Annotated in this window: 52 protein-coding genes and 1 pseudogene (2 of these 53 only partly in view); 18 read left to right on the forward strand and 35 right to left on the reverse strand. The window is 45.6% G+C overall.

Annotated elements, in window-relative coordinates:
• Positions 1-106 carry the 5' end (the start) of a LysR family transcriptional regulator gene (locus tag ADH67_RS09125; protein WP_158212634.1) on the reverse strand. It extends 866 nt beyond the left edge of the window, so only the first 106 of its 972 coding nucleotides appear in the window; the start codon lies at positions 104-106; the stop codon falls past the left edge of the window.
• A 113-nt stretch (positions 107-219) separates the two neighbouring features.
• Here ADH67_RS09125 and ADH67_RS09130 point away from each other — a divergent pair, with 113 nt between their 5' ends.
• From ADH67_RS09130 to ADH67_RS09140, 3 genes are all read left to right on the forward strand, one after another.
• The gene (locus ADH67_RS09130) at positions 220-1182 is read left to right on the forward strand and encodes an agmatinase (protein WP_066594415.1); all 963 of its coding nucleotides are present in this window, start codon (positions 220-222) and stop codon (positions 1180-1182) included.
• Between the two features lie 150 nt (positions 1183-1332).
• Positions 1333-1764 carry an NfeD family protein gene (locus tag ADH67_RS09135; protein WP_066594417.1) on the forward strand — a complete coding sequence of 144 codons (432 nt, stop codon included), beginning with the start codon at positions 1333-1335 and terminating at the stop codon, positions 1762-1764.
• Between the two features lie 11 nt (positions 1765-1775).
• On the forward strand, positions 1776-2723 hold the full coding sequence (locus ADH67_RS09140) for an SPFH domain-containing protein (protein WP_066594419.1): 948 nt from the start codon (positions 1776-1778) through the stop codon (positions 2721-2723).
• A gap of 63 nt (positions 2724-2786) precedes the next feature.
• On the opposite strand, the gene ADH67_RS09145 is transcribed toward ADH67_RS09140, so the two are convergent.
• The gene (locus ADH67_RS09145) at positions 2787-3767 is read right to left on the reverse strand and encodes a DMT family transporter (RefSeq protein WP_066594421.1); all 981 of its coding nucleotides are present in this window, start codon (positions 3765-3767) and stop codon (positions 2787-2789) included.
• Between the two features lie 104 nt (positions 3768-3871).
• Positions 3872-4681 carry an alpha/beta hydrolase gene (locus tag ADH67_RS09150; protein WP_066594426.1) on the reverse strand — a complete coding sequence of 270 codons (810 nt, stop codon included), beginning with the start codon at positions 4679-4681 and terminating at the stop codon, positions 3872-3874.
• A 273-nt stretch (positions 4682-4954) separates the two neighbouring features.
• Between ADH67_RS09150 and ADH67_RS09155 the strand changes: the two genes are divergently transcribed.
• The 5 genes from ADH67_RS09155 to ADH67_RS09175 all read left to right on the forward strand — a co-directional run bounded on the left by ADH67_RS09155 (position 4955) and on the right by ADH67_RS09175 (position 11078).
• Complete coding sequence (locus ADH67_RS09155; RefSeq protein WP_066594428.1) at positions 4955-6388, forward strand: lyase family protein; 1434 nt, start codon at positions 4955-4957, stop codon at positions 6386-6388.
• Between the two features lie 13 nt (positions 6389-6401).
• Positions 6402-7475, forward strand: coding sequence for a lyase family protein (locus ADH67_RS09160; protein ID WP_066594429.1), 1074 nt, complete (start codon positions 6402-6404; stop codon positions 7473-7475).
• A 25-nt stretch (positions 7476-7500) separates the two neighbouring features.
• A complete protein-coding gene (locus ADH67_RS09165) occupies positions 7501-8451 on the forward strand; it encodes a DMT family transporter (protein ID WP_066594430.1) in 951 nt (316 codons plus the stop codon).
• A gap of 41 nt (positions 8452-8492) precedes the next feature.
• On the forward strand, positions 8493-9467 hold the full coding sequence (locus ADH67_RS09170; RefSeq protein ID WP_066594431.1) for a LysR family transcriptional regulator: 975 nt from the start codon (positions 8493-8495) through the stop codon (positions 9465-9467).
• A gap of 291 nt (positions 9468-9758) precedes the next feature.
• Entirely contained in the window at positions 9759-11078 is a 1320-nt protein-coding gene (locus tag ADH67_RS09175) for an anaerobic C4-dicarboxylate transporter family protein (RefSeq protein WP_066594432.1), read from the forward strand.
• Positions 11079-11172: 94 nt separating this feature from the next.
• On the opposite strand, the gene ADH67_RS09180 is transcribed toward ADH67_RS09175, so the two are convergent.
• The 8 genes from ADH67_RS09180 to ADH67_RS09215 form a co-directional block, all read right to left on the reverse strand.
• Positions 11173-11379 carry a hypothetical protein gene (locus tag ADH67_RS09180; RefSeq protein ID WP_066594433.1) on the reverse strand — a complete coding sequence of 69 codons (207 nt, stop codon included), beginning with the start codon at positions 11377-11379 and terminating at the stop codon, positions 11173-11175.
• Positions 11376-12797, reverse strand: coding sequence for a M20/M25/M40 family metallo-hydrolase (locus ADH67_RS09185; RefSeq protein ID WP_066594435.1), 1422 nt, complete (start codon positions 12795-12797; stop codon positions 11376-11378). The genes ADH67_RS09180 and ADH67_RS09185 overlap by 4 nt, the downstream gene beginning before the upstream one ends.
• Positions 12797-13924, reverse strand: coding sequence for a septal ring lytic transglycosylase RlpA family protein (locus tag ADH67_RS13665; protein WP_066594439.1), 1128 nt, complete (start codon positions 13922-13924; stop codon positions 12797-12799). The genes ADH67_RS09185 and ADH67_RS13665 overlap by 1 nt, the downstream gene beginning before the upstream one ends.
• A gap of 22 nt (positions 13925-13946) precedes the next feature.
• Positions 13947-15029 (reverse strand): rod shape-determining protein RodA, encoded by a 1083-nt coding sequence (gene rodA, locus ADH67_RS09195; protein ID WP_084081625.1) that lies wholly within the window; start codon positions 15027-15029, stop codon positions 13947-13949.
• Between the two features lie 65 nt (positions 15030-15094).
• Positions 15095-17077, reverse strand: a complete 1983-nt coding sequence (gene mrdA / locus ADH67_RS09200; protein WP_084081538.1) for a penicillin-binding protein 2 — start codon at positions 17075-17077, stop codon at positions 15095-15097.
• Between the two features lie 11 nt (positions 17078-17088).
• Positions 17089-17619 (reverse strand): rod shape-determining protein MreD, encoded by a 531-nt coding sequence (gene mreD, locus ADH67_RS09205; protein ID WP_066594443.1) that lies wholly within the window; start codon positions 17617-17619, stop codon positions 17089-17091.
• Entirely contained in the window at positions 17612-18529 is a 918-nt protein-coding gene (mreC, locus tag ADH67_RS09210) for a rod shape-determining protein MreC (RefSeq protein WP_084081539.1), read from the reverse strand. The genes mreD and mreC overlap by 8 nt, the downstream gene beginning before the upstream one ends.
• Positions 18530-18544: 15 nt before the next feature.
• Complete coding sequence (locus tag ADH67_RS09215; RefSeq protein WP_066594447.1) at positions 18545-19591, reverse strand: rod shape-determining protein; 1047 nt, start codon at positions 19589-19591, stop codon at positions 18545-18547.
• A gap of 167 nt (positions 19592-19758) precedes the next feature.
• On the opposite strand from ADH67_RS09215, the gene gatC reads away from it, so the two are divergent.
• From gatC to gatB, 3 genes are read left to right on the forward strand one after another with little or no spacing between them, the layout of a single operon-like run.
• Entirely contained in the window at positions 19759-20046 is a 288-nt protein-coding gene (gene gatC, locus ADH67_RS09220) for an Asp-tRNA(Asn)/Glu-tRNA(Gln) amidotransferase subunit GatC (RefSeq protein ID WP_066594448.1), read from the forward strand.
• Between the two features lie 10 nt (positions 20047-20056).
• On the forward strand, positions 20057-21514 hold the full coding sequence (gene gatA, locus ADH67_RS09225; protein ID WP_066594449.1) for an Asp-tRNA(Asn)/Glu-tRNA(Gln) amidotransferase subunit GatA: 1458 nt from the start codon (positions 20057-20059) through the stop codon (positions 21512-21514).
• Positions 21515-21528: 14 nt separating this feature from the next.
• The gene (gatB, locus tag ADH67_RS09230; RefSeq protein ID WP_066594450.1) at positions 21529-22977 is read left to right on the forward strand and encodes an Asp-tRNA(Asn)/Glu-tRNA(Gln) amidotransferase subunit GatB; all 1449 of its coding nucleotides are present in this window, start codon (positions 21529-21531) and stop codon (positions 22975-22977) included.
• Positions 22978-23032: 55 nt separating this feature from the next.
• Here the strand turns inward: gatB and ADH67_RS09235 are convergent, their stop codons facing one another.
• From ADH67_RS09235 to ADH67_RS09245, 3 genes are all read right to left on the reverse strand, one after another.
• Complete coding sequence (locus ADH67_RS09235) at positions 23033-24139, reverse strand: autotransporter outer membrane beta-barrel domain-containing protein (RefSeq protein ID WP_158212635.1); 1107 nt, start codon at positions 24137-24139, stop codon at positions 23033-23035.
• Between the two features lie 51 nt (positions 24140-24190).
• A complete protein-coding gene (locus ADH67_RS09240) occupies positions 24191-25729 on the reverse strand; it encodes a hypothetical protein (RefSeq protein WP_066594452.1) in 1539 nt (512 codons plus the stop codon).
• A gap of 295 nt (positions 25730-26024) precedes the next feature.
• Positions 26025-26681 (reverse strand): carbonic anhydrase, encoded by a 657-nt coding sequence (locus ADH67_RS09245; RefSeq protein WP_066594453.1) that lies wholly within the window; start codon positions 26679-26681, stop codon positions 26025-26027.
• 238 nt (positions 26682-26919) lie between these two features.
• Here ADH67_RS09245 and ADH67_RS09250 point away from each other — a divergent pair, with 238 nt between their 5' ends.
• Positions 26920-28710 carry an IS1634 family transposase gene (locus tag ADH67_RS09250; RefSeq protein WP_066594455.1) on the forward strand — a complete coding sequence of 597 codons (1791 nt, stop codon included), beginning with the start codon at positions 26920-26922 and terminating at the stop codon, positions 28708-28710.
• A 92-nt stretch (positions 28711-28802) separates the two neighbouring features.
• Here ADH67_RS09250 and ADH67_RS09255 read toward each other — a convergent pair whose 3' ends face one another.
• The 9 genes from ADH67_RS09255 to ADH67_RS09295 form a co-directional block, all read right to left on the reverse strand.
• The gene (locus ADH67_RS09255; protein ID WP_084081541.1) at positions 28803-30128 is read right to left on the reverse strand and encodes an autotransporter outer membrane beta-barrel domain-containing protein; all 1326 of its coding nucleotides are present in this window, start codon (positions 30126-30128) and stop codon (positions 28803-28805) included.
• A gap of 18 nt (positions 30129-30146) precedes the next feature.
• On the reverse strand, positions 30147-31469 hold the full coding sequence (locus tag ADH67_RS09260) for a hypothetical protein (RefSeq protein WP_066594457.1): 1323 nt from the start codon (positions 31467-31469) through the stop codon (positions 30147-30149).
• A gap of 672 nt (positions 31470-32141) precedes the next feature.
• Entirely contained in the window at positions 32142-33068 is a 927-nt protein-coding gene (gene nrfD, locus ADH67_RS09265) for an NrfD/PsrC family molybdoenzyme membrane anchor subunit (RefSeq protein WP_066594458.1), read from the reverse strand.
• Position 33069: 1 nt separating this feature from the next.
• Positions 33070-33738 carry a 4Fe-4S dicluster domain-containing protein gene (locus ADH67_RS09270; RefSeq protein WP_066594461.1) on the reverse strand — a complete coding sequence of 223 codons (669 nt, stop codon included), beginning with the start codon at positions 33736-33738 and terminating at the stop codon, positions 33070-33072.
• A gap of 45 nt (positions 33739-33783) precedes the next feature.
• Entirely contained in the window at positions 33784-34863 is a 1080-nt protein-coding gene (locus ADH67_RS09275) for a cytochrome c3 family protein (RefSeq protein ID WP_066594464.1), read from the reverse strand.
• 22 nt (positions 34864-34885) lie between these two features.
• Positions 34886-35719: a hypothetical protein gene (locus ADH67_RS09280; RefSeq protein WP_066594465.1), complete on the reverse strand. Its 834-nt coding sequence runs from the start codon at positions 35717-35719 to the stop codon at positions 34886-34888.
• Between the two features lie 18 nt (positions 35720-35737).
• Positions 35738-37831, reverse strand: a complete 2094-nt coding sequence (locus ADH67_RS09285) for an aldehyde ferredoxin oxidoreductase N-terminal domain-containing protein (protein ID WP_066594466.1) — start codon at positions 37829-37831, stop codon at positions 35738-35740.
• A gap of 21 nt (positions 37832-37852) precedes the next feature.
• Positions 37853-38563: a 4Fe-4S dicluster domain-containing protein gene (locus tag ADH67_RS09290; protein WP_066594470.1), complete on the reverse strand. Its 711-nt coding sequence runs from the start codon at positions 38561-38563 to the stop codon at positions 37853-37855.
• Positions 38564-39228: 665 nt separating this feature from the next.
• Entirely contained in the window at positions 39229-40671 is a 1443-nt protein-coding gene (locus ADH67_RS09295) for an amino acid permease (protein WP_236578574.1), read from the reverse strand.
• 597 nt (positions 40672-41268) lie between these two features.
• Here ADH67_RS09295 and ADH67_RS13805 point away from each other — a divergent pair.
• Both ADH67_RS13805 and ADH67_RS09305 read left to right on the forward strand, forming a co-directional pair.
• Positions 41269-41651 (forward strand): annotated as a pseudogene (locus ADH67_RS13805) (DUF4372 domain-containing protein).
• The gene (locus ADH67_RS09305; RefSeq protein ID WP_255202374.1) at positions 41636-42289 is read left to right on the forward strand and encodes an IS4 family transposase; all 654 of its coding nucleotides are present in this window, start codon (positions 41636-41638) and stop codon (positions 42287-42289) included. The pseudogene ADH67_RS13805 and the gene ADH67_RS09305 overlap by 16 nt, the downstream one beginning before the upstream one ends.
• 315 nt (positions 42290-42604) lie before the next feature.
• Here ADH67_RS09305 and pyrE read toward each other — a convergent pair whose 3' ends face one another.
• Positions 42605-43276, reverse strand: a complete 672-nt coding sequence (pyrE, locus tag ADH67_RS09310) for an orotate phosphoribosyltransferase (RefSeq protein ID WP_066594474.1) — start codon at positions 43274-43276, stop codon at positions 42605-42607.
• Between the two features lie 62 nt (positions 43277-43338).
• Between pyrE and ADH67_RS09315 the strand changes: the two genes are divergently transcribed.
• Genes ADH67_RS09315 through ADH67_RS09325 form a run of 3 tightly spaced genes read left to right on the forward strand, consistent with a single transcriptional unit; the run spans position 43339 to position 46206 of the window.
• Positions 43339-44127, forward strand: a complete 789-nt coding sequence (locus ADH67_RS09315; protein WP_066594476.1) for an exodeoxyribonuclease III — start codon at positions 43339-43341, stop codon at positions 44125-44127.
• Positions 44117-44809, forward strand: coding sequence for a pseudouridine synthase (locus ADH67_RS09320; RefSeq protein WP_066594478.1), 693 nt, complete (start codon positions 44117-44119; stop codon positions 44807-44809). Before ADH67_RS09315 ends, ADH67_RS09320 begins: the two co-directional genes overlap by 11 nt.
• Positions 44810-44814: 5 nt before the next feature.
• Positions 44815-46206, forward strand: a complete 1392-nt coding sequence (locus ADH67_RS09325) for an AmpG family muropeptide MFS transporter (RefSeq protein ID WP_066594480.1) — start codon at positions 44815-44817, stop codon at positions 46204-46206.
• Here ADH67_RS09325 and ADH67_RS09330 read toward each other — a convergent pair.
• The 4 genes from ADH67_RS09330 to ADH67_RS09345 are packed head-to-tail and all read right to left on the reverse strand — an operon-like array spanning position 46203 to position 49327.
• On the reverse strand, positions 46203-46871 hold the full coding sequence (locus ADH67_RS09330; RefSeq protein ID WP_066594482.1) for a UPF0149 family protein: 669 nt from the start codon (positions 46869-46871) through the stop codon (positions 46203-46205). The genes ADH67_RS09325 and ADH67_RS09330 overlap by 4 nt on opposite strands.
• Entirely contained in the window at positions 46861-48678 is a 1818-nt protein-coding gene (gene ptsP / locus ADH67_RS09335; RefSeq protein ID WP_066594484.1) for a phosphoenolpyruvate--protein phosphotransferase, read from the reverse strand. The genes ADH67_RS09330 and ptsP overlap by 11 nt, the downstream gene beginning before the upstream one ends.
• Before the next feature lie 3 nt (positions 48679-48681).
• Positions 48682-48951 (reverse strand): HPr family phosphocarrier protein, encoded by a 270-nt coding sequence (locus ADH67_RS09340; protein WP_066594486.1) that lies wholly within the window; start codon positions 48949-48951, stop codon positions 48682-48684.
• Positions 48938-49327, reverse strand: a complete 390-nt coding sequence (locus tag ADH67_RS09345; protein ID WP_066594488.1) for a PTS sugar transporter subunit IIA — start codon at positions 49325-49327, stop codon at positions 48938-48940. Before ADH67_RS09345 ends, ADH67_RS09340 begins: the two co-directional genes overlap by 14 nt.
• A 488-nt stretch (positions 49328-49815) precedes the next feature.
• Between ADH67_RS09345 and ADH67_RS09350 the strand changes: the two genes are divergently transcribed.
• Positions 49816-50172 carry a DUF1840 domain-containing protein gene (locus ADH67_RS09350; RefSeq protein ID WP_066594490.1) on the forward strand — a complete coding sequence of 119 codons (357 nt, stop codon included), beginning with the start codon at positions 49816-49818 and terminating at the stop codon, positions 50170-50172.
• A 71-nt stretch (positions 50173-50243) separates the two neighbouring features.
• Here the strand turns inward: ADH67_RS09350 and ADH67_RS09355 are convergent, their stop codons facing one another.
• The 7 genes from ADH67_RS09355 to rsmB form a co-directional block, all read right to left on the reverse strand.
• Positions 50244-50882, reverse strand: coding sequence for a thioredoxin domain-containing protein (locus tag ADH67_RS09355; RefSeq protein WP_066594492.1), 639 nt, complete (start codon positions 50880-50882; stop codon positions 50244-50246).
• A 70-nt stretch (positions 50883-50952) separates the two neighbouring features.
• Entirely contained in the window at positions 50953-52425 is a 1473-nt protein-coding gene (locus ADH67_RS09360) for a TrkH family potassium uptake protein (protein WP_066594494.1), read from the reverse strand.
• Between the two features lie 12 nt (positions 52426-52437).
• Positions 52438-53853 (reverse strand): Trk system potassium transporter TrkA, encoded by a 1416-nt coding sequence (gene trkA / locus ADH67_RS09365; protein WP_066594495.1) that lies wholly within the window; start codon positions 53851-53853, stop codon positions 52438-52440.
• Between the two features lie 23 nt (positions 53854-53876).
• On the reverse strand, positions 53877-54629 hold the full coding sequence (locus tag ADH67_RS09370) for a response regulator (RefSeq protein WP_066594497.1): 753 nt from the start codon (positions 54627-54629) through the stop codon (positions 53877-53879).
• Positions 54630-54693: 64 nt separating this feature from the next.
• Entirely contained in the window at positions 54694-56961 is a 2268-nt protein-coding gene (locus ADH67_RS09375) for an ATP-binding protein (RefSeq protein ID WP_066594499.1), read from the reverse strand.
• A gap of 2 nt (positions 56962-56963) precedes the next feature.
• On the reverse strand, positions 56964-57542 hold the full coding sequence (locus ADH67_RS09380) for a DUF4390 domain-containing protein (RefSeq protein WP_066594501.1): 579 nt from the start codon (positions 57540-57542) through the stop codon (positions 56964-56966).
• Positions 57542-57671: the end of a 16S rRNA (cytosine(967)-C(5))-methyltransferase RsmB gene (rsmB, locus tag ADH67_RS09385; RefSeq protein WP_066594503.1), read on the reverse strand. The gene runs 1172 nt beyond the window's last position; the window shows 130 of its 1302 coding nt (coding positions 1173-1302); the start codon falls outside the window, past its right edge; its stop codon occupies positions 57542-57544. The genes ADH67_RS09380 and rsmB overlap by 1 nt, the downstream gene beginning before the upstream one ends.

Genomic DNA, 57671 nt, shown 5'->3' on the forward strand with positions numbered 1-57671 from the left:
GAAGACGCTGGGCAGTAGAAGAAAAAGAGCGCGAGCTTGCCGCTTCTAGAAAAATTGCAGCATTCCTTGTTAACAGAGAATCCTCTAGGAGCGAATCGTTTTCCATAGCTATCATAAGTAAACGCTAATACTATTAATTAAATTAATCAATTCTAATTCACAAATTCATTATAAAGAACTAAACTTTTTTCATAATCCTCATTTTTCAAGGAACTAAGAATGCCGAAAGTAATTCATAATCTTCCTATTACTGGCATTGCCAGCTTTGCTAAATATCCTATCTGTACAGATCTTGACCAAATCGACGACGCCGACATGGTCGTCATGGGAATTCCCTACGATATGGGTGCTCCTTACCTGAGCGGTGCTAAGTTCGGGCCAAGAAGAATCCGTGAAGTATCTTGTCACTACGGTCGCGGTCCCGCAGGATTCTGGGATCCGGAAAGAATGGAGCAATATTTAGAAGCACCGGTCAAAGTAGTTGACGCCGGAGATGTTGATATGGATCCGATGGATTTCCACAAGAGCTTTGAAAACGTCACCGAGGCTGTCAGAAAAATCGTTTCTAAAGGTGCAATTCCCGTCATGATGGGCGGCGACCACTCTGTTACCATTCCTCAAGCCATGGCAATGGATATGTACGATGACATTTGCATCGTGCAATTTGATGCGCACTTGGACTTCGGAAAAAGAACTTGGACGAACGGAAGTCCAATGAGAATGATTTCCGAGATGCCACATTTCACAAAGATGTGCCAAATCGGCATGAGAGGTCTGGGCAGCAATACCCGAGAAGACTTTCAAGCCGCTTATGCTTATGGTTCTGTTGTTATTCCTTCTCGTAAAGCATTAGAACTCGGAGCACAGGAAGTCATCAAGATGATTCCGGAAGCCAAGAATTATTTTGTGACCATTGACATTGACGGATACGACATGAGCACCGCCCCTGGCGTTGGTTCTCCTTCTCCAGGAGGCTTGAATTACAACTTCGTCACTGATGTTCTTGAAGGCATCGCTAAAAAAGGCAACGTCATCGGCTTTGACTTAGTTGAAGTTGCTCCTCAATACGATCCGACAGGCATCACTCCAAGACTCGGAGCTATGACCATGCTGGCTTTCATGGGCTTCATCATGAAAGAAAGAGAAAAGAAAGGCTTGTTGAAAAACAAAAAAGCTGAATAAGTTTTCTTCTTAACAGGAACACAGAGCGGTTGAAAGCCGCTCTTTTCTTTTTTAAGAGTTCTCCTAGGAAAAGTCTTCTCTAGACAAAGAGAACCATTCCATTATCATGGAAAGAACAACTAGAAAAAACGATAATCCTAAGGAACATGCATGAACTTAACTTATCTTTGGCTCATCTGTGCCATATCTTTGGCATGCGCTGATTTGCTTCTCGGAACGGCTTATCTTCTTATCCTCGGCATCGCAGCCGCTTTGGCTTTTCTGGTTTCTCTTTTTACCGACTCTTTCACAGCGCAGGCTTGGGGCTTTGTTCTATTTTCAGTCATCGGTGTCCTCTTCTACAGTCTCCGGAGGAAAAGCTCATTAAAGCAGACAATCAATTCCGAAAAGCTTCAGAATATTAATGAAGGACAGCTTGTAGAAGTCCATTATTGGGATAAGTATGGCAGAACAAAAGTCTTTTACCGTGGGTCTCACTGGGAAGCCGTCCCTCTCAAAGGAAACCTCCCAACTCCCGGCGTATGGGAAATTATCGGCATGACCGGAAACACTCTAATCATCAAATTCATTAATAACAAATAAGGAGAACTTGGATGGAAGCAGAAAACGTTGTGTTATTGGAGTGGGGAGCCCTCATTCCGGTTTTAATTATCTTTGCCGTCATTTTTATCTACAAATCCGTGAAGGTAGTTCCCCAACAAGATGCTTGGGTCGTAGAACGCTTTGGGAAATTTAATGCCGTTTTGCAACCGGGTCTGAATTTCATCATTCCTTTAATTGACAAAATCGCCTATCGTCACTCCCTTAAAGAAATTCCTTTAGATACCTCGAGCCAAATCTGCATTACTAAAGACAACACTCAGCTTCAAGTCGATGGCGTGCTCTACTTTCAAGTGACAAACCCTGAGCTAGCCAGCTATGGAACCTCAGATTATGTGATGGCGATTACACAGCTAGCTCAAACTTCTTTGAGAAGTGTTATTGGCACCATGTCTTTGGATAAGACATTTGAAGAACGGGATGAAATTAACGCGCGGGTCGTACAGGCAGTAGACGAAGCCGCTCAAACTTGGGGCGTTAAAGTTTTAAGATATGAAATCAAAGACTTAACACCGCCGAAAGAAATTCTCCGAGCCATGCAGCTTCAGATTACCGCTGAAAGGGAAAAACGCGCTGTTGTAGCAGCCTCCGAAGGTCAAAAGCAAAAGGAAATTAATATTGCGGAAGGTAATCGTGCCGCTCTAATCGCTCAATCCGAGGGCGAAAAGCAAGCTGCGATTAATAAAGCGGAAGGAGAGGCCAGAGCTATCGAAGCAGTCGCAAAAGCACAAGCTGAAGCCATCCGTGTGGTAGCCGACTCTATCGCTCAGCCAAGCGGCATAGCTGCCGTTAATCTTCAAGTAGCAGAAAAATACGTAGAAGCCTTTGGAAATGTTGCTAAAACCAACAATACCATGCTTCTTCCCGCTAATTTTGCCGACATGGGCTCAATGATTGCCACTGCCATGACCATCGTCAAAGAAACGAAAGATCAACAGTAATTTCTTCCTTCCTTGATTGGATGAGAGAAGTTTTAAGACAAACTTCTCCATCCAATTTTTCTTCTAAATTTCCGTTGGCAATTCGTGGACAATCTCGTTTTTATCTTTCTCTTCCAGGGAGCTGAAAAGTTTTAATGCGTAAACGACTCCACCGACAAGACAAGCCATTCCGACCACAAGAGAGACCGGCGGAAGCTTCCACTCATAGACATGGGCCCATACGACAGAAAAAATAGTTTCGAAAACCAGCATCTGACCAACGAGAGCCGTCGGAACTCTTTGACTCATGGCGTTCCAGAGCGCAGTTGCGACAAAAGAGCACATGACACCGGCAAAGAGACTCCATCCTACGAAGTCAATCGGCTGAGGGCCTAAGAACTGCGGCATATCTCCCTTCAGATACCATACCAGTACGTATAAAACCAAGCCGAAAGGAAGAAGAAGACTGCATTGCATACTCGTGAAAAACACCGGACTAACTTTCGGATGCTCTAACAGCCAATCTGCGTTTCTGATCGGATACCAAGTCCAAGCAACTGTTGATGCAATTGCAAAAGCTGTTCCAATGACAAAATTCACCGCACTATTTCCTGAGGAAAAGGACTCAACCAGGCCGTTATAGTTAGAAAAAGTTAACCCGAGAAGAATCAAACCAAGCGGAAGGACCAGCTGGGAATTAGGCAGGTAACGTTTGCCTTTTTTCCGGTCTCTTTCGTTCGCGATAATAGCGACCAGCACAGGGATTAAACCAAAGAAAGTTGCTGCAAGAGGCACACCTGCGTACTGAATCGCCGTAAACAGAAACCACGGCTGAATAAGGTTGCCGATCATCGTCAGCACAAAAGCAAACTTCCAGTCTTTAAAACTGACCTTAGAAAGATACGCCTTTTGAACCCAAAGTCCGAGCAGAGCAGTCAATCCCATTACTATGGCTCTTGCAATGGAAATATATAAAGTGTCATAGCCCGGAAGGACAATCGGGAGCAAGTAAGTAAGGCCCCACAGAGCACAAGCAAGGAGGCCGAATCCAACACCTAACAGCATTTTTATATTCTCCGAAGGAGCTACCACTGTACTATTGTTCGTCTGCTTAGGTGTCCCTTATTTAAAAATTTAAGGAAGTTCAATAAATAATTTTTATGCTTTGGCTACTTGAAAGACTGTTTTAAGAACTCCGTTAATCTGCCCCGGAACGGTGAATTATTGTCTGAAAAAACGCCAAGATAACTCTTTCCCGGGACGTCCCAAACTTCAGCTTGTTCAGGCAACGCTGCCGAGATCAACGCTTGCTCTGTCTTTCTAACAAAGTCGTCTTTCTGCGGTTTAACAACAACTAACGGACATTGAATTGTTGGAAGTACTTCTATCGGCTCCAATGCGTCAGATTTGAGTAATTTGGAAATCACATCCCCAACAACGGGCCCGTACCTCTCTTTGAGCCAACCTTTTCTAGTCGCATAAATAGACTCAACAACCAACGCTTTAACTTCGCTTGAATGATTAGCCGCAAAACGAAGGGCAGCATCTGCACCTACGCCTTGGCCCAAAACAGCCAAACGATTCATGCAATATTTTCCTAGATTTCCCGGAACCTCATTTATGGCTTTCCAAGCTGTTTCTCCGTCTGTAGCAATACCTGTAAGAGTCGTTGAACCTTGACTATGGCCGATACCTCGATAATCAAAGAGACCGACTGCATATCCTTCCAACGCCAAATAAGCGACTTGCTGCAAGTTGTAGGACATGTTGAATTGCCCCGAATGGAAAAAGAGAACAAAACCTTTGCAAGACTGTACTGTAGATAACCTAGGCTGAAGAACTTGATAGCAAACCGACTCTTTATCTGAAATGGATGCCTCACCATACTCAGCTGTTAAACCGTAATGCTGAGCGCTCCAATAAGGAAGCGATGTTCCTCGGAAAAACATGCTCTCAGTCATATCAGATAAAAAACTCATTCTCTTCTCCGATGAGGGATTTTTTGGGGAAAGTATTTTCAGTTTAATCTTTTGGCTTACAAATGTGCCTAAGGTATATCCATGACCTTTGGTTCTTTACCGAGACAGCAGTGCTTCCTCGGCCTGTCAAAAATGAACCGCATGTTTAGACGCTTTGTAGACCGTCTTTATTATGAAATATAATTATAATTAGTAGTCTTTTTAATTCTAAAAAGAAATTCTTTCGGACTTAAGTTTAAAGTTTAGAAAACAAACTATCTTAGGTCCAACGTCATGCGATTAGAGAAAGATTCTTTAGGAACGCTTGAGGTTCCTGACAACGCTTATTACGGCATTCAAACCGTCAGATGTGCAGCCAATCACAACGTCACCAATCACACTTTCTGCGAACTTCCACGAATCCAGAGAGCCCTTGCAGAGATAAAAAAAGCTTGTGCACTAACTAATCAACAAATTGGCGCTTTAGAGAAAGTTAAGGCGGAAGTCATCGTTCAAGCTTGTGATGAAATTATTGCCGGAAAATTCCAAGATCAATTTCCAATCAATATTTGGCGCTCACACGGAACAGGGGCCAACATGAATGTCAACGAAATCATTGCTAATAGAGCCAATGAAATATTGACTGGGCACAAAGGCTACGAACAAGTCCATCCCAACACTCATGTGAATATGTGTCAGTCCTCCAACGATGTCTATCCGACCGTACAGTCCATTGTTCTATATAGACAGATTGGCGAGGCCCTAGAATCCGTCCAGCTGTTGGAAGATGCGTTAGGTGACAAAGCTAAAGAATTCAAAAACATCGTAAGGCTCGGCCGGACCTGTTTGCAAGATGCCGTACCCAATACTTTCGGTCAAGTTTTTGGCGGTTGGCAGCACATGATTCATCGCTTGAAGAACAGACTTGCTGACTATCGCGATGAGTACACGAGTGTAGTTTTAGGCGCAACTGTCCTCGGTACAGGTATGGGCCAAATGCCCGGCTATTCCGAACATATTATGGACAACCTCTCTCAGGTATTAGGATGGAAAGTTCAGTGGCCTTCATGGGAAGAGGAAGTCATTCAAGACAGTGCGGCTTTTGACGGCATGCAAAACTGCGACCATTCACTTGTCCTTGCAGGCCTGTTGAAAGCCCTTTGCTGTGCGGCAGGAAGAATTTCTAAAGATCTCTGCATTCTTTCATCAGGTCCGAAACACGGTTTCGGAGAAATCAATCTTCCCCAAAAAGCAAACGAGGACTCCTCATCGGTGCCTCAGCTGATGTTCGAAATTATGCAGCAGTCCATTGTTACTGATCAGGCTGCTACTTTAACAGTCAATGAAAATGACAGTGATGAAGCCATCACAGACAGTCCCAGCTTCATGGGTCTAATGGAAACCTTGGACAACATTACGGAGGGCTTCAAAATCTTCGCAGAAGATTGTATTTCCGGCATCACTGTAAATGAAGAAAAAGTAAATACGAATGCAGAAATGTCCACATCTTTGGCCACGATGGTCAGCGCATTGTTCGGCTATCAGGTGGGTACAAGAATTGCCCATCGTGCTTGGAATGAAGGCATCTCTTGCCGAGAGGCGGCTTTGGAAGAAAATTTGCTGACTCAAGAACAAGCAAACGATCTGTTCGATATTCAAAAACTGACGGACAGAGAGGCGTTAGTTCAGATGTTTGCCAAATACGGCTCCTTGAGAAACATTAAGTAAGTTGAGGCACAAAATGAAAAACCTTACCAGCTCAATTACATGGTCTACTTACCCTGCATATCCTCGTGCCATACTCTCCATCCTTCAGGTAATTGGAACCGCAAAATCCAAAATCGGACTCGTTTCTGAAGACACCTCTCGAGCAATTGAAGAAGCTATTCAAGAGGTTATCCAGGCTTCATTTGATTGGAAGATCTTAGGAGTTTCTGATCTTTCTTTGACAAAGAAAATCCTTGAAGAGGTCATAGCCAAAATTCCGGAAAAGTTACAACCTGAGGCCAGGGAGGCCTTAACCGCCGGATACTCGCCCTATGCGCTTTTCCTGACAGCCAAAGAGTATGTCATTCTTCGAGAGCTTCGGCTTTTGCTTGACTCGACAAGTAATCTAAAAAAGATACTTTTGCAAAAAGCCCAAGCCTTTTCCGAAGAACGTACATACGCAAGAGATCATTTAAGGGATGCAGATGAAATTAATTTCTCCACCGTTTTTGAAATATTCGAGCAAGGTATTTCCGAGCAAGACGAACTTATTTCCTGCTCATTGAACCGCTGGAATATTAATTATTTAATCTCTTACAGACCTGGTTTAGAGGAGGCTCCGACAAACATATCGGGATTCCAATCGGCTCTGCGACAAGAACTGGAAAAACAGTTTGAACTTAAATTAGACAATCTGCCGGGGTACTTAGATTTTTTGAACTTTGGAGTAAAACTGCTTAACTCGCACGCTCTGCTGCAAGGTCTCTCAACGCAAGTCTGGAGAATTGCCAACGATCTGAGAATTCGAGCTTCCGGTCCTAGGGGCGGCTTGAGTGAAATAACACTTCCAGCAGTTGCTCCTGGCTCTTCCATCATGCCGGGAAAGCTGAATCCGATTATTGCAGAAATGATTTACGGGACATGTGATCAAGTGGATGCTGACCATGCCGGAATCAGCATGTCTCTCAAATCAGGATGGCTAGAAACAGCTGCTACGTCATCTCTTTCTCTAAAAGCTTACCTTCAAAGCGTTGAACTATTGAGACGTTCCATTGACTGCTTTACCAACCTGTGCATTAGCGGCGTGGAAATTAACAAAAAGGCTTAAGTTTTAGAGCTCTCGTGAGGACACAATGAATATCAGTGGTTCTTATATCAAAGGCGTTCTTCTTGTTCTGCTAAGTGCGCTTTGTTTCAGCATCAGCGGAACTCTACAAGCTCTTGCCCCGGAAGGCTCCAATCCTTTCATCATCACGGAGATGAGAATGATCATCGGAGCCTTATTCCTTTATTTTTGGTGCCGAGCATTTAAAAAGCTTCCTCATAGCTACAGAGACTTGCCTTGGAAATCACTTTTCATCTGTGCTATTTTCCTTCTGATAGGTCAGCTGTGCTTCTTCACGGGAATGGCCAATATCGGCGTAGCTGCCGGTGCAGTGATCTCCATTGGTTCTGCTCCGATATTCGCCGCCATTATTTCCAGAATTTTTTTCAAGATCTCTCCTCCCAAGGCCTGGTATGCGGCCACCTTTTTAGCCATAGCGGGAGTCGCACTAATCAATGGAGGCGACCTAAATCAGTCCAGACTATTCTTTATCCTGATACTCCTCACCGACGGGTTGACGTACGCTGCCTACATCAATTTCAGCTCAAAAATCGGAGATAAGCTTGATAGCGATGCTGCAGTTATGCTGATTCTTGCGATTATTGCCGTAGCACTTTCTCCGGTCCTCTTTATCTTTCCTATTTCCTGGACCTACTCCTCTTTAAACGGAATACTCGTTTGTCTCGGACTCGGTATATTTACGGGAGGAATGGCATTTGCATTCTTAACCTCAGGTGCAAGACTTGTAAGCCCTGCCGTCGCATCTACTCTTTGTCTTGCCGAGCCCCTCGGAGCAGTCTGCTGGGGTATCTTTCTTCTTAAGGAAGACGCTTCCTTCACCACCTTGCTAGGAATTACCTCTGTCCTTTTGTCCATCATTGTTCTGGTATTTTTTGCCAAGAAGACGAAGAAACCTTCTAATCCAAAAGCTCAAGAAATCCCGCAAATACAGAGCTCTTCAACAATTACCGATGTCTAGTACACTTGTTCCTCATCGGGAAGGACGAGGAGACAATTTTTATGAAGCTACAAGACACCGGAGCCTTGAAGCCAAGTTGGCGCGCTTTTCTTCTTCTTTGTGAGGCTCAAAGTTTCTCCAATGTAGCAAAGACAGTGGGTATTTCTCAATCAGCTCTATCCAAAACGATTAAAGCTATTGAATCAGAGCTTGGCTTTCCACTATTTGACAGAACTAAACGTCCGATCGTTCCTACACCGGAAGCTCTGCTCCTAAGAGAAGAATTGGTAGTAATGTCTGCAGGAATCGATGCAAAAATTAAAAAACTGCGGCTTCAGAAAGATCTACGACCTACCTTGCGTTTCGGCTGTGTTGACAGTGTATGCCGTTTCATCGTTCCTGCTCTTATCAATCATTTTGGAGATAGTCTTTCCAAGTTTTCTCAGATCACCGCAAATTCAGGAATTCTTATTAAGAAGCTCTTATCAAACGAGCTGGATGTAATTTTGGTCAGCGGTTCCTTTGATGAAATAAGCGGGCTCTACCGTAGAAAAGTCTTCACAGAGCCCTCCCTCATTGTCCTCCCTCCGAAATTTGGAGAAATCAAAAAACAATGGAGTTGGCAAGACCTCCAAAAGCTAGAGCTGCCTCTTCTTTCTTCATCAGAATCGAGTGAGGCAAAAAGACTGAATGATAGGTTCTTAAGCAGTTCCAGACTCCATTTTTTTTCTCCCTATCAAATTGATTCTGATGAAATAATGATTTCATTGATCGAGTCAGGAACCGGTTGGGCGATAACGCGGCCTTCAACACTCTTAGCTTCGCGAAAGGACAAACTTAGCGTATCTCTACTTCCGCTTCCTAAAGGAAGTTTTGACCGACACCTTTATTTGATGAGCAAAGAGAATTTTTTTATCCCAGAAGTTAATGCCATTGAGTCGGTATGCAAAGCGGTTCTTCAATCTGAAATCAAACCGCTTTTAAAGGAATTTCTTAAATATACAAAACTCCTTCAACAGGCTAAACAAATTAAGTAGAACTTAATTAAAAAAGAAACCTCTCTTCACTTTCTTGGCTGCTCGCATCCCCACTTTTAGAGTGGTGTTATTCCATTGAAGAGCGCATCCTCCGCCCGCTGCTCTAACCATAAATCAAATTTATAGGCGCAATGTAATTTGGATTATTAGAAGTGCAAACGGACGGAGGTTCTCAGAAAATGGATATGAACCAAATATTTAAGGTCTTGAGAATATTTGGGCACCATCTTTCTAAAACAACTATCAATCCAAGGAGGAAGAAGGTCTCAGGACTCTGTACCTTCTGCTTTTATGATTACTCTTATTGAACTACTTATCGTCTTCGGAGCCATTTTCATGGGCGTCCGTCACGGGAGCTTAGCTTTAGGTTTTTGGGGCGGTTTGGGCTTAGTTGTATTGGGCGTATGCTTCGGTGTATTTCCTACTGCTCCTCCGATCGACGTTATGCTTATCATTTTGGCTGTCTGCATGCGCGCAGCCTGTATGGAAGCTGTCGGCGGCTTAGACATTCTTGTTAGAATCGCAGCTCGCATCATTCGTGCAAAACCAAAAATGGTCGGTGTTATCGCTCCGGTTGTCAGCTTCTTCCTAACATTCTTCGCTGGTACAGGAAACGCTGTCTACGCTATTCTGCCAGTGGTTTATGAAGTGTCTTACAACGCCGGTGTACGTCCTGAAAAGGCTATGGCTGGAACTGCTGTTGCAGGTCAAGTAGGTATCACTGCCAGCCCGATTGCCGCTGCTATGGCTGCTATGATTGGTTTGTTTGCTCAAAACAATCACGGAGATATCGGCTTGGGTTCTATCTTAATGATTACATTCCCAGCTTGCTTAATCGGTGTTGTTCTTGGATCCGCTATCTGCCTTCTGTTTGGTAAGGGTTTAGATGACGATCCTGAATATCAAGCTCGTCTGAAAGCCGGTCTTGTTCTTCCTCCTCAGCCAATCTCCAATCACAAGCTTCCTCCGCAAGCTTTATGGTCTGTTCTTATCTTCTTGGGCGCCATCGTTGTCATCGTTGCAGCCGGCTTCTTCCCTGAACTAAGAGTTCTTCCGGGTCAAACCAAGGGCGTTGGAATGGCACTTGTGATCGAAGCTGTCATGCTCGCAGCCGGCGCTCTCATGATGCTCTTCTGCAAACCTGATGTTAAAAAAGTGGTTAAGAGCCCCGTCATGGAAGCTGCCGTTGTTTCACTTGGATGCGTGTTTGGTGTTGCTTGGATGGCTGACTCCTTCATCGCTGCTAATAAAGAAGTCTTCCTTCAGGTTGCTGGACAATTAGCACAAACCGCCCCCTGGCTGTTCTCATTCATTCTTGCCGGCATGTCTGCCTTATTAGCAAGTCAAGGCGCTACTACTCGTGCCATCATGCCTTTAGGTTTTGTCCTTGGAATTAATCCGTGGTACTTGATTGCCATGTTCCCTGCCGTTAACTGCCTGTTTATTCTTCCAACTTCCGGCCCAGCATTGGCTGCAGTTGGTATGGACCGTTCCGGTACTACCTATATTGGCAAATACGTCCTTAACCACTCCTTCCAGTTACCCGGCATTTTGATGGTAGCCATTGCAGTGTTGTCTGCCTTTGCAATCGTCCAATTGTTCGTAATTTAATAAAACCTTTACGAGCTAGCTAAAAGGAACCCGGCCGCGGCCGGGTTTCTTATGTTCGAAGTCTGACTGATATCTCTATGGATTCATCATCTAATTAATCCACCAAATGAATCTCTCCACCGTCTTCAACTAACTGATAATCGTATTTTTTCTTGCCGTTAATTTCTTCCAGCCATGCAGCACGAGGTTCCTCAATATCCAAATTGGCATTGATGAACCTTTCAGCCTCAAGCTTGGTCGCGAAATTTTCACATCCGTCCGAATACTCTACGATTACCTGTGTTACTACGTCTCTTCTCATTCCTCTGCCTTTGCCATCTTCGCAATGATATATGCCACACTAGCTGTCAGCTTCTGAGCATAATCTATATGCAGGAACTCATTGGGACCATGAGCATTCGATTTGGGCCCTAACACCCCTGCAACTACGAATTCAGCACTCGGCCACTCTCTGGAGAAGACGTTGAGCAGTGGGATGGAAGCGCCCATTCCTAAATAACAGAAATCATTTCCCCACAAAGACTTAGACGCTTTTTTGAAAGATTTCTTCAGCCACTTTTTCGGCTCTTTAGCGACCCAACCGTTGCTCATCACAACGGGCTCATAATCTACCTTGGCATTAAACGGCGGATGTGCCGTAACAACATCTTTAAATGCCTGAGATGCTAAAGAAGCTTCCACATTGGGAGGCAGTCTCATGCCAATCTTGATTTTCGTCCAAGGTCTTAAAACGTTTCCGCCGTTTTCTACTGAAGGTATCCCGTCGGCTCCGGTAACCGTCAATGCCGGTTCCCAATTTCTGCGCAAGATACATTCCATCGGCTCATTACAGAGCGGAGAAGTCTCGCCGGCCCAAGGGAATTGTTCCCAAGCTTTATCACCCAAAATCTTGGCAATCTTCTTGCTCTGTTTGAGAATATCGCTGGTCAGAACGGTATGGAAAGGAATGCCAATGACTTTTCCTTTCTTTGAATCCTCGACTCTATCAAGCAAACTGCGGAGAATCATAAAAGAGCTCGGAACAATCCCGCTGGCCTCTCCGGAGTGAACTCCCTCTTTCAGCACCTCGACTTTGATAGCGCCGCCAATCATTCCGCGGAGAGAATTTGTAATCCACAAACGGTCATAATCCCCGCAGCTGCTGTCTAAAGCCACAACCAGGCCAATAGCGCCCAACTGCTCTTCCACATGCTTCAGATAGGTTTCGTAGTGGGCAGAACCCGACTCTTCGCAGGTTTCAAATAGGCCTACGCAGCGAGGATGAGAAATATTTAATTCTTGCAGTGCCTTCACTGCGGATAAGGAGCAGAAGAAGGAATAACCATCGTCAGCAGCTCCGCGGCCGTAAAGTTTTCCGTCTTGGACGACAGGTTTCCAAGGACCTTTGTCCTCATCCCAGCCAAGGTTGGGAGGCTGCTTATCCAAGTGCCCGTAAAGGAATACTGACTCTTTTGCCGTATTACCCTCGCTGGCTTCAATTTCGACATAAAGACACGGAGGAAAGCCCTCCTCCTGAACTATTTTTGTGGAGAGACCTTTAATATCTTGTTTTTCAACCCAATTTTTGGCAAACTCTACGGCCTTGAGAAGAACACCGTTTTCTTCCCACTTTTTATCGAAATCAGGGGAGAGTGCCGGAATTTCAACAAAGTCTTTTATGCCCTGCTCTGTCGTCTGATTCCACTTATCTTTAACTTGTTCGAAGATTTTCTCTATCATCAGTTCATATCCTTGACTACTACGGCATTTTGATGGAGCAGATCTTTAAGCTGCAGGCTAAGTTCCTTAGCCGCATCGTGCTGAAAGTTACCGCCGACTAACACACGATATAAACCATCTTTACCCACAATCTTAGCCGTTGGAAGAGTGTTTTCCTTCAAAACGGATTCAATCTTCTTTTTGAGGTTCTCAGCATTAGGCTGTGATTTAAAAACACCTAACTGAACGGAATAACCGCTGGCCTCGGCCTTGTGAACCACCTTTTCTACTTTACCGACTCCGGAAGAGCCGTCGGCCATGACAAACACGCCTTCCTCAATATATTTCACTTCCGACTTATTGTTTTGGTCCGGTGCCTTCTCCTCAGACACAGAGATAGTTTCAGCTGTAAGGATCGGAGTTGGCTCCTTCTTTTCTTGAATCAGACGACTGATTGCTTGGTCTGCCAAGTCGCTTTCAGAGGCTTCGGAAATTGTCTGAACCGTCTCGGCTGCCGTTGCCGTTTTGCTATTGGACTTCAGTATCGGCACAATAACCGGAGCAGCTGCAAGAAGAGTCTTACGGACGGCAGAATCATTATCCCATTCGCCCTTAGCGATTTGCTCTCGCGTAATTCTTTCTACTTTCAGTTTTGCCGTTCCTTTACCGGCATAGCCGAGTTTAGTTGCCGCAGCATAAGACAGATCGATGATTCTGTTATGCAAGAAAGGCCCTCGGTCATTAACGCGAACAATAGCGGATCGGCCATTCTCAAGATTCGTCACTTTAGCGTAGCTCGGAAGCTCCATTGTCTTGTGAGCGGCCGTCATTTTGTACATGTCATAGACTTCTCCCGAAGAAGTCTTCTTGCCGTGGAACTTTTTACCGTACCAAGAGCCGTAGCCAATCTGGACCATCGATTTGTCGCCGGTGACGGGATAGTAACGCTTACCCATGACCGTATAAGGCTTGTTAGTAGCTGCAATGGGTTTTTCGACAACCGGCGTGGCATCCCGCATGTCCATTTTCGATAAAGAAAATACTCCGGGAGGACCGTCATCTTCGAAATACTTACCGCCTTTATTTGAAGAACAAGCCGTAAGAAGTGAAAATGCAGCAAATATCGCTATCCAACCTACGATTCTCATCCTTCTCTCCTGACAACAAAAACTATTTCTTGCGCGGTCTTCTTCTGCTTCCGGCAGAAATGCGCATCAACAACCCACAGCAAATACCGAGTATAAGGAAGGCCGTTCCTCCGTAGCTCATAAACGGCAAAGGTACGCCTACCACGGGCAAAATTCCGCTGACCATGCCCATATTCACGAAAGAGTACATCAAAAAGATTGCTGCGATTGCCCCTGCAATTAAGCGCTCAAATAACGTCTTAGCACGGCAGGCGATATAAAGCGTTCTGAAAATCAAAGCCGAATACAAAATCAGCAGGCCAACGTCGCCTAAAAATCCAAACTCTTCCGAGTACACGGCAAATAAAAAGTCACTGGTTCTTTCCGGAATAAAGTCTAGGTGAGCTTGCGTACCATTCATCCAGCCTTTGCCGACAATCCCTCCCGAGCCAATCGCAATAATGGCTTGAATGGTATGGAAGCCTGCACCGAGAGGATCAGAACTCGGATCCAGCAAAGTCAGCACACGCTGTCGCTGGTAGTCGTACATCATGGTCCAGGCAATCGGGATAGAAACCAGAACACCGCAAACTAAAGCCGCCAGAACTTTCCAGCTGAGACCGGCAAAAAAGATAACCGCAAAACCGGCGCAGAACACCAAGATAGAAGTTCCCAAGTCAGGCTGCTTGAGGATTAACGCCACAGGAAGAGCCAAGAAGAAAGCAGCAATCACGTAATCCCACCACCGCAAGTATTCGTCTCTCACCTGGAAGTACCAGGCAATAAACAGAGGAACTGCGATTTTCATAATCTCGGAGGGCTGAATTCGGCCTACACCGATATCAAGCCAGCGCGTCGCGCCCTTAATGGTGACGCCAAACAGCAAAGTTGCCAGCAGCAGTAAGACTCCGACGATGTAAATAGGCACGGACATGTTCTTTACCCACTTCATCGGAACTAAGCCAACCACCAGCATCGCCGCCGCGGCAACAGCAATATTTCGAATCTGCCCCTCAATACGCCACGGGAAGCTGTAGCCCGCAGAATACAACGCCACAAAGCCCACTGCAGTCAAAAGAGAAACAATCACAAGCAAAGGCCAGTCAATTGCCAGCAAAAACTCCATTAAGCCGATAGCGGCTTTTTTATACCAAGGAACGGGAGCGTCTCCGTAGTAATTCTTGTAGAGGTTCATCGTTGAGCTCCTTTTGTTTCCGGGGTTGTTTTAGTAGGAGTTTTACGAACAGCCTGCACTTTCTTTGTTTTTTGCTCCTTGTCCTTGTCTTCCTTCTTTGTCTCTTCTTTGTGCTGTCCAGCTTCTTCTTTGGCCTTCAAACGCTCTACTAAGTAGTAATCCAAAATCTTTCTAGCTGCGGGAGCTGCCGCTTGCGCACCGAAGCCTCCGTTTTCTACTAAGATGGCTAAAGCGATTGCCGGTTTATCGTAGGGAGCGAAAGCAATGAAAAGGGAATGATCGCGGTGTCTTTCACGAATCTTGTTCTTGTCGTATTTTTCACCTTGTTTAATCCCTAAAACCTGAGCAGTACCAGTTTTCCCGGCTACCTCGTAGGGAGCCCCGGCAAAGGTCGAGCGGCCTGTACCCTTCTTCGTTACTTCATGCATAGCACTTTTAACTAACTTCAGGTATTCGGGCTTAAACGGGATTTTTCCTACCGGCTCTCTGGCTACGTATTCTTCTTCTCCGGTTGTAGGATTTTCAATTTTCTTAACCAAGTGAGGCTTCATGACCACACCGTCATTGGCCAAAGTGGCAACGGCATGCGCCAGCTGAAGCATCGTAAAGGCGTTATAGCCCTGTCCGATACCAACGGAAATTGTGTCTCCGGTGAGCCACTTGCGCTTAAATCTCTTTTCCTTCCATTCTCTAGACGGGAGAATGCCTCTTGCCTCACCTTTCAAGTCAATGCCCGTAATCTGACCGAAACCAAAAGGAGCCAGAGAATCATGGATCTTATCGATGCCCATATCCTGAGCCAAAGAGTAGTAATAGACGTCACTTGAGACCACAATCGATCTCTTCATATCCACAGGACCGTAACCTCTTCCATGGGTAGAATCCCGGAAAGTATGGTTGCCGAGCTGGAAAGTACCACGGTCTTGAATAACCCGGCTTGGATCTCTAACACCCAACTGTGCGGCAGAAAGTGCCAAAAAAGGCTTAATGGTGGAGCCAATTGGATAAGCGCCTCTCAATGCTCGATTAAGTAAAGGTTTATCCTCATCGTTATTGAGTTCGTCCCAAGTCTCTTGATCAATACCATCGACGAATAGGTTCGGGTCAAAGCTAGGATTGGAGACGAAAGCAAGCACGTCACCAGTAGCAGGTTCAATCGCCACGATGGCACCTCTTCTGCCGTCTAAAACCTTAGTAATTTCTCTCTGTAAACCCATATCGAGGGACAGAATTAAGTTAGAACCGGAAGTGGCAGGACTCTTAGACAAAGATCGAATCGGACGGCCGGAAGCACGGACTTCCAGTTCTTCAATGCCGGGCTTGCCGTGCAGGACATCTTCATAGCTTTGTTCGAGACCGAGCTTGCCGATATTAAGAGTTCCGGAGTACTCAGCTTCTTTGCCGCTCTTTTCTAAAGCAGCCTGATCACGCTGAGAGATACGCCCGATGTATCCAACAACGTGTGCTGCATCTTTTCCTTGCGGATAGTAGCGATGCATGCGTGAGCGAACCTCAACTCCCGGAAATTTCCATGCCTGTGCAATAAACCTCGCAACGTCTTCATCGGTTAAATTACTCTTTAAAGGCACAGGACTCAAACGAGGCAATTCGTCCTTTAATCGATAAAATCGCTTCTTGTCGTACTTGGTGATTGGAATAATTTTTTCCAGGGATTCGATTGTCTTGGCAAGTCCCACCACTTTCCCGGGAGTAATTTCCAAGGTATAGATTGGCTCGTTTGCTGCCAACAGCTCTCCGTTCTTATCCATAATAATACCGCGGCGCGGAGGATGAGCTGTCTCTGTTTTTCGATTGGCTTCTGCTTTGATGATGAAATTGTCGTACTCAATAATCTGCAAATAAAAGAATCGGCTGGCCAAGAGCAAAAAGAGAATGAGCGTAACAAAACAAAAGAATACCGTTCTCTTCCGAAAAGTAGAGATTTGTTTTAGTTCTTCGGGCGTTAAGCGAGTCGCCATTACGTTCTACCTTACGATTTGAGAGAGATAAAACGACGAGTCAGAATAAAACACCAAGCTGGCCAGAGCACTACACCCATTAAAGCGCGTGTAAACCATCCCCAGTCAATCTGAAGAGAACCAAAGCAGAAACTTTCGATTACCAACAAAATCGGAAGAATCATAAATACGGGCAGAATATTAATTGCCTGACCCACAGGCTGCAGCCATTGGAGACGCTGACTCATAGCTTCCGCACAAAATACAACCAAGCAAAACGCTAAAGAATTTTGTCCGAAAACTGCAGCCGAATCCGTATCTACCAGCAGACCTAAAAGAAATGCCAGCCAGTAGTAGATCTTCTGAGGCTGATAAATACCCCAAAAAACCAATGTCATCACCAGCAGGTTGGGAAAGAATGGCCACTCCGTAAGAGGAAGCAGACCAATACCCCAGCTGATTGCTATAGAACCGTAAATCCAATAGTTGCTGGAAAAAGCCGGATCAAAAAAAGTTCGATCGGGCCTGCGCCGTGTTTCATAGCCTTTGGAGAACTCACTCACGAGGGGCCCTCCTTCTTGTTTGACCGTCTCCGCTCTCCTCCTCTGCGTCCATGCTAGGAAGAGGCTTAACGTTTGGGTCAACCATTAAAACCAAAACAGCATCCTGTTTGCCGATGCTCTTCGGAGCTTCAACCGTAACTTCAACGTAAGCTCCGGTTTCACCGGGAACTGCAGAGATAACGGTACCGACGGGAATACCTTTCGGATAAATTCCGTCAAGGCCTGATGTAACCACTTTTTCACCGACTTTGATTTTATCCGTATAAGGCAGATCGCGGGTCTGAAGCCTTGTATCGTCACCGGTTCCGTGAACGATGCCGCGAACACCGGAATCAACAAAAAGAACCGGGACTTCTTGGTTTTTATCTTGAATAAGCTGGATTTGGCTGGCTCGAGGAGCAACATGCATCAGCTGACCTGCCAAACCTTGATCAGAAACAACCGGCATACCGACTTCCAATCCGTCATTAGAGCCCCCGTCAATCTGGAATCTTTGTGTGAAACCGTCAGACAAAACTCTTCTAACGGAAAACATTTCTGAGCGAACCGGCAACGTCTTCTTCTGAACCAGCATCTGCTTAAGAATTCGGTTTTCTTCGTCTAAGGTTGTCAGACGAGAGATAAGAACTTTATTTCTAGCCAATTCTTCCTGAAGTCTCTCGTTTTCTTTAATCATGGAAGATTTGGAGCGCAGACGGTCAGTAGCTTCTTCAGCTAATCTTACCGGGGCGTTGAGAGTGTTGTAGGCAGCATTTGAAACGACAGCTAAGCCGCTTCTGACCGGTTCCATCATCCGCATCTGATGGTCAACGACCATCAGAAGGACGGAAATTACTGCAAAGAACGCAAAACTGGTTACAGAAGAAGGTTTCGGTCCGAAGAACTTCTTACCAGGGGTGGGTGCTGCCATTAGTTTGTATTACCGCTAGCCGAAGCAGAAGATGGAATCTTCGATCTTGCCAATACCTTCCAAAGCGATACCGCAGCCGCGGACAACGCAGCTCAGAGGATCATCAGCGATAACAACCGGCAGCCCCGTCTCTTCCATCAGCAGACGGTCTAAGTCTTTAAGAAGTGCACCGCCTCCGGTAAGCATTAAGCCTCTGACAGCAATATCAGCGCCCAATTCCGGAGGAGTCTGCTCCAAAGCCTTGTTGACGGCACCGACGACCTGATTCAAGGGTTCGTTCAATGCTTCAAGAACTTCGTTGCTGGAAATAGAAAATGCGCGCGGCACACCCTCAGCAATGTTGCGGCCTTTCACTTCGAGCTCTCTGACTTCGCTGGAAACGAAAGCAGAACCAATCTCTTTCTTGATAAATTCAGCTGTCGGCTCACCGATCAACATGCCGTAGTTTCTACGGATATAATCGATGATTGCCTGGTCGAACTTATCACCGCCGACGCGAACGCTGCTGGCATAAACAATACCGCCAAGAGAAATAACGCCGACTTCTGTTGTACCGCCGCCGATATCGATAACCATGGAACCGATAGCTTCGGAGACGGGCAGACCAGCACCGATAGCAGCTGCCATTAGCTCTTCAATTAAGAAGACTTCTTTAGCTCCGGCAGCCTCCGCGCTTTCTTTAATCGCTCTGCGTTCAACTTGAGTAGAGCCGTAGGGCACACAAATAACGATTCTCGGGCGCGGAGTAAAAATGCTGGGAGTATGAACTTTCTTAATAAAGCTCTTTAGCATTTGTTCGGTTACGGTGAAATTGGCGATGACACCGTCTTTCATCGGACGAATAGCGTCGATATTTCCCGGAACGCGGCCAAGCATACTTTTTGCTTCTTTACCGACAGCACGAACATCCAATTTATTCGAGTTTCCCTTATCAGTACGAACGGCCACTACGCTTGGTTCATTAAGAACCATCCCTTTACCGCGGCAATAAATTAAAGTGTTAGCGGTTCCTAGGTCGATTGCGAGATCATTGGAGAAATAATTTCTCAAGCTGCCAAACATCAAAACTCCCTGCCTTTAGAGGCGGCACTCTGCGCACATAAATAATAAATAAACCAAAATGATAGACTAAAAAAGGTTATTCTTGTTCGATTGTGTGACCGTTCTTTACGTGCTGAAACAACAGGCGTAAAAAGAACAAAAAATTTTTAATTTGATTAGGTGCAAATATGTCCTTGACTTTAAGCGATGTCCGCAGAATCGCTGATCTGGCTCGTATCGACCTCTCCGATGAAAAAGCCCCGGAATTGATGAGCCAGCTAAATGACATTCTTGGAATGGTTGAACAAATTCAATCTATTAATACCGAAGGGATCGAGCCTATGCCTCACCCGTTCGGCGGAGCTCAGCGCCTTCGTCCAGATGACGTAACCGAACATAATCGTCGGGAAGAAAATATGAAAAATGCCCCCGATGAAATGGACGGTCTTTTCCTAGTACCTAAAGTAATTGAGTAAAGGAATAGTAATGACGGATTTAACACAAGCGACGGTCGCAGAACTCAGCTCCCTGCTTTCTGCTAAAAAAGTTTCTTCAGAAGAAGTCACCAAAGCATACCTTCAAAAAATCGAAGCTACAAAAGAACTTAATGCTTATCTTGACGTCCGCCCTGAAGTCAGTCTTGCCCAAGCTAGAGAAGCTGATAAGAAAATCGCCGCAGGCGAAGCCGGTCCTTTAGCCGGCGTCCCTATTGCCCACAAAGATATTTTCGTAACCAAAGAATGGGCAAGCACAGCTGCCAGCAAGATGCTTGAGGGCTACATGAGTCCCTTCGATGCCACAGTAGTTGAAAAGCTCAAAGAAATCAACATGGTTTGTTTAGGCAAGACCAACTGCGATGAGTTTGCCATGGGTTCTACCACAGCAAACAGCGCTTTTGGCAAAACCTACAATCCTTGGGACAAAAATGCGGTTCCGGGCGGTTCCTCCGGCGGAGCGTCATCCTGCGTGGCAGCCCGCATTGCTCCGGTCGCTACAGGTACCGACACCGGCGGCTCCATCCGCCAGCCGTCTGCTTTCTGCGGCGTCACCGGCATTAAACCTACTTACGGACGTCCGAGCCGCTGGGGCATGATTGCATTCGCCTCCAGCCTTGATACAGCCGGCATCATCGCCCAGACCGCAGAAGACTGTGCACTGGTTTTGTCACACATCATCGGCTTTGACAAGCGAGATTCCACCAGCATTGAACTTCCTCCGGAAGATTTGACAGTTTCTTTAAATGACGGCGTCAAAGGATTAAGAATCGGCGTACCCAGAAAGTGGCTAGACAAGGTTGCTCCAGGCCTTAAAGCAGCTCTTAACGATGCCTTGTGCCAATATCAAGAACTCGGTGCAGTGCTCGTTGACATTGATCTGCCGACAGCTGACTTGGGCGTTCCCGTCTACTACATCATCGCTCCTGCCGAAGCCAGCTCCAACCTCAGCCGTTTTGACGGCGTCCGCTACGGACACAGAGCTCAGAAGTACGATGATCTTCTCGATATGATCAAACGCAGCCGCGACGAAGGATTCGGTTCGGAGCCCAAGCGCCGTATTCTTATCGGAACCTACGTTCTTTCTCACGGCTATTACGATGCTTACTACATCAAAGCTCAACAGGTACGCCGCTTGATTGCTCAAGAATTCGACAACACCTTTAAAAACAGCTGCGACGTCATCTTCTGTCCGGTCTCTACAGATGCCGCATTCAGTTTTGATGACAAAAGCGATCCGCTTTCTCTGTACTTGAGCGACCTCTTTACAGTTCCGGGATCTCTCGCCGGTCTGCCGTCCATGAGCGTTCCCTGCGGGATCAGCCCTAATAACCGTCCTTACGGTTTCCAATTAATCGGTGCAAAATGCCGGGAAGCCCAGCTGCTTGGCGTTGCTCACGCTTACCAACAAGTTACTGACTGGCATAAGAAAATTCCCGCAGGATACTAGGAAAGGAAAAAGAAATGGAATGGGAAGTTGTTATCGGACTTGAGACACACGTCCAGTTATCTACAAAAAGCAAGATTTTCTCAGGTGCTTCTGCGGCCTTCGGTGCTGAACCGAATACTCACGCCTGTCCGGTGGATTTAGCTCTTCCAGGTTGCCTGCCGGTTTTAAACGAAGGTGCCGTTGAAAGAGCTATCAAATTCGGTCTTGCTATCGGCGCAAAAGTTGCCAATAAGAGCGTTTTCGCCCGTAAGAATTACTTTTATCCTGACCTGCCAAAAGGCTATCAGATCAGCCAATTTGAACACCCGGTGGTCATCGGCGGCAGCCTGACTTTCCCAGTTGAGAATGCGGACGGGACTTCTTATACCAAGACAGTGAACCTCACGCGTGCCCACTTGGAAGAAGATGCAGGCAAGAGCGTACACGGTGTCGTCCACGGCAAAACCGGCATTGACCTTAACCGTGCGGGCACACCGCTTCTGGAAATCGTTACCGAACCGGAAATGAGAAGTGCTGCTGAAGCCGTAGGATATGCTAAAGCTCTTCACGACTTAGTCGTTTGGATTGGAATAAGCGACGGCGATATGCAGAAAGGAAATTTCCGCTGCGATGCTAACGTTTCTATTCGCCCGAAAGGTCAGAAAGAGTTCGGTACCCGCACAGAAATTAAAAACCTTAATAGCTTTAAGTTCCTTCAGGCAGCTATCGAATATGAAGTCAGAAGACAAATCGAAGTGATTACTGAAGGCGGTAAAGTTGTTCAGGCTACGCGCCTCTACGATCCGGACAGAGATGAAACCCGAGAAATGAGAAGTAAAGAAGATTCTATGGATTACCGCTATTTCCCGGATCCTGATCTTCTTCCGCTGATTATCTCCGACGAATGGATCGAAGAAACTAAGAAAGGCATGCCGGAATTGCCGCACGCTATGCGTGAAAGACTTCAGAAAGAAATGGATCTTTCCGAAGCGGATACTCAGCAGCTGACTTCTTCCAGAGAACTCGCAGTTTATTTTGAAACGACAGCAAATGCCGTTAAAGATAAGAAAGCTGCAGTTAACTGGATTAGAGGGGAAGTTCTTTCTCAGCTCAACGCTACTGAAACAGACATTTCTGAATGCCCCGTTTCTGCGCTTCAATTAGCCGCCATTATCAACAAGATGACTGACGGCACCATCAACCAGAAAGGCGCCCGTACGATCTTTACCGCTATCTGGGAAAAGAAAGGCGATGATATTGATGCGCTAATTGAAAGTCTCGGCCTCAAGCAGATTTCCGACACTAGCGCTATTGAAGCGATTGTTGACAACGTCTTAGCCGCTAATGAGAAAATGGTTCAAGAATACCGTTCAGGCAAAGAAAAAGCCTTCAACGCCCTTGTTGGCCAAACCATGAGAGCAACCAAAGGCAAAGCCAACCCTGCACAGGTTAATGCCATTCTGAAGAAGAAACTGCAGGCTTAATTTCCAGACTCTTATTTCAACAGCTTCCATATGGAAGCTGTTGTTGTAAAGAAAACTAGAAGAAGAAGCTTGCGCCGAATCGGACCTGGACGTCAGTCTTAATACGATGACCAGATTCACGGTTCAACTGAGCATATAACTTCACTCTATCTTTAGCTCGGACTTCAAAACCAACACCGTAGTAGACACGGGTTCCTAACGCCTCGTCTTCAAAATTGAACTCATTTAACTGAGCTTTAGTCTTGCCAAGGAACTCATGCAATACGCCGCCGCGCAAATACACTTGGGCGGGTTTCTTATCCCCGATCAAGAAGTTCTTTCCGATATCAACACCAACTCTTCCGCTTAAGCTCGTACCGGCCTTCACGGAGACATCCATACCGTTACTAAGCGAGAAGTTCTTTCCCTTCAACCAGTAAGAAGACAGCTGTACTTGCGGTTGGATAAAGTAATGGTCGTATGGACCCTTTTCTAAGAATTTGAACCGGTGGCCGACCTCTGCGGAAACGCCTGCGCCGACATTGGAATATCTTGCACTTGTGGACTCTTCATCAAGCATCTTAGTGGACATACGATGACGGTAGTGATTAAAGGTCAGCACTAAATCAGCATAAGTACCGGCTTGGTTAAACCAAGTCAGATAACCTCTGGCCCCTAAAGAATTTGTGTGGACTTTTCCTTGACCGATGTCGTTAATTTTTAGCTTAGCGTAGCCAATATCAATATCGCCGCCGACAATAACACTCGGAGAAATTTTGCGGTTTACTCCAACGGCAGTACCATAGTGCCTCAGTTTGCCATTTACACCCCGGAAGAAAGTAAGACGCGACTGGTCATAACGGAATAAAACATATGCCCCGTCCGTATCTTCAGAGAAATTATTTCTAATTTCTCCCAATCTTTCTCTTAATTCAGCCAAAGCGCCCAGATATTGAGTTACTTGGGTGCCTTGTCCGACGGCCGCTAAGGCAAGTTTTGCACTCTCTGACAGGCCATCAGGTTTTGGAATTAAGTAATCCGGGTAAGTGGAAGGGTCTTCCACATCAAAGTTCGGAGGAGGAATGAAAGTTTCAGGCTGATCTCCTCCACCGGGCTGATCCGGTGTGCCCGGCTCGGCAGGAGTATCGCCAGCAGGGGTAAGCTTGATATCTTTGGCTCCCACGAACCAATATGTTCGGGTTCCTTTATCGGCGTTATAAAGTCCCAGTTTGTATTAGTAAGGACCGGCTTCGATAACTCCATTGTTTACTAAGCTAAAAACTGCTTCTCCATCCTTGTCTGTCAAGCTCTCTACCACAAGCGGGCGCCATAGATAATCGGCAGAACTGATATCTTTGCCGGTTGAACCTAATAAAGCTTGGTGAGAACCTTCACTTTTAACAAGAATCTCCAATGTCCCTTTTGCACCGGGCCTATACCAGAGAAGTCCTCCGTCGCCTCGTAATGTTTCAGTTCTTATCGTCAAGGCGGTATTAGGGTCACCCATGTCTACTACGCTGCCCTTAGATAAAGTTAAATTAGTAAGTCTTGAATCGCCGAGCGAAGCCCAAAAGCTTTGGGGCCCCATCGTCAAAGTAGTGGTGCCAAGCTCTTTGATTATGTGAGTGTGGTGAGTAACAATCTGGGCGCGTAATGCACTTTTTTCTCCCAAATTAATATCCAGATGCGAGTTGTGGCCGACTTCGATCTTGTTATCAACATACATAACCCCGTTATCCCGGACATTGAAATCTGCCTTTGAACCAAGATTTCCTAATGAAAGACTCTGTACTCGGATTCCAGAGGCTGTTACCTCTGACTGACCATTGGAAAGCAGTTTCATACCTTCATTAAAAACCACGTTTCCTGCAATATCCACTTTTAAATCAGAGTCAGCTTCGACTAAAACCGGCTTATTAAAATAAACGCTTTCAACTTTAATGTTTGCAGAGGGAGCATCTTGGATAATTAAGGAACTGGGATGGGAAGTATCGAAAAAGAGTGCACCTATAGCCACCGGACGATTAAAAAGAATATTTTTTGCGCTCAGTTCCATGTCCGAAGTAAGTAAGCGAAGCGGACTCTTTATCTCTTCGCTTCCACCAGCATCGGTCGGCTGCATAAAATTAAGATTGTTTGCAGCCTTGATATCTATCTTTGCTCCGTACTGTGCTTCAACCGTTCCAAAAATATAGATATCTTCCGCCCTCATATTCAGCTGACCCTTTTCGCTAACTGCGATGGCCAACTCATCTTGATAACTTTTATATTGGTCGGAATACGGGGTCATTAAAACAATTTTTCCACCGGCTTGAAGCGTTGTAGTCGTGTCGTGACCTACGGATACAGCATACCCGAACCCCTTCTCTTCTGTCGGACGAGGACTGATAGTGATGTCCCCACCTGTCAGAATACTGACCCCTTGTTCATCTGCGTGAAGCCCAGGAAAAAGGAGTTTGGCAGGGTTGTCCGGATTCCGATAATTCATGAAAAAACCGGAATTGACTGAATTGATAACAACATCGCCTGTTGCCTTGACATTCCACGCTACAGGGATTTGGTTCGAGCTAAAAATAAACTCTCCATCTTTACGAGCCTCTTCAAAAGCCTGCTCTATTTCTTTCTGCAGCCCTGGGAAATAACGCTCCCAGTTTAATTCCAACGGATCTCTCGAGGTTGTGCTTTTCTTCCCCGCATAAACATGATCAAACTGCCCTGCAGAAACCGGCAGAGTAAGAAAAGCCAAGCTCAGCAGCGTTAATGTCTTCCTCATTGTCTTGTTCCCTATGGTTCTAATTCATACCTAAGCTATATTCCCGAATTGGTTCCTTAAGTGGAGTTATGAATTAGCATGGTACGATGCTCTCGTTAGTACCCTTACTTGTCACTCTACATGACAAGAGAAAACCATAAGAAATCAAAGTGCACGATTTGAGTCCTTATATATTTTAAGGCCGTGAAGATTTTTATAAAATCACCCGCTTGGACGGAAAGCACCTCGCTAATGTGGAAGTAAAAAACACCTTCTGAGGAAAACTCGAAAGGTGCTACCTTTACAAGAGGTTATCTTACGGCAGGTGATTCTCACCCGGAACTCTTTTGAGCGGAAGAAAATCTTCTCGGTCCGGACTGAATCTAAACAACTCTCCTTCTCTCAGATCGTAGTACAGAGCGTGCAGTTTTAATGTGCCTTGCTCTACCCGTTCATAAATCCACGGATAAGATAGAAGATTATCTAGAGACACCAACACTGCCCCCTCCTCACAATGCCTTGTTCTGCATATATGGGTTTCATCTGCCGTCAGATTTTTTAGCCTTTCTAAGGCCGGAGATGCAATGGCAACCCAGTCTTGAATATAGGTTTCCGAAGCAATCGATGCCGGCTCGATAAGGCCGTGAATACCGCCGCAATTGGAGTGTCCTAAGACGACAATATGTTCAATGTTCAAATGCTTCACACCATACTCTATCGCCGCCATCACAGAACTCGGTGCCTTGACTTGAGAGACGTCCGGCACGAGAGCAGCAACATTGCGGATGACGAAAAGTTCTCCCGGCTTGCAATTCAAAAGAAGGGCCGGATCAACACGCGAGTCACAGCACGAAATTACCAGAGTCTTTGGGTTCTGCTGCTTTTCCAGCGACTCAAAGAAATCCCTTTCTTTCAGAAAATATTTTTGTTTGAAATGATGGAATCCCGCAAGCAGTTGGTGAAAATTTTCCAATCTTTTTTCCTTTCAGACCAAAGAAAAACTATCCAAGTCAAAGCTACGTATTGGTCGGATTGTAATTTGAAAAACTCAAAAAACTGAGAACTTCGTTGGATCTTAGAGCCTGAATTCCCGTTAATCTAGGTGCATATTTAACAATTTCTTGCTTTTTCTTAATAACTTGCTGATTTAGTGCTCTTTTTGAGTTACGAATCAGCTTTTTTATATATTTCATAGGTGATAATTATCTCCTATGGAAACCGATACTTCTCAAACAAATTTTGATCCTTCGGCTCAAGAAAACTATTTCATTGAGTCAGGAGTTATCTCACCCATTTTTATTAAGAACAATCATGGGATTAGATATGCGATTTTCTACAGAAATAAATGGGAAGGCTCCACTTGCCAGAAACAATTCCAGAAAACGGTAGGAAGAATTTTTGATGATGACTCAGTAGAGCTAGGAAAGAAATTCTTAAGTCAGTTTCCTGCTTTAAAGGACTGCAAGGCCACCTTATCTGGAAGAACAATACGTCTTGCCGGTCCAAATATTGCGGTGCTTCCACCTCTTGAGCCCATGGCTCAACAACGTCAGGCTTTCTTTGATGAACTCGATCAGAACACTCGACTTTCTGCCGGAGCCTCCTATGTCTTGTGGCAAATAGCCCAACAAAACCATCTGCTGACTGATCTTGAGGATGTATTTGGGAAAAACCGTGCGGCAGTTCTTCTGTCTTTGGCTATTTTCTTTGCCTCCGATCCGGGCGCCGTTGCCTCAGAATTTGAGATCTACAGCCATCACACTTGGCTGCCTTGCTCTCCCTTGAGCTCTCAGGAAGTCTCCGAAGTTTTTCAAAGCATCTTAAATCCAGAAGTCATGCGATTTCTTCACAAAAGGATTCAACACTCTAAATCTTCCGAGCAGAATTCTCTTTATTGGAGCTTTGACACCACCTCTATCTCTTCTTACTCTGAAACCATCCGAAAAACTGCCTATGGTTACAGCAAAGAAAATCCAGAACTGCCTCAGTTAAACTTGGGTCTGATCGTTTCCGAAAATTCCGGAGAACCTCTGTATTACAAAGTTCTGGAAGGTTCAATTTCTGATCCTCTGGCTTTAAGGCAGTTGTTGGTAGACACCGCTCAATTGGATACCTCCAACGTTAGCTTAGTCATGGATAGAGCCTTTAGCTCACCTTCTTTGCTTGACCAACTTTATAAAAACAATCTTGGATTTATCTGCGGCTCTAAGACCAACCTTAATTACTGCAAATCGGTTATTAACAGTTTTGCCAGGGAATTGCAGTTAGGAGGCGTGGATACATTCTTAGAAGAATATGGACTGCAAGCCAAAACATCTTCAACTACTTGGTCTTACTACGATCCTTCAACAGGTTATCGTGAAAGGAAGCCACTGTATATCCATGTTTATCTTGACCCATTCCGTGCCGCCGGAGAAAGAGAAACATTGTTGAAAAAGCTGAAAAAACTGCAGAAAAAAATTAAAGCTAAATCTCCCTTAAATAAACCGGAAGCAGACTTGCGTAAACAGTTCTTTATCAAGGGCTCTCTAGGATGGGCTTACGACAAAGAACTGTGGCAGCAAAATGAAAAACTACTAGGGCTATTCGTATTGGTGTCCAGCTCAGTATCTTCGGCAGCTGAAGCTTTGAGAATTTACCGGCAAAGAGACATCGTGGAGAAGAACTTCAATAACCTCAAAGAGAGATGTTCGGGACGCCGCATGCGTTGCCAGGAAAGCGCTTTAGAAGGAAAAGTATTTGTTCTATTTCTAAGCTTGATTTTGCTGATGAATTTAAAAATGCGTTTCCACCGGGCAAGAGAAGAAGAAAACTGTCAGGAAGAAAAAGCAAAATTTTTGCCTGACGATGTCCCCGACTTCTTAAGAAGCCTGAGTGTGATAGATGTCACAAGCCGGAAATCAGAAAACAATCAATTCTTTTATTGGGACTTAATTCCAAAGAAAATAAGATTAACTTTGGAAGCCATAGGAATCAAAGAACCTCCTAGATTTATCACCTAGGAGGTCCGGAATTCAGGTTAGAGAAAGAGCATGCGAATGAAAGAAAACCAAAGTACTACGGCCTCCCATATGAGAAGCCGTTTTCTTAAAGACTAAAAGAGGATACTAGCGCCTACTCGGATCTGCAGATCGGTTTTAATTCGATGTCCCGATTCCCGGTTTACCTGAGCAAAAAATTTCACTCGGTCCTTAGCTTTAACTTCGAACCCAACGCCGTAATAAGCACGAGTCCCCAGGGACTTATCTTCAAAACTAAACTCGTTTAACCGAGCTTTGGTTTTACCGAGGAATTCATGCAATATGCCTCCTTGCAAATACACTTGGGCAGGATTTTTATCAGCAATCAAAAAATTTTTCCCGATATCAACGCCAATGCGCCCGGTAAGACTCTTCCCGTCTTTTACTGACACGTTCATACCATTGTCCAGAGAGAAATCTTTTCCTTTAAGCCAGTAAGATGACAGTTGGATCTGAGGCTGAATAAAGTAGTAGTCATGCTCCCCGCTGTTCAAAAACTGGAACTGGTGTCCGGCCTCCGCAGAAACGCCTGCACCGAAATTAGAATATTTTGCGCTGGTGGGAACTCCATCGATCATTTCAGTTGAAAGATGGTGGCGATACTGGTTAAACGTAAGCACAACGTCAGCATAACTGCCTTTTTGATTAAACCACGTTAAATAACCTCTTGCTCCAACAGCATCAGTTTTGACCTTTCCTTTTTCGTCGTCATTGACTTTCAATTTGGCATGAGCAAAATCTATATCGGCCCCGACAATTACTTCCGGAGAAATCTGACGGTTAATGCCGATAGCTGTCCCGAGGTTTTTAAGTCTTCCGCTTACTCCTTCATGGAAAGAGAGACGAGATTTGTCATAGCGGAATAATACATAGGTGCGGTCATGACTTTCGTTGAAGTTATTGCGAATGTCTCCCAATCTCTCCCGTAGCTCACTCAAAGCTCCAAGGTATTGTGTAACTTGAGTACCTTGTCCTATGGCAGCCAATGCCAGCTTTGCACCACTGGATAAACCGTCCGGTTTCGGCATTAAATCATCAGGATACGTCCCGGGATTATTCGGTTCCGAAGGCAAAGGAGGGAGTGGATCCTGCGGCTGCGAAGGAGAATCTGCCGGAGGTTGGCCGTCCGAAGGAGGAGCTTCCGGCTTTGGATTCTGAGCTGCAGTGACTAACCATACTTTATCTGAACCGTCGGCATATTCTCCGAGCTGAAGCTTGTACTGATAAGGCCCCGCTTCTACCACACCCCCATTGGCTAAATAAAATTCACCTTTGCTGTTTTCCGGACTTGATCCATCAATTGTCACGGTCTGAAAAAGGTAGTGAGTCTCTTGGATACTTCTTCCCGTAGATCCTAAAAGGGCAAAATGAGTACCCTCGCTCTTATTATTAATTTTCAGGGTACCTTGAGCCCTTGGCTAGTACCATAAGACACTACAGTCGCCTTGCAGGGTATCGGTAGTGACCGTGATAGATTCACCTGGCGCCCCCATCTCCAAAACACTGGTCTTGGACATCGTCAGTGTATTGACATTCGAATCTGAAATAGGAAACCAAATACTGCCCTGCCCCATGGTTACGGAAGTTGATCCGAGCGGATCTGCCTCCACATAAGCCCTGAGGGAGCTTCCTTTTCCAAGATTAATATCAACGTGAGAGCGGTTTCCGACTTTGATAATTCCGTCGACCTGCATAACACCGTTGTCTTTAACATTGAAGCTGGCCTTGGAATCAGTGCCGTTAATCAAAATATTCTTAACTCGAATTTTGGTCGCAGAAATATCGGAGCTACTATTGTTTGAGAGTACCAGCTCTTCATTAAAAACAACGGAACCTGCAATATTTACCTTCAGGTGGGAGAAGTCATCAACAAACGCGGGAAAATAAAACCAGACATTTTCTACGGCGATGTTTTCCTCGAGATTGTCTTCGATAGTCAATTGACTGGGATGGGGCGTATCAAAAAACGTCTGACCAATATCTACCTGACGGTTGAAAAAGATATTTGAGGCACTAAGAGTCATTCCGGAGGCAATCAAACTTATAGGCATCTCATTTGCGTTTTTTATTCCGACCGCCGGATCCGTAGGTTTCAAAAAATAGAGGCTATTTGAAGCATTGATATTAACGGTGGCACCGTATTGCGCAACGACGCCTCCGTAAACATATACATCTTCAGCCTTTAGATTTAGCTTTCCATTTTCAGCTACGGCAATAGAAAGGCCATCCTGATAGCTTGAATCGGATTTCTGATCCAGAGCTTTCAGTACAATCTTTTTTCCTGCCTCTAAAGTAGTTGATGTATCCGAGTCGACCGCCACGGCATATCCATAACCTGCATGGTTCGTAGACTTAGGAGAGACAATTATGTCTCCTTGAGTTTTGATCAACACGTCGTTATTGGCGTTTTCCAATTCCGGAAATACGATTTCGTGTGTCTTAGGATCTCTGTACGAGCGGTAAAAACCGGAATTAATTGAGTTTATGATGACGCCCTTTTCTGCCGTGATATTCCAAGCTACGGGGGAAAGGTTAGTTTCCAGCTTGAAAATCCCGTCTTTTTTTGCTTCTTCGAAGGCTTTCTTTACTTCCTCTTCCAAGCCAGGAAAGTACTTTCTCCAAGTTTCCATTGTTTTTGGCCAAGAGGGTAAGTTTTGTCCGGTATTTATCGGTTGGGGGTCGGCAGCAAAAGCCGGCAAAGCGCACAAAGATAAGCTTAGTAGTAATAATTCTTTTCTCATGTCCTGGAATCGGCATAGTCTAGCCTATCCATAAGTTATTAGCCTAAATAGGATACCTATAATTAGTTATGAACTAGCGTAGCTATACTTATATATTTAAGTGAAAACTCGCAAAAATCTACAGGAGCAAGGAGGAGGAAGGCAATATGCTTGTGCCCATTCTAGGTACTATTTTTTTAGTGAAAAAGTGAAACTTTTGTAAAATTTAAAGTTTATTTGCTAATATTTAGCAAGTTAATCCTTAATCCGTAGGAAAGTTCTTTTTTCATAAGAATCTTTCAAATGAATTGACCCCCAAAGGAAATGTTCTCGCAAGCAAATTGATTGCATAAGACTTTATTGAACGTAACATTGGGCTGGTTTCTGCTGTCTTGACACGTATTTGTTTCAAACAAGGCCGTTGTATTTAAACAACAGTTTCTATGCTTTACTTATTTTAATCTCGGCGATTGTGCACGATTCTCGATTTTCTGCCGTGATTCGTCACTGTTTGAGCCTGTTCAATACTGCATCTAGGTGGCTTTCTCAATAGCTTTAATTACCGAGCATGGCCGGCAGCTTCTGAATTCCGGAGGAAGCTGACTTTTCTTATGCAGGAGCCAAAAAAAAGAGGACGGCCTGTAGCACACCGTCCCGGTTTCAATAAGATCTAAAAAAACTAATAGATTATTTTTAATTCAGTCCGTTGAGTTGTCCTGCGTAAAGAATGAACAAACGCAAACACATCATGCCTACTATCGCGGCTGTACATCCGGTGTAGAAGCAAAATGCTGAACGGAAGAAGCTCAGTGTAATGGGCACGACCATCCCGATAAAGATAGCGCCGAACCAGAAGACACAAGACCAAGTTCCCGTCGTAAATGCCGTAAATGCAAGCTGTGCAGCCTCCGTTCCGGTGATAAGCGAAACGGCAATCATGAAGATGCACATGGCTTCAACCAAAATAATCGGATACTCGGCCACATGCAGCTGATGCATAGGAGCATCTTCGCGTTGGGCACCGAATGCCATCGCCACCAGACGAACTGCTGCGCCGCCGGCAGAAAAACCGGAAGCAACGAACAGCGCCGGAAGAACAGCCGTATTGATAAGCGGAAAGCGAATCAATGCCGAAATCAGGAAGCCGGTGTAGGCACAAATCACGATGGCTAAAATCATCACGGCCCAGTCCAACAGCACCCGAAAGCCGGCAAGGAAATCCGTAATCGGCTTTAAGAAAGCCAGAATCTTCAAATCCTTGAAAACCAGTAGCGTGAGCACGAAAAGCAAAGGGATGTAAAAGAGCAAAGCCATTACACCAATGCTCATCACAGAGGTCGGATTGTAATAAATCAGGATTCGCCAGAACTGGAATGGATCGGTCAAGTCCAGAACCAAGCAAACCATACCCAGCAAGATGGTAACTAAACCGACGATGCTAGCCGCCTTCATCTGAGGAGTATCCGCGTGAGAGTGGCTGAATAAATTCAGAATGACTGCCAGCGCCACTGCACCGCCGGAAATACCGGCAAGGAACAAATACACGGCAATCGGCCACGGCCAAGCGACGCTCCCGGATAATCCGGTCGTGAAGTCAATGATAATGTCAGTAGGTTGCATATCAGACTCCTTTCTTAATAATCGGGATATAGTGCAGATTCGGCTGTGTACCTAACATTGCACGAACACGGACTGTATCCTTAACGGCGAGCACTTTATTGACGTATGAATTCGGATTATTAGCGTCACCGAAAATCAAAGCGTCATAGCGGCAGGCTTGTACACAAGCCGGCAATTCTCCGATAGCCAACTTGGTATGCAGGCAAAAGTCGCAGTTTTCTGCCGCTTTGGTTTTTTCGTTGATAAAGCGCACATTGTACGGACAGCCAGCGATGCAGTATTTACAGCCTACGCAGCGGTCATTGTCCATCGTGACGATATTGGTAGCCGGGTCGATATGAGCTGCTCCGGTCGGGCAGACTCTGACACAAGGCGGTTCAGAACACTGCTGGCAGGAGACGCGTACATACTTCCGATTGCCGGGGGTTCCGTCCAGAGGAGACTGCCGTTCCAGTGTCATACGAAGCTGACCGGCTGGAACGTTGTTTGTCTCTGAACAAGCTTCTTTACACGCGCCGCATCCGACACACTTGTTCTGATCAAAGATCATCACAAACCGAGGCTGATACCCGCTGACATTTCCGGCTTCTGCTTCTTTGTCGAGCGGAATCATCGTTCCGACTGCACCCAAAGCGGCAGTGGTTAAAAATTTTCTACGGTCTATTGTCATGATATTTTCCTCGCTGTCCTTTTATAAAGGACAGCGTTGACTCGGTTACTTAAGTGGATTAACGGGAGTCTTGGAGAAACTTCCTTTGTCGAGGATATCCTGAGCCTTACGGATGTAATTTTGGGCTGCGGATAAGCGCTGGGTCAGGTAGTTGTGTGCGTGAGCACCCCAAGAGCCGTCCTTTTCGATCATGTCGGCAATCTGCGTTGCCAAATCGACATAGGAAAGAACCTCTGTTCTCTGATCGCGATCAAGACGCGTGACTTCAAGAAGTTTGTTGATTCTTTCAGTAGCACCGCGAATTTCTTCGTAGCCGCTCTTAATCGGATCCTGCCACTTATTTAACTCACCGTAAATCTGCTTCTGATCTTTGTAGACAAGACCTTCTTCGAGTTTGGAGGTATATTGGCTATGGCAGCCTTTGCCTTCAAATACCGTCCAATCAGCCGGAGCATTACGTGCGCAGCTCCACATCAAGTCGACATAATCTCGGCCTTTTTCGTCTTTAGCCAAAACATACTTAGTGACTTTCTTGCCGTCGGCTTCAACTTCCTGAGGAATATAGGAAGTCTGATCCGGAGAAGGATTGATCTTGTACATATGGGCTCGATACAGAGCAACGGAAGCGGCTTTTGATTGATCAGCCGTATACTGCTCAGGCATCGGCATTGTCGGCATGTGGCAAGCGATGCAGTCAAGCTCGCTGTGTGTATCGGTATGCTTGAATACATCTGCTTGGACAGTATGACAGTCCTTGCAATCCTGCTTCATCTTAGGATTACTGATGTAGGCCATCCAAGCGGTACCTTTGATCTGAGTCTGATCGTGGCAGGAGAGACAGCCGACGCCATTTTTAGCATGAACACTCATGAAATGCTGGGCTGTCTTATCGTTGTAATTGGCTTCAGCAAGATTGCGAAGTTCTTTTTTAGAAAATTTCTTAGGTTCAGCTTTAGGATCGATGCCGAGAGACTGAAGAAAGCCGTCGACGCCTTCGATCTTGAACGGTACATTCTTCAGAAATTCAGGTACTGGGACCGGCACGTTATCCTGCCCCGCTGCGATAGAACTGAAGCCAAGGCAAGCGAATACGGTAAGAATGACGGTAGTTTTGATATTCAACATTTTTAGCCTTTGAATTCGTTAATTATGGATTGAACGGTCTTCTTTCCTGCTCTTCTGCAAGGAAATCAGCGTACTCGTCTTCCAAATATTTATCTGAGTAAAGAAAGAGAACGCCGCTCGAGGTTTTGGTCACCTTAATGTCGCTGTATTCTTCTTTATTTCCCATCACATCTAAAATTTCAGCAAGGCGCTGGCTTTCAAAATTGAAGGGAGTTTTAAGAAACATTTGCGCAGGTACCGGTCTCGGATAGATGCGGGAGTTTTCTCTTATCTGATCGGAGATAAGCGCTTCATCGTCATCTTTGACGGATAACAAGCGTGCATAAGAGTTAGAAAGCAGAGGCTTAAAGTAAAAGAACTCCGTGCCGTCCGGCTTTTTAATGCTCATTACACCAAGATCTCCTTCCAAAGCTGCCTGCATGACCGCTTCGAAGTATCCGGGCAACTCGGCATCCAACTCTTCATCACTTTTCAGATCAGCAGGATGAATATCTCCGTGAACTAAGGAGCGGAGCATTTCACGGCGGCTGAGAGCCTTTCGGCTCGGCCGCAGATTCGGATGTTCGGCTTCGTAGAGATCAACCTTTCCCTCCGGAGTCATTTGAACCTCAAATGCCTGAGTCTCTTTACGATCGAGAGCCCTTTCCAGAACCGCGTCCGTAGTGATTTCGGCGGCAGTCTTAATTTCTTCGGCTGTCGGAGCCTTGGCTGTATGAACCTTACGAAGGAAGATTTCTCTTAACTTCCCGGTGTCAACCAGCTCAGTTTTGCCGCTGAATTCAGCAACGATATCGGCCAAAAGTAAAACGTGTACTTTGAAGATAGGCAGATCGTAGATATTTTCCTGTTTACTCATAATTAATATCTCTCGGATTTACTTGATGAGACCTTCTTTTTGAAGAGCCGGGATGACGAAGTCGAGATGATATTCTTTCAACGTATCGACAGTCGGAACGCCTGTCTGCTTGTTGAATCCCATTTGTTCAAAGAAGATATCGAAGCTCTTCTGGATATCAGCCGGATCCATGCGGACAGTACCTTTAGTGAAAGGCTTTTTATCCTTCGGATCCCAGTAAATCCAACCGGGGACGGTGTCGTGATCCTGACGCATATTAGAGCTGTCGAGCTGACGCATTGTGTAGACGCGCTGCAGGAGCCATGCGCGGGTCGCATCTTTATCCAAATCATCGCCGGTCTTCTTAACGCCGGTGACAGCGGAGAAGACCTTGGCTTCAATGTTCGGATCGCCTACATACTGGTTCTTTTCATCCGGGCAATACTCCCATGGGCCCATCCAAGAACACAGTCCCAACATATTGTGCAATTCGGTACGGGCGATAACCCATGCCAAACGCTTCATCTTGTATTCATTCACCGGCGTGTAATCGCCGATTTGGTCAACAGCACTCTCGTCTCCCCAGGTCACTTTAGCGATGTGCTTCATTTCCTTAATTGGAAGACCACTGCGGGTGAAGTTTACGTGTGCGTGAGCCATCGGGTCACGGTTCCACATACAGTTCAAAACGCAACCGAGCTGTGCATCATCTTCATTGGTATGATGCTTCGGGTGACCGTTGGACCAATACAGTGAACGATGGTCATCACTCCATGTCTTCAGAGGGATGCCGAAATGTTCGAGCATAACCGGGGTTGTTTCTCCCATCCACTTACCGAATTCACCTTGTCTGTAGGCAATCTTCGGAAGAAATTCCTGCATAGCGGAAGCGTCAACGTCATCGATCTTCTTCCATGGCAAGGAGTCGTATTCTTCCTTAGAAAGAAGTTTCTTCCAATAACCGTCGGTATACATCATGACCATATCGCGCTGGATTTGGCCGTAGTTACACCACAAACCTAAATCATCCATCAGCTGGCTGCCGACAATTGCGATCTCGATGTTTCTTTCCGGGTGCAGCTTGAGATTCGGGTAGAAAAAGACCGGGAAGAGCAAACCGCCGCAAGTCTGTTCAGTAATCGGGCTGACATTGAATTTAGCAGCAGTCTTGACATCTTTAATCACCGGATAGCAGCGAATCGGACAAGCAAAGCAGCCGTTGTTGCGGACATGCAGCCCCCATTCCTTATCACCTAAGAAGAATTCTCCGGCATTCGTACGGAAGGCCATCTTAGAGAGGCGGCGCGTATCCAAAGGAACATTAATCGGAGGATTAGCAGCTCCCCATTGTTTCCCGGGCATACCGGACCAGCGGGAGTTCAAGGAATGGTATTCAAAGAGCGGGTGCGGATAGCGGGAAACGACGGTCTGCGTCAGAGCGCCGAGTAATTCTTTATGACGGTTGACGAGTTTTTCCCAGTCTTCCTTATCAGCTGCGATATGGATGGCTTGGTCGCCGTCAATCGCGATACCCTTCAAATTCTTGGAGCCGAAGACACCGCCGATACCACCGCCTGTATGACTCTTGGCATTAATCACGATGGACATCGGAACAAGATTTTCACCGGCCGGTCCAATGACGGTAACGGATGCGTTCGGAGAAGTTTCCTGGCTGATCAATTCATGAGATCGGCGTGTACCTTCGCCCCAAATGTGCCCTGCATTACGGATTTGAACGTCATCGTTGTTGATGTAGATATAAACGGGTTCTTTAGCCTTACCTTCAACGATGATGAAATCGTAGCCGGCATATTTAATTTTTGCACCGATATCACCGCCCAAGTGAGCACTTCCGACCATGTGTCTCGGATAAGTAGTCGGGTACATCGTGGTGATAGATGTTCTGCCGGAGCAAACGGCGCCTGTACCTGTCAGAGGTCCGGGAGCGATAACAAGTTTATTGGCTTCATCGAAAGCCTGAGTCTTAGGCGGTACTTCATCCCAAAAGATCTTATAGCCGAGCGCAGTGCCGCCAATCCATTGTTTATCTGTCGGAACTGTAGAGACTTCGCCTGTAGAAAGATTGATTCTGAGACCTTGACCGGTCCAACCGTATTTTTTTGTATCAGACATATGCGTAACCTATAGAGAAAATCAGCCGTGACAAATACCGCATTGGTCGTTGTTGTTCTGAGGCAGATAGCCATGCTGCGTACTGCGGTTAGGTTCCTTGGACCGATCAACCCAGGGAACGTAGCGGATAGCTTCTGTCGGACAGGCTTTTACGCACTTCGGATCGCCGTCGCAAAGGAAACATTTGCTGGCGACATTCTTTTCAGCGTCAAAGCTCATCATGTTCCACGGACAAGCTTTTTGGCAGAGACCGCAGCCAATGCAGATTTCTTCGTCTACATAGCGGGCGCCGGTCTTTGGATTTACGCGAATAGCACCTTGCGGACAAGCGTTAGCGCAAGGTACCGGGTGGTCGCATTGACGGCAAGTGTCTTGGATACAAATCGGGTCAAAACCGAAAGCACCGTTATTGGGGCTAACGAGGGCCGTTCCTTGCGGACCGTACCACATGTTGCGGTTAATCTTGATTCTGGCAAGCTTAGGGTCGGCTTTTCCGTCATTAAATTCCGTACAGGCCAATTCACAGCGCTGACAAGTCACGCAAAGGCTCGGATCTGCAATGAGGATGCCTTTTGGTGCTGAGAGGATGATATAGGGCTGGGCGCCTGTTTGGGCTTTTACGGTATTCATAGCAGCCATTGCAGCGGCAACTGTCGATACCTCTAAAAAGCCACGACGGGTGATATCTAACGGCAAACGTGCCTTAGAGAGCAGTTCTTTAAGATCTAACATTAAAGACTCCGTTGATTGCAAAGTAAATGGGGATGCTTATTCATTAGTTCGCACTAATGAACTTATGGTTTTCGAAGGGGAGCGATTTATAAGGGATTCACGTCCGGAAAAAGGACGATCCTCTTAATTTGGAGGAGGGAGAGAGAAAGGCAGAGTCGCGTTTTGCTTTACGAGTGAGCAAAACGATTGAGAGAGAACTTGTCTACCGGTAATTTTTCTATTTATCCGGACGGAAAGCATTTTGAGCTCCTTGCTACGAAACCATTAGTTGGGGTGAAAGAAATCGTTTCGTTTCATTTCGTTTCAGAGTATATCCCTAAGAACTAACCCGATAACAGATTGTCAAATTTTGTAACTATCACTCAAATATGTTATTTACTCATCCGAAAGGATGAATATAAATGTTGAACATCAATGAATCTTTGACAGTTTGTAATAAATATTTGGTTACACCCAAATTGAGATCTATTGTTGGATTTTCACAAAAAAGTACCAAATTAGTACGCTAACTTATTGAAAAGGATGTCTATATATGCGCAAAAACTGTAATTTTTAACAATTATCGAACTGAATTATGTCGGAGATCTCACTCGTCAATGAACAGGTTCTTGCCTCATACGTTTTCATGAGATTTCAAATAGTTTTTGGAGTTAGAAAGAACTGTATTACCGCTTTGACGCCGTTTCAATGGAATTTTTCTGCTGGCGCTGATATTGATTGAAGAAGTACAAAGGTGTTGAGATAAAAATAACCAATCCGGCAATCAAGAAAAGGATATACCCAAGGCTCGCCCAAACTCCCTTTGAGAGAATTTGTTCCGGAGGAACCAATCCGCACAAAATAGAAATAAAACAAGTGACGAAAGCAACCCCTGACATCAGACACAATCCAACTTTGCCGCCGGGTACTTGATAAGAACCTTTCTTATCGGGATACCGCAGCTTAAGCCGAATAGCAGCTGCAAACATCAGAAGATACATCACCATATAGAGCTCTCCGCAAAGAGCTAAAAAAAGCCAAAAAGCATCTGACACCGATGGCATTACCAGCACACTCAAAGCCAAGAATGTGGCACATCCTGTCTGCAGAATCAGGATGCTGGTTTGCATACCGAATGAATTTCGAGTTTGCCAGTATTTAGGCAGGTAACCTTCTTGGGCTACTTCGAGTAGGCCCCGGGAGGGTCCGTTCATCCACGTTACGATGGAAGCGAGAGCACCGTAGGCCAGAAAAGCAGCAAGGATAGGAGTGAACCATGAAAAACCAAGAGCTTTAAGCATGGTCTCAAAACTTTGACATACACCCGCAGACATGGAAAGCTGAGTACCGGGGACCACTAAAGCAACGGATAAGGCACCGAAGATAGAGAAGAAAAGAATAATAAGTGAGGCCAAGAAGATAGCTCTCGGGAAGGCCGATGTCGGATTCTTCATATTGGTTACGTGAACGGAACTCATTTCCATACCCGCTAATGAAACCATCATCCCCGCCAGCAGCATCCACTGTTTTGGAGTGGATAAGTCCGGAATTAGGGCCGCGCCTCCGTTAAAAGGAATCTGGATTGGTTTGTCGGTGAGAATATAGGCGGATGCAATCGCTATAAGAAAGAAGCCGGGAATGATCGTACCTACCAGCACCCCGGACTTGGAGAGAAAAACCGAAAGTCTCATGCCTCGGAAATTCAGAACAGTCGCAATCCAAAGAATGGCGATAGTGGTAAAGAAAATATACCAGCGGTTGTGCGCGAGATCAGGACTGAAGGTGTATGCCAAGCAAGTTGCCACAAAAGTCGCTGCTGCCGGATACCAAGGCAAGTTCTGAACCCACTCCATAAAGATGGCGAGGAACCCGTATTTAGGGCCGAATGCTTCACGCACCCAAACAAAAACACCGCCGCGTTCCGGATAGGTACTAGCTAACTCAGCCGAAACCAAAGCCGAAGGGACAAAGAAACAAACAGCGGAAGCAACGAGGAAAAAGATAATATTCCAGCCATACTCGGCCATACTCGGCAAGTTTCTCAAAGAAAAGACCGAGCAAACTGTGAGCATGGCCATGGCACCGATGCTCAATGTAAAACTTGTTTTATTTCTGTCGGTATCGCCCACGGCCCTTCCTTCCACAACTTTCAACTTCGGACTATAGCCCCATGATTCGAATGCAGATTTCTAAAGATCCCAAAACAGAACCATTCCACTCAGAGATTAATAATGTTTTAGTTTTTCTTCGGCAGCAGAGTCATCCAGCACATATCGAACATTCAGAACAAAGTCCTAAAAAATCGTGTTTTATAACAATAAGTTGGAGATCTTTTACGCAATTACTCCCCAATTTGTTAAAGATGGTTGCGAAAAGCCAAACATTGGCCAAATAAGTTACATCAGCTTACTTCTTGCGAAATTTTGACGAACTGCAAAAAAACTGTTGTCGAAATTGGGAGTTTTTTACATTTTCGAGCTATTTCCTCTCAAATTTTTTAGAATCGAACAAAAGACACTTTCTCGAATAAGTACATAAGAGTTTTTATCCACTTTCAGGCGTAAATTGACCTTAACCATATGTTTCAATCCACCGGTGTCCAAAATAAATTTCTACCGGTTTATCTGAAAGCGAAAATTCCATAAGCAAACATGCGGGTCTCCTGATAAAGTAAACTTTGAACCAAATACTTCAGAAAGGAGCCGGCAAGCAGAGAGCAACAATCTATGTTTGCGCAACTTGTCCAGTCATTGAACTGCAAGTTGGAATTTAATAATCTAGTTCAAAAACACGGTTCATGCCATGGAGCTAAAGGCTTAACAAGCTGGAGTCAGTTTGTAGCTATGCTTTTTGCCAGCTTACCGGTGCTGATTCATTAGAAGAAATCGAGGACGGACTGCATTCCTGTATAGGAAAATTACAACAACTTGGAGCCAGACCAGTGGATCGTTTCGCGTTAAGTTATGCAAATAGCAAGAGACCTTGCCAGCTATATGAAGACCTTTATCACGCCTTGCCGAATAAATTTCGGCATGAATTCCAAGGCCGTCTCGGCCCCTGGTTTGCAAAATCCGTCTTTAGTTTGGATTCCACATCTCCTTATGTTTGAGAATGTTTGATTGGGCTCAGCACCGCAGAAGAAAAGAAGGAATCAAGCTGCATGCCTTGTTAAACAACGACACAGGACTACCGGAGGTCATCGATGAGACAGCGGCCAAAACTAGCGATAGGAAAGGAGCAGCATTAATTCTTGACGGTCTGAGCTGCGGATCTATCGTCGTTATGGGCAGAGGCTACAACGATTACCGACTTTTTAAAGAACTCACTGACCCACGGGGCACCTTTGTCTCACGACTGAAAGACAATACTAAACACACACTGTTAAAAGATGCTCCTATCTCTGAAGCTGCCTCAGGCAAGTGGGGGACTTTACGAGATGACTTTTATTGGCCTCAAGCCGTAAAGGTCTGCGGACAAACCAAATTTAGAGTTCTTCAATGGCATGACGAAACAACGAAGAGATGGTCTAAGTTTCTGACAAATAATCGCCAACGGCATCCTCAAGAGACCGCCAATTTATACAAGGATCGGTGGCAAATAGAACTCTTCTTCAAGAAGATTAAGCAAAATCTTAAAGTTAAAAGCTTTGTGGACACCTCGGAAAATGCTGTTATGACACAGATTTGGACAACTGCTATAGCCGTAATAATCTTGGAGCTATTAAAGCGCAGAGCCTCCTACAAATGACAATTCTGGCGCTTAGCGCAATATTTCAGGATCAATTTAATGACCTGCAACGCCTCAGTGCAGTAGCCATCGAATCCTAATATACGGGAAAGAGCCGGAAAGTGTGGCCTTCCACCTCTACAAATGAGACTTTTCGGCTAGGAAGGCTTGTTTTTGGAAAAAACGAAATAATTTAGTGAAGGCTCGATGAGATCGAGCCCTTAAATTTGATTTGAAATTATTTTATAGCAGCGACTTTTTATAGATTATTGAATTCGTCCGCCCTGCACACTCCAAAACCTAACCAATTTTTAGGTTTTGGAAGTCTGCGTTGGTTTAAGCTCCGTAAGCCCTCCTGTAGGCCTCGATGGCTTTCTCGTATTGCTTAATTTCAGTAGCTTCTGAATTCTTCAGATAACTCATCAAGTCTTTCAAACTAGCAATTGAACAAACGGGAATTCCGTATCGTTCTTCCACCTCTTGAACCGCCGATTTCTTTTTAATCGTTTCTGCATTGCCTGCACATTCCATCCTGTCCAACGCAATAAGAACGCCTGAAGGGACAGCTCCGTTGGCGCGGATAAGATCGACAGACTCTCTAACGGAAGTTCCGGCAGAAATCACGTCATCGATAATGACAACGTTACCTTGAAGAGGCGCACCGACAATGGAACCTCCTTCACCGTGATCCTTAGCCTCCTTCCGGTTGAAGGCAAACGGAAGATCTCTGCCGAGCTCGGCCATGCGGATTGCAACGGCACAACCAAGCGGAATACCTTTATAAGCAGGACCAAAAACCATATCGCACTTTACTCGGCCTGTATCGATTGCAGCGATAAGAGTCTTCGCATAAAAATCTGACAAAGTATGAAGCATGGAGCCGGTGTTAAAAAGGCCCGCATTGAAGAAGTACGGGGACAAACGGCCTGCTTTCGTCTTAAACTCTCCGAATCTGAGAACTTTTGAATCAATACAAAATTGGATAAAGTTTTGCTGTAGAGTGGACATTTCAGGTAAGTAAAAAGTTAAATGATTAATCTTACGATTTTAGAATTTTTTCCAGTGTAAAAGTGCTACGAGTTATCACCATCAATACAAACGGCATCAGAAGTGCCTCTCAAAAAGGTTTTTTCAATTGGATGAAAGAACAAAATCCGGATTTTGTTTGCATCCAAGAACTGAAAGCTCAAGAGTCTGATATTTCCGAAAATATTCGGAACTGCCCGGGCTATAACTTTTATGCACACTATGCTGCCAAAAAGGGCTACTCTGGCTGTGCCGTGTACAGCAAAGAAAAAGCCGACAGGGTCCGTTTAGGATTCGGCATTGAAGAGTTTGACAACGAAGGCCGTTACGTTGAACTCTCCTTCAAAAATTTTATTTTGATTTCAGTTTACTTCCCTTCAGGAAGTTCCTCGGATGAACGTCAACAAGCTAAGTTCCGTTTCTTGGAGGTATTCCTGCCTCACCTTCGTGAACTCAAGAAAACCGGAAAAGAAATTCTCGTTTGCGGAGACGTCAACATTGCTCACAAAGAAATCGATATCAAGAATTGGAAAGGAAATTTAAAAAATTCCGGCTTCCTTCCCGAAGAAAGAGCTTGGATGACTAACCTCTTTGATAACGAAGGGTGGTTCGACATCTTCAGAAAATTAGATAAACGTCCGGAGCAGTACACCTGGTGGAGCAACCGAGGCCAGGCCAGGGCAAAGAACGTTGGCTGGCGCATTGACTATCAGATTGGCACTCCCCTCATCTGCGATGCGGCTACAAACGCCTCGATTTATAAGGAAGAAAGATTCTCGGATCACGCTCCGCTCATTATCGACTATTTGTTTTCACCTGAACATGAAAGCTGAACAAGTACTATTTTCTCAGGGTTTCGGCACTCGCCATGAATGTGTCGGAATCATCGCCAACGGAAGATTTAAGGAAAACGGCGAGCTCGTTACCGATCCTTATGAAGAGATTGATACCGACAATCTCACTTTTGAGGTTGACGGCAAACCATGGAGATTCTTTGAAAAGGCCATCATCCTTCTCAATAAGCCTCAGCATTACGAATGCTCTTTGAAGCCTCTGCATCATCCAAGCGTGCTTTCTCTTCTTCCGCCGCCTTTGCGCGTCAGAGGCGTGCAGCCTATTGGGCGCCTTGATGAAGACACAACGGGACTTCTCATTCTGACAGATGACGGCAAGCTCAATCATCGCCTGACTCACCCTAAGAAAAAAGTGCCTAAAGTCTATAGAGTCACTGCAAAGCATCCGATTACCGAGAAAATGATTCAGCAGCTTCTGGCAGGCGTAAAACTCGATGACTCCGACGAGATTGTTAAAGCTCATGAATGTTCTTTAATTTCAGAAAAAGTCCTGGATCTGACAATCTTTCAAGGCAAATACCATCAAGTAAAGAGAATGCTTGCCGCGGTCTCCAATCGAGTTGAGGCTTTAGAAAGAATCAAATTCGGGAAATTAGATCTTCCGAAGGATTTGCCTCTCGGAGAATGGACTTGGGTTGACGCTCCTTCAGAGATTTATTAGTTCCTATGTCTGGTTCTGCTTCTTGGAAATCCCTCTTTAAGATTTATCTTCAGCCTGTCTGTCTGAGGATGTTTTTGCTTGGGTTTTCCGCCGGCCTTCCTCTTCTTTTGGTGTTAGGAACGCTAGGCTTTTGGCTTAGAGAAGCAGGAGTTGATTTAAAAACCATTGGCTTTATGTCTTGGCTTGGATTGGCCTATGGATGCAAGTGGCTGTGGGCCCCTCTTGTGGACAATATCAGCCTTCCTTACCTGACCGCAAAACTAGGTCAGCGCAAAGCGTGGCTTTCTTTTTCTCAGGTTCTCATCGTCCTCGGACTGCTTGGAATGGCTTTCAGCAATCCGCAAAACCAGTTGCTTCAATTAGGCATCTTTGCGGGGCTGACCGCCTTTGCTTCCGCTACTCAAGACATCTCATTGGATGCCTATAGAATCGAAAGCGCCGCTGAAGAATACCAGGGCGCGCTGGCAGCTGCCTATCAAACGGGCTATCGCTTAGCCATGATTTGGGCCGGCGCAGGAGCTTTTGCCATTGCTGCCTTTGCTTCAAGGGCTGACGACGCCCTTACCTACGATCAGTTCGGCTGGACAGTAGCTTACACAGTAATGGCAGCTTCTATGGCGGTAGGCCTCTGTACAACGCTTTTATCCCCGCCTCCCAATGAGGCCGACAAAGAACATAAAGCAGAGCAACTGGCTCAAAACAAAACCGCAATCGATGCATTTTGCCGTGCACATCCTAACCTTCCGCTTCCGGCCTCCAAAATTATCGGATGGCTAAAAGTTATCTGTCTTACTCCGCTTTATGATTTCTTCATTCGCTACCGCTGGCACGCCGTTGCAATTCTTCTTCTGATTGCAACATACCGCATCAGCGATGTTGTGATGGGAGTCATGAGCAATCCATTTTATCGGGACTTAGGATATTCAAAAGAAGAAGTTGCTGCTATTTCTAAAATCTTCGGCGTCATCATGACTTTGGCAGGAGCTTTCTTAGGAGGCGCTGTCGTCCTCAAGATTGGGGTTCTTAAAACTTTGTTCTTGGGTGCAGTTCTATCTGCTGCAACAAATCTTTTGTTTTCTTGGCTCGCTACCATCGGCCATGACGTAACCTTCCTGATTTTCACGATCAGTGCCGATAACCTTGCGGGAGGTTTGGCCAGCGCCGCATTTGTGGCTTATCTCTCCGGGCTTACGAACGTTGCCTATTCAGCGACTCAGTACGCACTGTTCTCCTCAATCATGCTCATCCTGCCGAAATTCCTAGCAGGATTCTCGGGAGTAATCGTGGAAGCCGTCGGATACAGCAATTTCTTTATCGGTACTGCGCTGCTCGGCCTCCCCGTCCTGGTTTTGATTCCTCTTATTGCTTATTTGCAAAAGAAAAATCCGCTGCACTAACTTTCAGGTTCTTCTTCCTCGGCCAACTTCTCTTCTACATCCGGCGGAAGAGGATAACCTTTCATACCTTTTGCCATAATAGCTACGTTGTTCACAACACCTTCAAGCGCATCATAGAAATCGTCATATATGATAGCCGTTTCTTCGACTTCTTCTCCGGCTTCATTCTGCGGTTTGCCTAAGATGGATTCCAGATTAGAAGTGCCTACCACTAAGGGATAAACGGAATCCAGGTCATTGAAGTTCAAGTTATTCGGGATGTCGTAAATGGCGCTGTAGAGACCATTAACAAAGGGGCTGAGGTAGCTGAGCTGTTCTTCCAGAGGTTCAGCAAGCAGCTCTTCAGTTTCCGGTTCAAAGCGTACCGGATCAACAACCTGAGAATTCTTAAGCTGTTCGTTGATTTCTTTATATCTCTTCATCAGAAGCTTTCTGAGCTTCTTGAAGTCCTCAGTTTCAGCAATAGGTTTCCCATCTTTGGCAAATACTGCTTCAATCCAAACTCGATGTCCGGGAGCATCTGGCAAAAGAGCCCATCCGGTTAAAAAGCCGTCCAAAAAAGAAGCATCGATGTCATGCGGTCCGACTTCCTGAGCTACTGCTTCCGTCAGGCGTTCCATCTCCTCGAACTCTTCCATCGTCAGAGCATCGTTTTTAATTGACATTTTTATCCTCGTGTTTAGCCATGAAATTGTTTATTGCTGTCTTTACTTCAGCAGACGTATTTTTTCTCAGCAGATTCTTGACAAACTTTTGGCACTCTTCCAGAGTCAATTTCCTAATCTGTTTTTTGACGGAAGGAATCTGCATCGCAGCCATCGAAAGTTCTTCAAATCCCAAACCGACAAAGAACGGAGCAAAATTTTTCTTTCCGCCCATCTCGCCGCACACTGAAAGCGGTTTATTGAGCTTCTGAGCCATCTTTGCCGTATTGGCAATCAAATGGAGGACGGCCGGGTGATACTCGCTGTAAATCGGGGCAACGGATGGGTTTCCGCGGTCTACGGCTAACGTATATTGAACCAAATCGTTGGTTCCCAATGACGCAAAATCTACCTCTCGAAGGAATGGTTCAGGACGAATGGCAACGGCCGGAACTTCTACCATAATCCCAACCGGAACTTCAGGATTGAAGAGCTTTCCTTCTGCAGAAAGCTGTGCCTTTGCCGTCTCGATATATCTTTTTGCCTCAATAATTTCTTCTATGGAAGTCACCATCGGGAGCAGAATCTTGACGTTTTCTTTATATGCTGCGCGGAGAATGGCTCTTATCTGAGTTAAGAAAAGGGAAGGATTAGCCAAGGTAAAACGAATGGCCCTCAGACCCAAAGCCGGATTTTCTTCCTCTTCATTTAGAGCAGTCTGAGGAAGGTTAGCCGCCTTCGCCTCATGGGTCAGAAGTTTATCTCCTCCAACATCCAAGGTTCTAATAGTTACGGGCCTGCCGCCCATTGATTCGATAAGTTCTTTGTAGCTTTCATACTGCTCTTCCTCGTCAGGCAAACGGTTTCTTCCCATGAACAGATATTCACTGCGGAAAAGCCCGACGCCCTGTGCACCCTGATGTAAGACTTCATCTAAGCCGGCAACCATGGCGATGTTGGCCAGAAGCTTAACCTTATGCTTTTGGTCCTTTGTTTCTGCGACACGTCTACGGGCTCGGTAGAACTCAGAGTAAAGCTCTTCCTGCTCTTGGACTTGAGCAGTAATTTCCAGAATCTCTTCAGATGAAGGATTACAGATAATTTCTCCGGTATTAGAGTTTACGAATAGTTGATCGCCGTCTTGAATCTGACTTCTTGCTCCTGCAACCCCAACAACGGCAGGAATAAACAATGTCTGCGACAGCACTGCAGTGTGGGAAGTCGGACCGCCTTTCTCTGTGATGATGCCCACCAGGTCAAGGTCTTCATATTCAGTCAGCCAAATCACGTCCGCCAAAGATAGGTCGTTCGTAACAAGGATGACTTCTTCTAAGGCCGTTCTAACTTCGGCCTGAAGCCGTCTCCCCTTTCCGAGAAGCTCTTCCTGCAGACGATTGACGGCATGTTCAATATCATCCCCGCGTTCTGCCAAGTAAGAGTCGGTCATGTTCTCGAAGACTGTCTTTACCTCTTCCAAGTGCTGCGCCAAAGCCCACTCCACATTAATCAAGCGCTCAGCAATAATATGATCAACCTCTTCTTTCATGGTTTGATCATTGATAAGCATCTTGAACATTTCCAAGAAGGACTTCAGCTCTTTCGGGGCTCTCTTCGGCGTTCTGGAGAGCATACGGTTAATTTCTTTATTAACGGAGGCAATAGCCTTAACCAATCTTTCCTTTTCTGGTTCTATTTGGTCAGGAGCGATGGAATACTGAGGGAGCTGTAAAGGAGCCATCGCCATTACGCGCGCTCTGCCGAAACCGAGTCCGCTAGATACGCCTATTCCGCTAAGTTCCTTTCTGCCTGTTGCGCTGCTTTCCGTCATGGCTTACTGAGCCTCACCAAACTTATCTTCAAACATCTGTTTGAGTTCCGAGAGCATCTCATCTTCGTCGGTACCATCTCCGATTAAAGTCAGCTCAGTTCCCCGAGAAGCGGCCATCAGCATCACTCCCATGATGGACTTACCGTTAACCTCTCTACGGCCATTGGTGATCTTCAAAGAACTGAGAAATTCATTAGCTTTTTGAGTTAATTTAGTAGCCGGTCGGGCATGCAGACCTAGCTTATTCAAGACGGTAACTTTAATTGTTTTCATTAGTTGTTCTCGTTGCGATTTGTGCTGCCTCAGAAGCCTTCTCCAGCAATACTTTCAGAGGCTGATTTCTGTAGCAAAGGAGTTTCATGAGAAGAGGGAGACTCAACGGAGCGATGCATTCGCAATTTTTTTCTTTTGCAAAGGCGCAAACGACATTGCCGGGCGTTGCACCAAAAACATCAACCAGAACGACTTTCTGGTCCGCATCTATAGCATTCCAAGCTCTTTCGAGTTGCTCTTGCTGCAATTGCCGATCTTCGTCGGAATCTATATCCACTGCCTCCACAGCCTCCAGTCCAGCAAAAATTTCTTTAGCAACTGAATTAAACGACGAGGCTAAGGGCTTATGAGCCACGAGTAGAAAACCTGTCTTCACAAAGAATACTCCTTCAGAATCACACTAATTTTAGACAAAGTTTTCAATTCAGGAGTGGTATAAAACCGAAAAAGAACAACCTTGAGTACCTTCAACGACGCCGCATACAAGAAATTCTCTGCCTGTTCATCCTTTTCCGGTCAGAAATAACCTCTGAAATCTTATGAAGGCAAAAGTGAAAGCCGAAGAAAATCTCTTCGCCGCTATGAAGGAGAAGTTACCAAATTGATGGATTTTTAACTTGTTATTTTCTGCAAACGGTTACAGGATTAAATGTAAGGCAGCCATAAACTAAAGATCTGGGCTCTTTAAAGGAAGCACTTCCGCCTTGTATCATATACTTTTGAACCTGAAAAAGCTACAGTGTTTGGTTGGTCTCTTTCGCTCCTAGTAAAATCATTTGAACATATTTAACTGCTTCCCGTTTCAGAAAACTTATAAAACGAAAAGCATTACTTGAAATTTTTAGTTTTTATGGAGGATTCCGAATGGCAATCATCACATTCCGTTCTAGAGCAGCGGGCGAGATTTATATGTTTCGCGAAACAGCTGAGGAAATCTTTAAAGTATTTGGCAAACCTTTAGGCATCCGCGGAGTTATAACGCCTGAAGAGATTCCTGCCGCTCTTAAGGCTCTTCAGGTCAGAATTGAAAAAGAAAAAGAACTTCTGAAAGAGGTTAAAGCCAAGGAAGACAAAGCCTTCAGAGAAGGAAAAGATTTAGACAAAGAGAAGAAATCGGCGATGGAACAAACTGTCTATTTTACTCAAAGAGCTTACCCCTTTGTTGAAATGCTTGAACGCTCTCTTAAAGAAGATGCTCCTGTTACTTGGGGAGTTCCGTAGGGAATGAAAGTCTGCTATGGTGAATGAAACTCCATCTTAGAATGGAGCTTCTTTTATATCCGTATGGCCTTCTATTGCAGTTCCTTTACATCTTTTTCAATGCCGACGATCTTTTTTATGTGCTCGGTATCAGTTCCGGAAGGGATAGGAATGTATTTGCCGGAGGAATTTTTAAATACACCAAGCGGCACTGTTGTTAAGCCGGACCAACGAGCTATTTTGGCATTGGTCCAAACTTCGTCTCTGTATTTCTTATCGACCGTTGTTCCGACAGGATTAATACCTCGAAAATCTTTGTCCTTAAAGTGATCTTCATGGTGCTGCATGGCATCCCAAGGTTCTTCAGAGGAAAGAATAAGAGCAGCTTGATCGATACTCAAATCACGTAGAACAGGAATTGGAAACCAGATAAAGTTCACTTGGTTTTGCAACGGCTTTGCTGCACTCCACAACTTGCTGCACCACGGACACTGAGTGTCAGAAACAATGACGACTACAGGCTTATCTTTACCGATATTCGGATTGCTTATGCCGAATCCGTTAGCCAACATAGATTCATAGAGATGGTCGAGCTGTGTACCCGCGCGTAGTTCCGGATAATCTGCACGTCCCGGAACAGTCTCCGGTTTGATTCCAACTTTTTCCGCTGCATGAACCATCGTTCCGCAAACAGACATTAAGGCCATAGCCAAACAATTTCTTCTAAACATGCTTACTCCTGATTGTGTTTTCCGTATCCGGTTTTTGCATTGATTACCCTTACCAGCACCGAACTAAAGTTTAAGCTCGCCAGAAACCTCTGGTAAAGAGAACGAGTACCGTAAATAGTTCCAAACGTCCGATAATCATTAAAAACGTACAGAAGAGGACTTGGAAATCCGTCAAAGACGAGAAGTTATAGGCGGGCCCCAAATTTCCTAACGCAGGACCAAGATTATTTAAGCAGCTAATCGCGGTAGAAAACGCTGTAAGGCCGTCAAAGCCTGTCAGAAGGAAAACCATCGTGCTCAAGAAGGCAATCGCAATATAGAGCATTAAGAAGGAAAGAATCGCGAATATAACCTGGTTGCTAATCGGTTTGTTCCCAATCACCAACGGAGCAATGACACGCGGATGCAAAATCTTCTTAAATTCGAGACCGCCCTGTTTCACCAAAGCAATCGCACGGATCATTTTGATGCCGCCGCCGGTAGAACCGGCACAAGTAGCAAAGCTCGAGCCGAACAAAGCCAACAATTGAACTACTAAAGGCCAGTCTCCATAGTTTGTGTTCGCAAAACCGCTGGTACTTATCACAAAAATGACGTTGGTCACTGAATAGTAAAACGCATCTCCGACATTGACGTAAGTCTCAAAAGAAACCAATAAGAACGTCGATAAAAGAGTAAGGACTAACGCTGTTAAAAGCCATGCACAGCTTTCAACGTCTTTGAAGTAGAGCATCGGAGACAGCTTTTTCCATACGAGGAAGTGCATGGAGAAGTTGATGCCGCCGATAAGCAAAAAGACTACACACACATAGTCAACGGCCCTGGTTGACCAATATCCGAACCCGGCATCATGGCTGGAGAACCCTCCCAAAGACACCGTTGTGAACGTATGCATAATGGCATCGTCCCAGTCCATACCGGCCATGTGATAGCAGATTGCGCAAAGAACGGAAATCGCAAAATAAATATTGAAGAAGGCCTTAGCCGTGTCCGAGATTCTTGGCGTAAGGCGCCCCTCCTTCAAAGGCCCCGTGCTTTCCGCCCGGAAGATCTGGGCACCACCGACGCCCAACAGCGGAAGAACTGCCACGGCCATCACCAGAATACCGATACCACCCAACCACGCCAGGAAGCACCTCCAAAAGTTCACGCTCATCGGCAGATCATCAAGCCCTCGAAGAATCGTCGCACAGGTAGTTGTAATCCCGGAAACGGCTTCAAAGAAAGCATGAGTAAAAGGCAAATCCGGGATAGTGAGATAGACGGGCAGCGTAGCATAAAAGGCTAAGAAAACCCACGCCATTGTTACCAACAGGAATCCGTCTCGGGGAATCAGCTCTCTTCTAAAACTTCTTGTGGATAACCAAAGAATTCCGCCGGAAAAAAATGTAATCAGGAAAGAAATCAAAAATCCGTTAAATGCCCCGTCTTCTTTCCAAAAAGACAAAATCAGCGGGATCAACATCGCAAAAGAAAATCCCACAATAATCGGACCTAAAACATTAAGGACCGGCAGGAGCATTAAACGGAGAATAGGATGCATCTGCGGCTCTCCTTAGAAGAATCCCACAGATGGAGCAAAGAGTTTTTCTATCTCCGGTACCTGTTGGCGACTGTCGGCAAAAATAATGACATGATCGTCGTCTTCAATGCTTAAATCTTTTTCAGAAGCCATCAAGACTTCTTGAGAGTCATCTTCTTTTCGAACAATACAACCGATAGTCACGCCATGTGGCAGATTTAATTTTGTGACGGGTTTACCGATTACTTTAGAGTTTTTAGACGTTCCGTGAGCCACTATTTCCATCGCTTCCGCAGCTCCTCTCCGCAGTGTATGAGCCGAAACCACGTCTCCTTGACGAATATGGCGAAGCAAGTCAGACAGCACTGACTCTGTGGGGGAAAAAGCAATATCAATATCGGTGGAGTCAATCAAGTCAATATAGCTCGAACGGTTAATCAGAGCGATAGTACAGTGAGCCCCAAGGCGCTTAGCCAACAAACAGCTCATGAAATTATCTTCGTCGTCGTTGCTAACTGCAATAAATACGTCGATATTGGCAATACCTTCGTTAATGAAGAGCGACTCATCTGTCATGTCGCCGTTTAATACTAAAACGGAACTCGACAAATGTTCAGAAAGATACTGACAGCGTGAAGGATCGCCTTCCAAAATTTTAATGTTGTAGTTATCTCCGTTAGCGGTCTCGGAACTATCGAGTGCTCGTGCCAGCTGCAGGCTAAGAGAGCCGCCGCCGGCTATCATGATTCGATCATATCTTCTGACCTTCTGTCTGAAGACACGAATAATATTCGATGCCTCGGATTTAAGCGTCAAGAAGAAAACTTCGTCTCCCGGATTAATTACGGTGTCTGGCCTAATGTTAGTAACGCTGAACTTTTGGCGACTGATAGAGACGATCTGCACCTTAGCATCAGGCAGAACCTGATGAATATCAGCTACGGTCTTGCCAGCCATTTTAGAACCGGCATCCGTTTTAACAGAGACCAAAATCAAGTCAGCCGTAGAAAAATCGATAACCTGAAGAGCTTCTGGATAATGAATGAGCTGAACAATTGAGTTAGTTACCGCCTCTTCCGGCCAAATCACGGAAGTTGCTCTAAAACCGGAAGTCGATAAAAGCGCTGGGTACTCTCTTAATTCCTCGTTTCTAACGCGGGCAATACGTGCCGGAATATTAAAAAGCTGTTCAGCAATTAAGGTTGTGGCTAAATTGGTTTCGTCGCTGGCAGTCACGGCCACGAGCATATCGGCATCAGCCGCGCCGGCGTCGGCCAAAACTGACGGGGACGTTGCGTCTCCAACAATCCCCTGCAGGTCATACATTCCTTGGATTTCGTTAATTTTATTTTTGTCTTTATCGACAATGGTGATGTCGTTAGACTCGGAAACTAGGTTTCCCGCTACTGAAGCACCAACCTTCCCCGCTCCAAGGATCAGTATTCTCATGTTGTCCTCAAATGGCTTTGGCTTCAGCCTTCAGAAAACTCGTCGTTGCGCTCTTTAGATCTTCCGGCCCGACCAATGTCTAAACCAAGTTGTTTCAACTTACGATAAAGATGCGTACGCTCTAAACCTGCGGCGCTTGCAACCTTCGTCATACTATTACTTTCTTTTCTAAGAAGATTCATAAAATAAATCCTCTCAAATTGGTCTCTTGCTTCTCTTAGCGGATCATTGAAATTAATAGCCGCCATCATAGAAGTAAGAGAGTCGTGCTTATGTTCAATAATTCTAGGTTGAACCGGCTGGGGCTGAGGCTCAGGTCTTGGCTGCTGATAAGTACCGTAGCCGGGCTGAGGACGAGGCTGGAGTGGCTGACGAGGCTGAGGAGCACGGTTTGTACCGATCTTGGGTTCAACGGAATTCTTTTCGAGAGCCGCTTTTACCGAGGAAATTAAGCGGGAAAGAGCAATCGGCTTTTCCAAAAAGTCTACGGCGCCGAATTTTGTTGCCTCGATGGCGGTATCCAAAGTGGCATGTCCGCTCATCATAATCACGGGCATCGTCAGCTTGCCTGTCGAACTCCATTCCTTCAGAAGTGAAACTCCATCGTTGTCCGGCATCCAAATGTCCAGCAATACTAAATCGGGCCGATTATTGATAGCAATTCTCGCTGCACCGGCGTTTTCTGCCAGGAGCACAGAATAACCTTCATCAGACAAAATCTCAGAAAGAAGTTCCCTAATCCCTACTTCGTCATCAACTACTAAAATTACTGCCATATCGTTTTATTTTCGACTATTTATAAGGCATTCTAAACAAAGAATGACGATTTTCCTAATTCCTTCAGTTCGCAAGCTGTCTGAAGATAATCGTTATTCTTGCACCTAATATTTGCCCCTGTTCATCCACTATATTTTCTACGCCGACCGTGCCTCGGTGCTCGGCCACAATTTTCTTTATCATCGGCAACCCAAGTCCCGTGCCCGAGGTCTTTGTCGTTACATATGGTTCAAAGGCATGCTCCAGAATTTGAGCGGCAAAACCCGGTCCGTTGTCAATGACTTCAAGCTTGACGCCGTCCACAACATTTGTTCCAAGCTCATACTCTCTTGCGACCCTGATTTCCACACGCATAGCCTCTTTATCGGGAGCAGCTTCCATCGCGTTGGAAATGAGATTGTGAAGCACTTGTCTGAGCATGTTGGCATCGGCCTCGATCAGCGGAACTGTCGAATCCAAGTCCAAATGAAGATGAATATCTCCGGCCAAATAAAGGTTGGTTACTTCCTGGACAAACTCAGCCAAATTGATCTCTTCGAATCGAGGAGAGCCGATCTTCGCATACAAACGGAAGTCGTCGACCATCTGCTTCATAGCCGTTACCTGGTTGACAATAGTTCTCGTAGCCTTCTGAAGAATCTCTTCGTCCTTGCCGAAGACTTTGGTCTCAAGCTTCATCTGAAGCCTTTCAGCGGCTAACTGTATCGGCGTCAGCGGATTCTTAATTTCGTGAGCCAAGCGGCGCGCAACTTCAGCCCAGGCTTCGGTTCTTTGGGCGGCAGCTAAGGAGCTAATGTCGTCAAACAACAAAAGGTATCCTTCACGGCTTCCGAGGGAAAGAGTCGAACCTCTGGTGAACAAAAAAATACGCTGATGTTTCTTACCGGATTTCACAACAAATTCGCTTTGAACGGAAACATCCGGATATTTGCCGTTAACTGGCTTGCCGATTTCTTGTCTTATCGGCTCAATAAAATCAGGAAGAACATCCTGCAAAGGTTCGCCGAGATAGGCCGCCAAATCGATTTTAAGAATCGAAGAGGCACTAGCATTGACAGAAACAATGTTCCACCATTCATCCGCAACGATTACGCCGGAAGACATCTTGGTCAGAATACTTTCCAGATAATCCTTGGCTTGCTCGAGCTCCTCGCCGCGCTTTTCAATGTCTCTGCGAGCGTCAGCCAGCTGCGTGGTCATGATGTTAAAAGAGCGCGTCAATTCCGAGACTTCGTCGTTAGTCTTGGATTCGGGCAATAAATCATAATGGCCGCTTCCCAGTCTGCGGGTACCTTCAAGCAAAATCATCAGAGGTTTTGTGATTCTGGTCGCAATAATGACGGATAAAGCAATCGCTGCGAACATCGACATCAAAAGAACCAGGGTCAGAGTTATCAAATAAATGGAACGCAACCCTCCGCGTGCCAGAACCATTTCTTGGTAGTCGCGGTAGCCGTTCATCAGCACTTCGGAGTTATGAGCCAATGACGGAGGAATATTGTCCACCACCTCCAAAAAAACAGCTTCTCCCGTCTGATTGGAAGATTCAAAACCGTTTCTGTTGAACGTAAAACGTTCGCTTCTCGGAGAACCGGCATTGGGAAGCAAAGACAGCGGGGCAGCGGCCGGCAGCTCAACCGTCGGAATCAGTACAATCGCTTTGGCCTGAATAGTACCGCCCTCTTTTTCTTCCAGTCCCTCCCAGTGACCCTCAGATCGTGCAGTTTGTAAATTTCTTATCGAAGGAACGACTGGTGCTAAGGTATTGAAGGAGGCTCCGCTGACCCCTATCAATCTACCGCGGGAGGTCACAATCATCGCCTCGGATAAATTCTCTCTTTCGCGAAGACTGTCTAGCCGCGACACCCATTCTGCGGGAGGACTTTCCGCCAATTCAACTGCGAGATTTCGCGCGCGGTTCAACAAGGAAAACTGATAGTTCTCAAGAACTTCTCTACCAAGCGTCAAACCGGAATCTAAGGCTCGCTCAACCTTTCGGTCAAACCATGAATCTACGGAGCCATAGAGAAACTGCACGGAAACTAAAAAGATAAGAACACCAGGGAGAACGCCTGCCAAACCTAAGGCAAAAGCGAACTTAGAAAGAATTTTTACGCCGTATCTCTTTTTACGGGCCCTTTGATAGAGGCGGGTAAGAAGAACGGCGACGAGTCCCAGAAAAATTGCAGCGACCCCGGTGTTGACCCACAAAAGGAGCTGATAGTACTTTTCAAAGAAGCCGCTGTTACGGCTCGCATTCACAAGCAAAAAAAGCAGGATACAGCTGACTCCCACCATAATCAGGAGCGCAAGCCTCAAGTACTTGGACACGGTTACTCCTTAGCGGGAACTATCGTCACGTCAAACCATCCGGAATCTAAATTCCATCCGTCATCTTTCTTGAGCGTTACCTGGAAAGGCTTGGGTAGTCTTTCCGTATCCAAATAGAAACGGGCTCGGACTTCATAGTCATCCGAGTTGATATCCCTGTACGGCGCAACGTACAGTTTGGAAATCGTGGTCATGAAAAATATGGCTTGATCGAGATTGTCAAAGTTCTGAGTCATCCCACCGAGACTGACACGATACTGACGGGTCAGCGGGTTATAACTGAGACGAATTCTTTCAGTGACCTTACTGATCTCACGGTCAAACCAATACCAGCGATTTTTGAAGATTTCTACTTCCAGATTGAAGTTAAGAGGAACTCCTCTTTCAAGAACTTCTTTGACCTCAGGAGCCAGCTCCAACTCAAAGGAGCCGTCAAAGTAAATGGCTTTGGAGGAATCTTGAATCGCAGACACCTCCGCATGCACGGGCACAATACCTTCTGCACAGGCACTAACAGCCATAGCAGCTGCGATCAGCCCCGCAGCTGTTTGTCGAACAAAGCGCCTGTGTAAAATATTCATTAAATTTTCTCAAAAAGTGCGTAGAAAAAACCGTCTCTTACCCAAGGGATAAACTCCAAATCAGGAGCGTCCTCATGCGGGGACAGTCTTATCCATCCTTCAGGAGCTCCTTTAAAAGGTACAAGTTTT

Origin of the sequence: Turicimonas muris, from assembly GCF_002221595.1 — a bacterium.
GTDB classification, from domain to species: domain Bacteria; phylum Pseudomonadota; class Gammaproteobacteria; order Burkholderiales; family Burkholderiaceae_F; genus Turicimonas; species Turicimonas muris.

Excerpts from the sequence above, each read along its gene's own strand:
- ADH67_RS09130 (WP_066594415.1), top strand. The coding sequence starts at position 220 with ATGCCGAAAGTAATTCATAATCTTCCTATTACTGGCATTGCCAGCTTT.
- ADH67_RS09135 (WP_066594417.1), top strand. The coding sequence starts at position 1,333 with ATGAACTTAACTTATCTTTGGCTCATCTGTGCCATATCTTTGGCATGC.
- ADH67_RS09140 (WP_066594419.1), top strand. The coding sequence starts at position 1,776 with ATGGAAGCAGAAAACGTTGTGTTATTGGAGTGGGGAGCCCTCATTCCG.
- ADH67_RS09145 (WP_066594421.1), bottom strand. The coding sequence starts at position 3,767 with ATGCTGTTAGGTGTTGGATTCGGCCTCCTTGCTTGTGCTCTGTGGGGC.
- ADH67_RS09150 (WP_066594426.1), bottom strand. The coding sequence starts at position 4,681 with ATGAGTTTTTTATCTGATATGACTGAGAGCATGTTTTTCCGAGGAACA.
- ADH67_RS09155 (WP_066594428.1), top strand. The coding sequence starts at position 4,955 with ATGCGATTAGAGAAAGATTCTTTAGGAACGCTTGAGGTTCCTGACAAC.
- ADH67_RS09160 (WP_066594429.1), top strand. The coding sequence starts at position 6,402 with ATGAAAAACCTTACCAGCTCAATTACATGGTCTACTTACCCTGCATAT.
- ADH67_RS09165 (WP_066594430.1), top strand. The coding sequence starts at position 7,501 with ATGAATATCAGTGGTTCTTATATCAAAGGCGTTCTTCTTGTTCTGCTA.
- ADH67_RS09170 (WP_066594431.1), top strand. The coding sequence starts at position 8,493 with ATGAAGCTACAAGACACCGGAGCCTTGAAGCCAAGTTGGCGCGCTTTT.
- ADH67_RS09175 (WP_066594432.1), top strand. The coding sequence starts at position 9,759 with ATGATTACTCTTATTGAACTACTTATCGTCTTCGGAGCCATTTTCATG.
- ADH67_RS09180 (WP_066594433.1), bottom strand. The coding sequence starts at position 11,379 with ATGAGAAGAGACGTAGTAACACAGGTAATCGTAGAGTATTCGGACGGA.
- ADH67_RS09185 (WP_066594435.1), bottom strand. The coding sequence starts at position 12,797 with ATGATAGAGAAAATCTTCGAACAAGTTAAAGATAAGTGGAATCAGACG.
- ADH67_RS13665 (WP_066594439.1), bottom strand. The coding sequence starts at position 13,924 with ATGAGAATCGTAGGTTGGATAGCGATATTTGCTGCATTTTCACTTCTT.
- rodA (WP_084081625.1), bottom strand. The coding sequence starts at position 15,029 with ATGGAGTTTTTGCTGGCAATTGACTGGCCTTTGCTTGTGATTGTTTCT.
- mrdA (WP_084081538.1), bottom strand. The coding sequence starts at position 17,077 with ATGGCGACTCGCTTAACGCCCGAAGAACTAAAACAAATCTCTACTTTT.
- mreC (WP_084081539.1), bottom strand. The coding sequence starts at position 18,529 with ATGGCAGCACCCACCCCTGGTAAGAAGTTCTTCGGACCGAAACCTTCT.
- ADH67_RS09215 (WP_066594447.1), bottom strand. The coding sequence starts at position 19,591 with ATGTTTGGCAGCTTGAGAAATTATTTCTCCAATGATCTCGCAATCGAC.
- gatC (WP_066594448.1), top strand. The coding sequence starts at position 19,759 with ATGTCCTTGACTTTAAGCGATGTCCGCAGAATCGCTGATCTGGCTCGT.
- gatA (WP_066594449.1), top strand. The coding sequence starts at position 20,057 with ATGACGGATTTAACACAAGCGACGGTCGCAGAACTCAGCTCCCTGCTT.
- gatB (WP_066594450.1), top strand. The coding sequence starts at position 21,529 with ATGGAATGGGAAGTTGTTATCGGACTTGAGACACACGTCCAGTTATCT.
- ADH67_RS09240 (WP_066594452.1), bottom strand. The coding sequence starts at position 25,729 with ATGAGGAAGACATTAACGCTGCTGAGCTTGGCTTTTCTTACTCTGCCG.
- ADH67_RS09250 (WP_066594455.1), top strand. The coding sequence starts at position 26,920 with ATGGAAACCGATACTTCTCAAACAAATTTTGATCCTTCGGCTCAAGAA.
- ADH67_RS09260 (WP_066594457.1), bottom strand. The coding sequence starts at position 31,469 with ATGAGAAAAGAATTATTACTACTAAGCTTATCTTTGTGCGCTTTGCCG.
- nrfD (WP_066594458.1), bottom strand. The coding sequence starts at position 33,068 with ATGCAACCTACTGACATTATCATTGACTTCACGACCGGATTATCCGGG.
- ADH67_RS09270 (WP_066594461.1), bottom strand. The coding sequence starts at position 33,738 with ATGACAATAGACCGTAGAAAATTTTTAACCACTGCCGCTTTGGGTGCA.
- ADH67_RS09275 (WP_066594464.1), bottom strand. The coding sequence starts at position 34,863 with ATGTTGAATATCAAAACTACCGTCATTCTTACCGTATTCGCTTGCCTT.
- ADH67_RS09280 (WP_066594465.1), bottom strand. The coding sequence starts at position 35,719 with ATGAGTAAACAGGAAAATATCTACGATCTGCCTATCTTCAAAGTACAC.
- ADH67_RS09285 (WP_066594466.1), bottom strand. The coding sequence starts at position 37,831 with ATGTCTGATACAAAAAAATACGGTTGGACCGGTCAAGGTCTCAGAATC.
- ADH67_RS09290 (WP_066594470.1), bottom strand. The coding sequence starts at position 38,563 with ATGTTAGATCTTAAAGAACTGCTCTCTAAGGCACGTTTGCCGTTAGAT.
- pyrE (WP_066594474.1), bottom strand. The coding sequence starts at position 43,276 with ATGTCCACTCTACAGCAAAACTTTATCCAATTTTGTATTGATTCAAAA.
- ADH67_RS09320 (WP_066594478.1), top strand. The coding sequence starts at position 44,117 with ATGAAAGCTGAACAAGTACTATTTTCTCAGGGTTTCGGCACTCGCCAT.
- ADH67_RS09325 (WP_066594480.1), top strand. The coding sequence starts at position 44,815 with ATGTCTGGTTCTGCTTCTTGGAAATCCCTCTTTAAGATTTATCTTCAG.
- ADH67_RS09330 (WP_066594482.1), bottom strand. The coding sequence starts at position 46,871 with ATGTCAATTAAAAACGATGCTCTGACGATGGAAGAGTTCGAGGAGATG.
- ptsP (WP_066594484.1), bottom strand. The coding sequence starts at position 48,678 with ATGACGGAAAGCAGCGCAACAGGCAGAAAGGAACTTAGCGGAATAGGC.
- ADH67_RS09340 (WP_066594486.1), bottom strand. The coding sequence starts at position 48,951 with ATGAAAACAATTAAAGTTACCGTCTTGAATAAGCTAGGTCTGCATGCC.
- ADH67_RS09350 (WP_066594490.1), top strand. The coding sequence starts at position 49,816 with ATGGCAATCATCACATTCCGTTCTAGAGCAGCGGGCGAGATTTATATG.
- ADH67_RS09355 (WP_066594492.1), bottom strand. The coding sequence starts at position 50,882 with ATGTTTAGAAGAAATTGTTTGGCTATGGCCTTAATGTCTGTTTGCGGA.
- ADH67_RS09360 (WP_066594494.1), bottom strand. The coding sequence starts at position 52,425 with ATGCATCCTATTCTCCGTTTAATGCTCCTGCCGGTCCTTAATGTTTTA.
- trkA (WP_066594495.1), bottom strand. The coding sequence starts at position 53,853 with ATGAGAATACTGATCCTTGGAGCGGGGAAGGTTGGTGCTTCAGTAGCG.
- ADH67_RS09370 (WP_066594497.1), bottom strand. The coding sequence starts at position 54,629 with ATGGCAGTAATTTTAGTAGTTGATGACGAAGTAGGGATTAGGGAACTT.
- ADH67_RS09380 (WP_066594501.1), bottom strand. The coding sequence starts at position 57,542 with ATGAATATTTTACACAGGCGCTTTGTTCGACAAACAGCTGCGGGGCTG.